General features: G+C 59.6%; 47 protein-coding genes, 1 other RNA gene and 1 pseudogene (1 of these 49 running past the window's edge). 25 read left to right on the top strand and 24 right to left on the bottom strand.

The window, feature by feature from the left end; all coding sequences use genetic code 11:
- On the top strand, positions 1-1,973 hold the 3' portion of the coding sequence (locus tag G7009_RS13875) for a TonB-dependent siderophore receptor (protein ID WP_181130646.1). Its footprint begins 202 nt before the window's first position; 1,973 of the gene's 2,175 nt are visible here — the last part of the coding sequence; its start codon lies beyond the left edge, outside the window; the stop codon is at positions 1,971-1,973.
- 243 nt (positions 1,974-2,216) lie between these two features.
- On the opposite strand, the gene G7009_RS13870 is transcribed toward G7009_RS13875, so the two are convergent.
- Positions 2,217-2,579 (bottom strand): formylglycine-generating enzyme family protein, encoded by a 363-nt coding sequence (locus G7009_RS13870; RefSeq protein WP_258197941.1) that lies wholly within the window; start codon positions 2,577-2,579, stop codon positions 2,217-2,219.
- A gap of 211 nt (positions 2,580-2,790) precedes the next feature.
- Here G7009_RS13870 and G7009_RS13865 point away from each other — a divergent pair, with 211 nt between their 5' ends.
- Entirely contained in the window at positions 2,791-4,221 is a 1,431-nt protein-coding gene (locus G7009_RS13865; RefSeq protein ID WP_181130644.1) for an amino acid permease, read from the top strand.
- Between the two features lie 416 nt (positions 4,222-4,637).
- Here G7009_RS13865 and G7009_RS13860 read toward each other — a convergent pair whose 3' ends face one another.
- The 3 genes from G7009_RS13860 to G7009_RS13850 all read right to left on the bottom strand — a co-directional run bounded on the left by G7009_RS13860 (position 4,638) and on the right by G7009_RS13850 (position 7,804).
- Entirely contained in the window at positions 4,638-4,907 is a 270-nt protein-coding gene (locus G7009_RS13860; RefSeq protein WP_181130643.1) for a hypothetical protein, read from the bottom strand.
- A 169-nt stretch (positions 4,908-5,076) separates the two neighbouring features.
- Positions 5,077-6,804 carry a cobaltochelatase CobT-related protein gene (locus G7009_RS13855; RefSeq protein WP_181130642.1) on the bottom strand — a complete coding sequence of 576 codons (1,728 nt, stop codon included), beginning with the start codon at positions 6,802-6,804 and terminating at the stop codon, positions 5,077-5,079.
- A gap of 19 nt (positions 6,805-6,823) precedes the next feature.
- Complete coding sequence (locus G7009_RS13850; RefSeq protein WP_181130641.1) at positions 6,824-7,804, bottom strand: AAA family ATPase; 981 nt, start codon at positions 7,802-7,804, stop codon at positions 6,824-6,826.
- A 215-nt stretch (positions 7,805-8,019) separates the two neighbouring features.
- Between G7009_RS13850 and G7009_RS13845 the strand changes: the two genes are divergently transcribed.
- A complete protein-coding gene (locus G7009_RS13845; RefSeq protein WP_181130640.1) occupies positions 8,020-8,268 on the top strand; it encodes a hypothetical protein in 249 nt (82 codons plus the stop codon).
- A gap of 357 nt (positions 8,269-8,625) precedes the next feature.
- Here the strand turns inward: G7009_RS13845 and G7009_RS13840 are convergent, their stop codons facing one another.
- The 3 genes from G7009_RS13840 to G7009_RS13830 are packed head-to-tail and all read right to left on the bottom strand — an operon-like array spanning position 8,626 to position 12,693.
- Positions 8,626-9,600 carry a CobW family GTP-binding protein gene (locus tag G7009_RS13840; protein WP_181130639.1) on the bottom strand — a complete coding sequence of 325 codons (975 nt, stop codon included), beginning with the start codon at positions 9,598-9,600 and terminating at the stop codon, positions 8,626-8,628.
- The gene (locus G7009_RS13835) at positions 9,587-11,215 is read right to left on the bottom strand and encodes an amidohydrolase (protein WP_181130638.1); all 1,629 of its coding nucleotides are present in this window, start codon (positions 11,213-11,215) and stop codon (positions 9,587-9,589) included. Before G7009_RS13835 ends, G7009_RS13840 begins: the two co-directional genes overlap by 14 nt.
- Positions 11,212-12,693, bottom strand: coding sequence for a sodium/glutamate symporter (locus G7009_RS13830; RefSeq protein ID WP_308813326.1), 1,482 nt, complete (start codon positions 12,691-12,693; stop codon positions 11,212-11,214). The genes G7009_RS13835 and G7009_RS13830 overlap by 4 nt, the downstream gene beginning before the upstream one ends.
- Positions 12,694-12,791: 98 nt before the next feature.
- Here G7009_RS13830 and G7009_RS28035 point away from each other — a divergent pair.
- Positions 12,792-12,923, top strand: a pseudogene (locus G7009_RS28035) (LysR family transcriptional regulator); the annotation flags it as partial.
- 108 nt (positions 12,924-13,031) lie between these two features.
- Positions 13,032-13,685 carry a LysR family substrate-binding domain-containing protein gene (locus tag G7009_RS13825; RefSeq protein ID WP_308813328.1) on the top strand — a complete coding sequence of 218 codons (654 nt, stop codon included), beginning with the start codon at positions 13,032-13,034 and terminating at the stop codon, positions 13,683-13,685.
- Between the two features lie 171 nt (positions 13,686-13,856).
- Here G7009_RS13825 and G7009_RS13820 read toward each other — a convergent pair whose 3' ends face one another.
- The 3 genes from G7009_RS13820 to G7009_RS13810 form a co-directional block, all read right to left on the bottom strand.
- Complete coding sequence (locus tag G7009_RS13820; RefSeq protein ID WP_181130636.1) at positions 13,857-14,990, bottom strand: aminotransferase class V-fold PLP-dependent enzyme; 1,134 nt, start codon at positions 14,988-14,990, stop codon at positions 13,857-13,859.
- A gap of 102 nt (positions 14,991-15,092) precedes the next feature.
- A complete protein-coding gene (locus G7009_RS13815) occupies positions 15,093-16,421 on the bottom strand; it encodes an MFS transporter (protein WP_181130635.1) in 1,329 nt (442 codons plus the stop codon).
- 68 nt (positions 16,422-16,489) lie between these two features.
- Complete coding sequence (locus tag G7009_RS13810) at positions 16,490-18,154, bottom strand: GMC family oxidoreductase (protein WP_181130634.1); 1,665 nt, start codon at positions 18,152-18,154, stop codon at positions 16,490-16,492.
- A gap of 189 nt (positions 18,155-18,343) precedes the next feature.
- Between G7009_RS13810 and G7009_RS13805 the strand changes: the two genes are divergently transcribed.
- On the top strand, positions 18,344-19,162 hold the full coding sequence (locus G7009_RS13805) for an IclR family transcriptional regulator (protein WP_181130633.1): 819 nt from the start codon (positions 18,344-18,346) through the stop codon (positions 19,160-19,162).
- Between the two features lie 64 nt (positions 19,163-19,226).
- Here the strand turns inward: G7009_RS13805 and G7009_RS13800 are convergent, their stop codons facing one another.
- Positions 19,227-20,024, bottom strand: coding sequence for a thiazole synthase (locus tag G7009_RS13800; protein ID WP_181130632.1), 798 nt, complete (start codon positions 20,022-20,024; stop codon positions 19,227-19,229).
- Between the two features lie 39 nt (positions 20,025-20,063).
- The gene (gene thiS, locus G7009_RS13795; protein WP_219856588.1) at positions 20,064-20,267 is read right to left on the bottom strand and encodes a sulfur carrier protein ThiS; all 204 of its coding nucleotides are present in this window, start codon (positions 20,265-20,267) and stop codon (positions 20,064-20,066) included.
- Positions 20,268-20,563: 296 nt separating this feature from the next.
- On the opposite strand from thiS, the gene G7009_RS13790 reads away from it, so the two are divergent.
- The 6 genes from G7009_RS13790 to G7009_RS13765 all read left to right on the top strand — a co-directional run bounded on the left by G7009_RS13790 (position 20,564) and on the right by G7009_RS13765 (position 27,540).
- Positions 20,564-21,952, top strand: a complete 1,389-nt coding sequence (locus G7009_RS13790) for an aminotransferase family protein (RefSeq protein WP_181130631.1) — start codon at positions 20,564-20,566, stop codon at positions 21,950-21,952.
- A gap of 221 nt (positions 21,953-22,173) precedes the next feature.
- Complete coding sequence (gene pdxR / locus G7009_RS13785; protein WP_181130630.1) at positions 22,174-23,640, top strand: MocR-like pyridoxine biosynthesis transcription factor PdxR; 1,467 nt, start codon at positions 22,174-22,176, stop codon at positions 23,638-23,640.
- Positions 23,641-24,072: 432 nt separating this feature from the next.
- Positions 24,073-24,225, top strand: a complete 153-nt coding sequence (locus tag G7009_RS13780; RefSeq protein WP_181130629.1) for a hypothetical protein — start codon at positions 24,073-24,075, stop codon at positions 24,223-24,225.
- Between the two features lie 126 nt (positions 24,226-24,351).
- Positions 24,352-26,112: a sulfoacetaldehyde acetyltransferase gene (gene xsc / locus G7009_RS13775; RefSeq protein WP_181130628.1), complete on the top strand. Its 1,761-nt coding sequence runs from the start codon at positions 24,352-24,354 to the stop codon at positions 26,110-26,112.
- Positions 26,113-26,257: 145 nt separating this feature from the next.
- Positions 26,258-27,211, top strand: coding sequence for a bifunctional enoyl-CoA hydratase/phosphate acetyltransferase (locus tag G7009_RS13770; RefSeq protein WP_181130627.1), 954 nt, complete (start codon positions 26,258-26,260; stop codon positions 27,209-27,211).
- Between the two features lie 29 nt (positions 27,212-27,240).
- Positions 27,241-27,540, top strand: a complete 300-nt coding sequence (locus tag G7009_RS13765) for a DUF6506 family protein (protein WP_181130626.1) — start codon at positions 27,241-27,243, stop codon at positions 27,538-27,540.
- A 34-nt stretch (positions 27,541-27,574) separates the two neighbouring features.
- Here G7009_RS13765 and G7009_RS13760 read toward each other — a convergent pair whose 3' ends face one another.
- Positions 27,575-28,258: a hypothetical protein gene (locus G7009_RS13760; RefSeq protein ID WP_181130625.1), complete on the bottom strand. Its 684-nt coding sequence runs from the start codon at positions 28,256-28,258 to the stop codon at positions 27,575-27,577.
- Positions 28,259-28,536: 278 nt separating this feature from the next.
- On the opposite strand from G7009_RS13760, the gene G7009_RS13755 reads away from it, so the two are divergent.
- On the top strand, positions 28,537-29,607 hold the full coding sequence (locus G7009_RS13755; RefSeq protein WP_181130624.1) for a YeiH family protein: 1,071 nt from the start codon (positions 28,537-28,539) through the stop codon (positions 29,605-29,607).
- Positions 29,608-29,710: 103 nt separating this feature from the next.
- On the top strand, positions 29,711-30,484 hold the full coding sequence (locus G7009_RS13750) for a sulfite exporter TauE/SafE family protein (RefSeq protein ID WP_181130623.1): 774 nt from the start codon (positions 29,711-29,713) through the stop codon (positions 30,482-30,484).
- A 58-nt stretch (positions 30,485-30,542) separates the two neighbouring features.
- Here G7009_RS13750 and G7009_RS13745 read toward each other — a convergent pair whose 3' ends face one another.
- Positions 30,543-31,931: an aminotransferase-like domain-containing protein gene (locus G7009_RS13745; protein WP_181130622.1), complete on the bottom strand. Its 1,389-nt coding sequence runs from the start codon at positions 31,929-31,931 to the stop codon at positions 30,543-30,545.
- Between the two features lie 605 nt (positions 31,932-32,536).
- On the opposite strand from G7009_RS13745, the gene G7009_RS13740 reads away from it, so the two are divergent.
- The 8 genes from G7009_RS13740 (at position 32,537) to G7009_RS13705 (ending at position 42,882) form a co-directional block, all read left to right on the top strand.
- Positions 32,537-33,475: a TauD/TfdA family dioxygenase gene (locus G7009_RS13740; protein ID WP_258197938.1), complete on the top strand. Its 939-nt coding sequence runs from the start codon at positions 32,537-32,539 to the stop codon at positions 33,473-33,475.
- Positions 33,476-33,505: 30 nt separating this feature from the next.
- On the top strand, positions 33,506-34,291 hold the full coding sequence (locus G7009_RS13735; RefSeq protein WP_181130620.1) for a sulfite exporter TauE/SafE family protein: 786 nt from the start codon (positions 33,506-33,508) through the stop codon (positions 34,289-34,291).
- 22 nt (positions 34,292-34,313) lie between these two features.
- Positions 34,314-35,066: an SDR family NAD(P)-dependent oxidoreductase gene (locus tag G7009_RS13730; RefSeq protein WP_181130619.1), complete on the top strand. Its 753-nt coding sequence runs from the start codon at positions 34,314-34,316 to the stop codon at positions 35,064-35,066.
- 877 nt (positions 35,067-35,943) lie between these two features.
- Positions 35,944-36,828 (top strand): helix-turn-helix transcriptional regulator, encoded by an 885-nt coding sequence (locus G7009_RS13725; protein WP_181130618.1) that lies wholly within the window; start codon positions 35,944-35,946, stop codon positions 36,826-36,828.
- Positions 36,829-36,900: 72 nt separating this feature from the next.
- Positions 36,901-38,481 carry a type I restriction-modification system subunit M gene (locus G7009_RS13720; RefSeq protein ID WP_181130617.1) on the top strand — a complete coding sequence of 527 codons (1,581 nt, stop codon included), beginning with the start codon at positions 36,901-36,903 and terminating at the stop codon, positions 38,479-38,481.
- Entirely contained in the window at positions 38,478-38,615 is a 138-nt protein-coding gene (locus G7009_RS13715) for a hypothetical protein (RefSeq protein ID WP_181130616.1), read from the top strand. Before G7009_RS13720 ends, G7009_RS13715 begins: the two co-directional genes overlap by 4 nt.
- Entirely contained in the window at positions 38,612-39,847 is a 1,236-nt protein-coding gene (locus tag G7009_RS13710) for a restriction endonuclease subunit S (protein WP_181130615.1), read from the top strand. Before G7009_RS13715 ends, G7009_RS13710 begins: the two co-directional genes overlap by 4 nt.
- Positions 39,844-42,882 (top strand): type I restriction endonuclease subunit R, encoded by a 3,039-nt coding sequence (locus tag G7009_RS13705; RefSeq protein ID WP_181130614.1) that lies wholly within the window; start codon positions 39,844-39,846, stop codon positions 42,880-42,882. The genes G7009_RS13710 and G7009_RS13705 overlap by 4 nt, the downstream gene beginning before the upstream one ends.
- 310 nt (positions 42,883-43,192) lie before the next feature.
- On the opposite strand, the gene G7009_RS13700 is transcribed toward G7009_RS13705, so the two are convergent.
- The 8 genes from G7009_RS13700 to G7009_RS13665 form a co-directional block, all read right to left on the bottom strand.
- Positions 43,193-43,468, bottom strand: a complete 276-nt coding sequence (locus G7009_RS13700) for a hypothetical protein (RefSeq protein WP_181130613.1) — start codon at positions 43,466-43,468, stop codon at positions 43,193-43,195.
- Entirely contained in the window at positions 43,465-44,445 is a 981-nt protein-coding gene (locus G7009_RS13695) for an integrase domain-containing protein (protein ID WP_181130612.1), read from the bottom strand. The genes G7009_RS13700 and G7009_RS13695 overlap by 4 nt, the downstream gene beginning before the upstream one ends.
- A 946-nt stretch (positions 44,446-45,391) precedes the next feature.
- Entirely contained in the window at positions 45,392-46,648 is a 1,257-nt protein-coding gene (locus G7009_RS13690) for an integrase domain-containing protein (protein WP_181130611.1), read from the bottom strand.
- A 187-nt stretch (positions 46,649-46,835) separates the two neighbouring features.
- Positions 46,836-47,227: a transfer-messenger RNA gene (gene ssrA / locus G7009_RS13685) on the bottom strand.
- A 100-nt stretch (positions 47,228-47,327) separates the two neighbouring features.
- Positions 47,328-47,612, bottom strand: coding sequence for a hypothetical protein (locus tag G7009_RS13680; protein ID WP_181130610.1), 285 nt, complete (start codon positions 47,610-47,612; stop codon positions 47,328-47,330).
- A gap of 127 nt (positions 47,613-47,739) precedes the next feature.
- Entirely contained in the window at positions 47,740-50,550 is a 2,811-nt protein-coding gene (locus G7009_RS13675) for an FAD-binding and (Fe-S)-binding domain-containing protein (protein ID WP_181130609.1), read from the bottom strand.
- A gap of 80 nt (positions 50,551-50,630) precedes the next feature.
- Positions 50,631-51,776 carry an FMN-dependent L-lactate dehydrogenase LldD gene (gene lldD / locus G7009_RS13670; protein WP_181130608.1) on the bottom strand — a complete coding sequence of 382 codons (1,146 nt, stop codon included), beginning with the start codon at positions 51,774-51,776 and terminating at the stop codon, positions 50,631-50,633.
- 71 nt (positions 51,777-51,847) lie between these two features.
- Positions 51,848-53,515 carry a lactate permease LctP family transporter gene (locus tag G7009_RS13665; RefSeq protein ID WP_181130607.1) on the bottom strand — a complete coding sequence of 556 codons (1,668 nt, stop codon included), beginning with the start codon at positions 53,513-53,515 and terminating at the stop codon, positions 51,848-51,850.
- Between the two features lie 255 nt (positions 53,516-53,770).
- Between G7009_RS13665 and G7009_RS13660 the strand changes: the two genes are divergently transcribed.
- Positions 53,771-54,538: an FCD domain-containing protein gene (locus G7009_RS13660; RefSeq protein ID WP_181130606.1), complete on the top strand. Its 768-nt coding sequence runs from the start codon at positions 53,771-53,773 to the stop codon at positions 54,536-54,538.
- Between the two features lie 235 nt (positions 54,539-54,773).
- On the opposite strand, the gene smpB is transcribed toward G7009_RS13660, so the two are convergent.
- Positions 54,774-55,256, bottom strand: a complete 483-nt coding sequence (smpB, locus tag G7009_RS13655) for an SsrA-binding protein SmpB (protein WP_181130605.1) — start codon at positions 55,254-55,256, stop codon at positions 54,774-54,776.
- A 164-nt stretch (positions 55,257-55,420) separates the two neighbouring features.
- Between smpB and G7009_RS13650 the strand changes: the two genes are divergently transcribed.
- A complete protein-coding gene (locus G7009_RS13650; RefSeq protein ID WP_181130604.1) occupies positions 55,421-55,855 on the top strand; it encodes a type II toxin-antitoxin system RatA family toxin in 435 nt (144 codons plus the stop codon).
- Between the two features lie 628 nt (positions 55,856-56,483).
- Here the strand turns inward: G7009_RS13650 and G7009_RS13645 are convergent.
- Positions 56,484-57,008 carry an outer membrane protein assembly factor BamE gene (locus tag G7009_RS13645; protein ID WP_181130603.1) on the bottom strand — a complete coding sequence of 175 codons (525 nt, stop codon included), beginning with the start codon at positions 57,006-57,008 and terminating at the stop codon, positions 56,484-56,486.
- A gap of 96 nt (positions 57,009-57,104) precedes the next feature.
- Between G7009_RS13645 and fur the strand changes: the two genes are divergently transcribed.
- Entirely contained in the window at positions 57,105-57,509 is a 405-nt protein-coding gene (fur, locus tag G7009_RS13640) for a ferric iron uptake transcriptional regulator (RefSeq protein WP_181130602.1), read from the top strand.
- Positions 57,510-57,671: the final 162 nt, after the last annotated feature.

The following is a 57,671-nucleotide window of genomic DNA, read 5'->3' as shown; positions in this document are numbered from 1 at the left end:
ATACCACCGGCGCCATGTCGACCGCGACCAAGCTGCCGCTGACCCTGCGTGAAACACCCCAGGCCGTCACCGTGATAACGCGCCAGCGCATGGACGACCAGGCCATGACCAGCATCAATGACGTGGTCGCCGCCACCCCTGGGTTGTTCCTCAACTTCGCCAACGGCCCTGGCCGACAGGCTTATTCGGCGCGCGGCTTCGACATCGACAACCTCATGTACGACGGCATCCCCAGCGGTTACTCGGGCGTGACGGTCGGCGCCCAACCGAACCTGGCGATGTTCGACCGGGTCGAGGTCGTGCGTGGCGCCACCGGCCTGGTGACCGGCGCAGGCAACCCCTCGGCGGCAATCAACCTGGTCCGCAAGCGGCCATTGGCCGAGCAGAGCGTCACCCTGACCGGCGCCGTCGGCAGCTGGGACGATTACCGCGGCGAGATCGATGCCTCCAGCCCACTCAACGACAGCGGAACCCTGCGCGGCCGGGTAGTGGCTTCCTACCGCGACGCCAACAGCTTCATCGACGACGTGGAGGAAGACCACAACCTGTTCTACGCCGTCACCGAGGCGGACCTGAGCGAAGACACCACCCTGACCCTCGGCTTCTCCCACCAGAAGGACAAGACCAACTACTTCTGGGGCAGTTCGATGATCGGCCTCGACGGCCATCACCTGGACCTGCCGCGTTCGTACAACCCCGGTACCGACTGGGAGAACAAGGACCAGGAGATCAACACCCTCTTCGCCGAAGTGCGTCATCGCCTGGCCAATGACTGGCAGCTCCAGGTCAACGCCAGCTACGCCGAACAGAACGCGCTGTTCTCCGGGTCCTACCAGTCGCGCTGGGTAAACAACACGCTGGCCCGGACCGTCTACCAGTCCGCCCACGATGAAAACCAGGCCGGTGTGGACGCCTTCGTCAGCGGCCCGTTCCAGGCGTTCGGGCGCACGCATGAACTGGTGATGGGTGCCAGCAAGCGCATCTACGACATGACCACCCACAACTACTCCCCGTACGACACGAACTGGCCGATCAATGCCGGCAAGCCTGACTTCGTCCATACCGGCAACGACCGCGCAGTCACCACCCAGGATGGCGTCTACATGACCACCCGTCTGAGTCTGGCCGACCCGCTGAAGCTGATCCTCGGCGGGCGCCTGGACTGGTATGACTACGACAACCGCGATGGCGAGGGCGACTACAAGGTTACCCGCAACGTCACCCGCTATGCCGGCCTGATCTACGACCTGGACGACCATCACTCGGTCTACCTGAGCTACAGCGACATCTTCACCCCGCAGAGCGAAAAAGACACCTCCGGTACCCCGGTCAGACCGATCGTGGGCAAGAACTACGAGATCGGGATCAAGGGTGAATACTTCGACGGTGCGTTGAACGCGAGCCTGGCGTTGTTCCGTGTCGATCAGGAAAACCGCGCCGTGCAGGTGTTCGTGCCGAATTGCCCGCAGGCGAGCTGCTATGAGGCTTCCGGGGAAATACGCAGCCAGGGGATCGATATCGAACTGCAGGGGGCGTTGACCGAGAACTGGCAAGTGGGAGGTGGGTATACCTATGCCCGAACGCATACCACCAAGGATGATGCGAACCCTGAGAATGTGAATCAGCGGTTCGATACGGACATGCCGGAACATCTGTTCAAGCTGACGACCAGCTACCGCTTCCAGGGGGCGCTGGAGAAACTGCGGGTTGGGGGGAATGTTTCGTGGCAGAGCCGGATGTATAACGATGTCGACTTGGCTGACGGCGGCAGCTATCGGTTGGAGCAGGGTGGGTATGCGATTACCGATCTGATGGCGGGTTATCGGGTGAATCAGAATCTGGATCTGCAGCTGAATGCGAATAATGTGTTTGATCGTAAGTATTACTCGGCTATCGCCAATTCGGCGAGCTATGGGGGGGATAGCTATGGGAATCCGCGGAATCTGATGCTGACGGCCAAGTACAGCTTCTGATTTGAGCTGGGGCAAGGATGCATCTTGCAGCCCGCAATCCAAAAGGGGACAGATTTCAGATCTGTCCCCTTTTGGTTATTCTGGAGCCGAATAGACGATGGAGCTGGTATTCAGCCCTCCGATTCCAGGTATCGTTTCATCAGTATCGGCAATGACTGCTCGCTGAGATCGATGCGCGACTGTCGACCGAGCGCCTCGCTGGCTATGCCTGTCAATCCACTGCGCTATCAGGCTTCCGTCGTATTACGCATCGAAAGCCGATATGCGAAGAAGTGGTATCCATGGCCTGTGGCACCGTCTGACGTCGTCGAGGCTGACAGGCTCGCTTGGCGGTGTGAACACCAACGATGCCGGCTGCAGCAAGTGCGGCGAGACACCAGGGTAAGCGCGAGGAGCCAGTGGTCGCTCTGCCTGAGTTACATAGCCTGTCTTGGAAACAAAAGCAGCAAACATAGCGTTAGTAACAGGGCCAATGTGAATGTGGCATCCCGTCACCACTTCCCAGCGCTCCGGAGCCTCTTCAGGATAATGATGCTTCGTCCCCATCAGGCATCTGCCTGAAGGGATTCGAACAAGCCCTGCCTGTCTTCGTCGTTGAACAGTCAGGTTTTCAACGAACTACTCGCGCTGATCGCCCGCCGCCGAATGTCCCGGCGTGGCTCCAGCAGCGCGCCGCAATTGGTCCTAAAAAGTTCTGCACTCCCGGAAGACACTGCGCAGGCAGCCAGATTCGCTCCCCATACCATGAAGGATCGATGAACGACTGCTTCTGTACTGACTTTCAAACCTAAAATAATAACGAAATGGGGTGAGCAGCATGTCCGTACCTCAACAAACCCGATCGGAGAACTCCAACGGCGGCCTGCAATCGGGACTCAAGCAACGTCACATGGCTATGATCGCTCTGGGTGGTGTCATCGGTGCCGGCCTGTTCGTCGGCAGCGGCGTGGTCATCCAGTCTGCAGGGCCCGCTGCCCTGCTTTCCTTTCTGGTCACCGGCGTACTGGTCATACTGATCATGCGCATGCTCGGCGAAATGGCCTGCGCCTTGCCGACCATCGGATCCTTTTACGAATATGCGCGCATGGCCTGGGCCGATCATCCACAGACAAGCCAACTGGCCGGTTTCCTCTCCGGCTGGATGTATTGGTATTTCTGGGTGATCGTCGTCGCAGTGGAGGCCGTGGCTGGCGCCTCGCTCATTCAGTTCTGGTTGCCGGAGGTACCGGCCTGGGCCATCAGCCTGACGCTGATGATCATTCTGACCTTCACTAACTTGTGCTCGGTCGCCTCCTTCGGCGAGTTCGAGTTCTGGTTCTCCTCGATCAAGGTCGCGGCAATCCTGGTTTTTCTGCTTCTGGGCGGGCTGTATCTGTTAGGCATGTGGCCGACCGAAACCCACCATGGGCTGAGTTCGATGCTCAGTCACGGCGGCTTCATGCCCAACGGCATCGGCCCAGTGCTTACCGGCGCGGTGGCCGCGACCGGATTCTACTTCGGCGCGGAGATCGTCACCGTGGCTGCCGCCGAATCTGCCGATCCGGTACGCTCGGTCGCGCGGGCCACCAACTCGGTGATCACCCGCGTTCTGTTCTTCTATGTCGGCTCGATCCTGCTGGTGGTCACCCTGGTTCCCTGGGACTCGCCCGCCATGCTCACGCCCTATTCCAGCGCTCTGGCAGCCATGGGCTTCGACTGGGCCGCGCACGTGATGAACGCCATCGTGCTAACGGCGGTGCTGTCCTGTCTCAATTCAGGCATCTATGCGTCTTCGCGCATGCTGTTCGCACTGACCAAACGCGGCGACGCACCGCGCAGCCTGGCCAAGCTGTCCGCGCGCGGCGTGCCGCGCCGCGCAATCTTTTTCGGCACGCTGTTCGGCTATCTGTCGGTGATCATGTCGTACATATCGCCGGACACCATCTTCGCCTTTCTGGTCAACTCCTATGGCACCGTGGCGATCTTCGTCTATGTACTGATCGCCCTGTCTCAGCTGCGCCTGCGCGCGAAGCTGGAACGCGAGGCGCCGGAGAAACTCAAGGTTCGGATGTGGTGCTATCCCTACCTGACCTACGTCGCCATCTTTGGCATGCTCGGCATAGTCACCGGCATGGCCTTCATACCAGAGCAACGCATGCCGCTGGCATTGGGCGTAGTCAGCCTAGCGATTCTGCTATTGGCGTTCATCAGTCGCAGCATTTGGCGGCGGATCAAGGGCCTGCCGGAGGTCGTACCGGCGAACAGCTAGCCGTTGCGACTCGCTTGAGTGCGTTCGGCCTCTGCGCAGTAATATCGCCCGGCTCGGCCGAGCCCACGAAAGCCGCGGTGACCTGGGTCATGGGGTGACGCGTATGGAGGAGGACAGTGTGAAGTGATTCGCCGTCGTCCTCGCGAAGGCGGGGATCCAATGACGCCTCGCCCCGTACAACGAAGAACGCCGTGCGCTGTCGGACACAACGCAGGATCAGGCTCGCCTAGATGCCTTTCAAACGCGGAACTTGAGGGTAAGCAGGATCAAAACCTCAAGAAAGGTCGTTTCCGCTACCAGCAAGCTCGCCGGGCGCTAGCCAAGCGCGAGCAACGCCTTGATCGAAATCTTCATGCCCGGCGTGGAAATGGCGATAACAGGCGCCAGAGTGATATGTCTAGCGCCAACGTCTGACCTCAGGCAGCAGCCAAGTCGCTGCTGTTGATGCCGACGAACACCACTAAGAACATGGTGAACAAGGCCGATGGCAGAGCCCGCCGCGGGACTTTGCCGGTGTTGCGTCGACGCAGCAGCAACGACTGCGAAACGACGTTGACCTGATGAGCATCCCATTCCAAACGCTTGGCAACGATCAGATAGATGATCATCGCCAGGTTGCTCAACGCGGCGACGCAGATCACGGTGAAGAGGGTGTTGTGCTCAGCGCTCTTGTTCTGCGGCAACACGTCTGAATCGCCAGTTCCGCGTAAGCGCCGAAGATGTCCACACTGCCGCCCTGAGCATGCCGAATCCGAATCCGAAGTCCAGGCCGAGCAGACGCGACAGGAGGTACACCAAAGCTGAGGATTAGCAGGACCGCACCGATCGCCCCCCGCCGGGGAGGCATCATCGGGCTCAGTGGCGGCCGTTGAGCAGACGCAGGATTTCGTCGAATACGGCATTGTCCAAGCTGCGCGACAAATCAAGCTCCAGGCTCCGGCGATAATAGAGGCTCAGGTCCAGGCCGACGCCGAGGGCGTACAACTCGATGCTGCCCTCCTGCTCGATCTGCCGCGTCACGTGCTTGAGGTGCAGGTCGAGGATGTCCTGCTGGTTGGCCTGGTGGGTGGCGCTGTCCATCGGGCAGCCGTCGCAGATGACGATCAGAATGCGCCGTCGTGCGTCGTGCTGCAGCAGCCGCTGACGCGCCCAGAGGAGCGCCTCGCCGTCGATACCCTCGCGAAAAAGGTCGGACTTGAGCAGCGCGGCAATGTTCGGCCGGGCGCGGCGCCAGGACGTTTCGGCATCCTTGTAGACCAGATGGCTAAGCGCGTTGAGTCTTCCCGGATTGGCTGGCTGGCCCATGCCGCGCCAGCGCTTCAAAAGGCTCCCGCCGTTCCATTGGCCGGTCGTGAAGCCAAGGATTTCACTGCGAGCGCCAGCCAGTTCCAGGGCACGACTGAAGGCGTCAGCCAGCAAGGCGACGCTTTCGATGTGGTTGCGCATGGAGCCGGAGTTGTCGATCAGCAGACTGACCAGGCAATCACTGTGCGGGCGCTCATGCTCGTGGCGAAAAATCTCGCGTTGTTCGGGGCTGATGATCAGGCGACTGAGGCGGCCGGCATCGATCTGTCCGTCGGTCTGGGCAAAGGCCCAGCCATCTCGACGAGGCGCTGCCAACAGGGCACCCAGGCGCTTGGCCAGGCGGGGCAGATTGAGGCCCTGGCCGGCCAGGCGACGGTCCAGGCGCTGGCGCAGTTCGCGCAACAATTGGGGCCGTACCAGGCTGGCGGCGTTACGCTCGCAATCGTAGTCGCGGCTGAATACCTGATAAGTAAAGGCGTTGTTGCTGTCTCGCGGATTACCTTGAGCAGCACCGCTGGTGCTGACGTCACCCTCGCCATCCTGATCCACGTCCAGTAACAGGGCGAAGGCCCGATGAGTCTTTTCGGCGACTTTCGAGGCCTTGCGCTCGTCGTTACCGAACAGTTCGGCATCGAGTTGCTCGATCAATTCCTGGGCCTTGGCGGCAATCAACAACGCATGCCCGGCGAACTCCGCTTGGTTATGGCGACAGCGGCGCAACCTACCGAAGGCCGCGCCGAAATGACCGAGCAGGCTCAGGCGTGGCGCTTCAATGAGCATCTCCGTCTGTTCCCCGACGCGGCCGCCACACAGCAGAATCCAGCTCATCTGCGCCAGGGTGAAGAGCAGCAGGCCGACGTGTCCCTCGGCCTGTCCAGCGTCGAGAAACTGCTGGCTCCACTGCTCGAAACGCTGCAACAGATTGCGCCGCACGCCGGGGTGACAGTCGGCCACCTGCGACTCGACGCGAAGTTGCTCGAGCAGTTCGAAGACCAGGCGCGCGATGGGCTGCGTCGGGAGGACTTGGCTGACCAGTGCCTGATCGCTGTGTTTCAAGCGCAACGCCAGGCTGTCAGCCACCCCGCGCCAGGCCAGACTCTGATCGCGCTCGGGGTCCGGGTGCAGATGCGGCGCACGCACCGGGACGTGCCGCTCCTGGACTTCCAGACGGCCGCCGCGGTAGCGCACGTGTCGCTCACCGGACAGCGCCCGCAGTGTCGCTGCGCAGAGTTCCTCGAGTTGTTGCTGGCGTTTTTCGCGCCGTGGCGGCTGGCTCATGGGAGTTTCCTGTGCGAGTTCAGGCCAGTGCCAGCAAAGGAAACGCCGATTCGGTCAGCTCCTGGTCGAAACAGCGTTGGTAGTATTCGGCGACGATTGGCCGCTCTGCTTCATCGCATTTGTTGAGGAACGACAGGCGGAAGGCCAGCGCCGGATCGCTGAAAATCTCCATGTTTTCTGCCCAGGAGATCACGCAGCGAGGCGACATCAGGGTCGACAGGTCACCCGCGGCGAAGCCTTGGCGGGTCAAGTCAGCCACCGCCACCATCTGCGCCAGGAAACCCTCACCGTGGCGGGCGAGCAGGTGCGGCACCCGCGCGGCGACTATCGCGACTTCTTCAGCCTGGGGCAGGTAGTTCAAGGTGGCGACTATATTCCAGCGATCCAGCTGCGCCTGATTGAGCACCTGGGTGCCGTTGTACAGCCCGTTCAGGTTACCCAGGCCAACGGTGTTGGCAGTGGCGAAGAGTCGGAACGAGGGGTGCGGATGGATCAGTTGGTTCTGGTCGAGCAGGTTGAGCTTGCCGTCGCGTTCGAGGATGCGCTGGATGACGAACATGACGTCCGGGCGGCCGGCGTCGTATTCATCGAAGATCAGTGCCATGGGCCGACGCAGTGCCCAGGGCAGGATGCCTTCCTGGAATTCGGTTACCTGCTTACCGTCACGCAGGACAATACCGTCCTTGCCGATCAGGTCCAGGCGGCTGATATGACCGTCAAGGTTGACGCGGGTGCAAGGCCAGTTGAGCCGCGCAGCGACCTGCTCGATATGGGTCGACTTGCCGCTGCCGTGCAGGCCTTGCAGCATCACCCGGCGATTGCGGGTGAAGCCTGCAAGGATCGCCAGCGTTACTTGCGGGTTGAAGCGGTAAGCCGGATCGATTTCCGGCACTTGCTCGTTGGGGGTGAGGAACACGGGGACGCGCAGGCTGGAGTCGATATCGAACAACTCCCGGGCGGGGACAAGACGGCTGGCGGGTTCGATGTTCAGGTCGGTCATGAGTGTCGCCTTTGGGCCGCGAGTAGAAGTCATGATTCTAGAGGCGGGGTCGGAGCCGGAGTGGGACCAGATACCGGCGCCTGATGCGGCCAGTGGTGGCTGGCGCCACTGTCGGGCGAAAACTGGCTCTATGGTTCATGGCGGTGACGGCCAAGGATGGTGCCAGTGAATAACCGAACGGCGGTCGCCGCCGAATGCTCTTGAGAGGCCATCAGATGTCCAACGATACGCTGACGATCAAGCTGGACCCGCAGTTGCTCGCGCTATTTCGCCGCTACGAGGCGCACACTCAGGTCACGCCGCAGTTTTACCTCGACGAACTGCTGGCCAAGACCCGACCGACGTTGCAGGCCATAGTCGAGGCGTTGGACGAAGCTGCGGGCGATCCCGAGGCGCTGGCTCAGCTGTTCGGTCGCAGGATGGCCAGCCTGATGCAGGAGCAGAACGATCGGGCCAGCGCCTGAAGTCGAATCGGTTCAGTTGTTCCATTATCTTGCGGGGCCACCAACCTGGCCTCGACCGGGTGAGCGTGGTTATTCGCCGATACCGGTCAGCTGCTTTAGTTCGGCCAGGGCGCAGCATCGGGCTGCGATCGATCAGTGGTGGCCATGCCTGACTGTGACGGTGCTGTCCCGAAATGGAACTGCGCGGTCGTGCTCGCGACGCAAGCTGAAGCGGGAGATGATTTCGAAGGAGCTGCTGCCCATTTCCCTCAGCGTCTCAAGGTCGGTCATGGCAGTTATCTTGTCTGTCATTAAGTCTGTTGGGGTAGTCGGCTCCTTTGGCGCAGGCGCAACAGGTCGCGGCCGGCTGGCCTGGGACTACTGCGCCTGACTGTCGGCGGGCATTGCAGTCTTCGAACCTTGGGTCACTGGATCTTGATTGCATTCCAGTTGCATCAGTTCGGCGCTCAGCTCGTCAAAGCGCGCGCCCTTGATACCGATGCAAACCAGATAGTTGCCCGCTGCCGCGCGCGTGGCCGGCAGCCAGCGGATGCTGCGCCCGCTTAGCTGCAGAACCTGGGACCCGTTACGATCGAGCCGAGCCAATATGCCTTTGGCGCGCAGGACGACATCGGCATATTCATGCAGCAATCGTTCGAGCCGAGCCGCATCGATAGCGCTTGCGTAGTTCAAACTCACAGAACGCCAGCCAGGTTCGCCCAAGGAAGGAAGGGGCGGCATTGGTTTGAGACGATCAGTCGCGGGCACCGGGTTTACAGGGGTTGGGCCCCAGCTGTCGTTGAGTGCCTGTAGTGCGTGGGGGTTCAACGCTCGAAGAACGTCCAGCGCGTGCGCGTATTCGATGCTGTCGTCCGCCGGCAGGCGATTGATGATCAGTTGGGTGCAGGCGGTAATCTGGGCGCGCCAGACGTCGCCGGTATAACGGTTCCGGGCATGATGGGAAATCTGGCTGGCATCGACCAGGCAGACCACCGACTCAAGCTTCAACTGACGGGAAACCCGCGCAATATCCGCAATGCGCGCGGGCTCGGCGACACCGCTGGCTTCGATATAGAGGGCACCAGGGCGCGGCTTCAAACGCAGCAGTTGGGCCAGTTGTTCCGCCAGTGTTCCTCCTAGGGTGCAGCAGATACAGCCATTGCCCAGCCGTATGATCCGGTCATCGCGGTACTCAATCAGCTCGGCATCGATATTGATATCGCCGAAGTCATTCACCACGATCTGGCTGTCGCGGGGCAGCCCCTGTCGAATCAGCGTATTGAGGTAGGTGGTCTTGCCCGCTCCGAGGAAACCGGTGATGACCGTGAGAGGGACCGGGTCAGGTGTTGGCATGAACCTCACCTCCCAACACAGTCGCCAGAACGCGGATATTGCGCAAGTGGGCCGGGTCGATGGTCAGCGGATCCTGATCGAGCACAGCCATATCCGCGAATTTGCCGATCTCGAGGCTGCCGACCTTGTGGTCCAGGCGCAACGTGTAGGCCGCGCCAAGGGTGATCATTTCCAGTGCTTGGGCAACACTCACTCGCTCTTCTACACCCAGCACTTCGCCGGATGCGCTTTCTCGCATCACCGCGCACCAGGCGGTGAATAGCGGCCCCAGTGGAGTGACCGGAGCATCGCTGTGGATCGCGGTGACTATGCCCAGGCGCCGTGCCGAGGCGAGAGGCTCCAGTCGGCGACTGCGTTCGTAGCCCAAGGTGTGTCGGCGGTGGATATCGCCCCAGTAATACAAGTGGTTGGCAAACATGTTCAGGCACAGGCCGAGTTTCGCAGTGCGCCGTAGTTGCGCATGGTCAATCACCTGGCAATGCTGCAGCGTATGCCGATGATCGGCACGCGGCCACAGATCCAGGGCGCTCTCCACCGCATCCAGCATCAGTTCGACCGCTTCGTCGCCATTGGTATGGATATGCAGCTGCAGCCCGGCCTGGTGGTAGACCTGTACCATCCGTTGCAGGGCTTCGGGAGGCGCATTCCAAATGCCGTTGGCATGCCCGTCGTGGTAGTAAGGCCACTTCATTCGCGCCGTGTAGCCCTGAATGGAACCGTCCGTCATCATTTTCACCAGGCCGAACTGCAGTTTGTCGTTGCCCAACTCAAGGCAGTGCAGCAGTCGCTCGACTCCCTGTTCCGGCGACCAGGCCAAGGCACTCATGGCAGGCACCAGGCGCACTGGAAAGTGCGCTTCGCCCGTCACTTGTCTTAGCGCGGCGATCCCGTCATCGGTCAGGGGGTTGTAGAGATCGGTGATGGTCGTGACCCCGGCATTGCGGGCAACCTGGGCATAACGTCGCAGGGTGCTGGGGGCCGATACCGCCTCAAACAGATTCACCCCCAGGGTCTCGAAGATGGCATGCATCGCCGCCATTTCCTGCAGCTCGCCGTTAGGCTGGCCCTGGGCGTCGAGCATGATTCCTTCAATACCTGGATGCTGGTGAAGGCCAGACTGCTGGAGCATCCGGCTGTTGACCGTCATCACGTGCAGGCTTGCATGCATCACCACGACAGGGCGGTCTTGCACGGCGGCATCCAGCAGGTGTCGATCGAGCCGCGTACCTTCGAAATAGACTGGGTCGAAACCCCAGGCGATCAGCGGCTCACCGGGCGCAAGCGTCTCGGCGCCTTCCCGCAGGCGTTGTTGCATGGTGGTGATGCTGTCGGCGCCAGCCCAGCGCAAGCCTTCAGGATCGATGCGGTGAAAATATCCCAGATAGAGGTAATTCCACATCGCGCCTTCCAGGGCGTGGCTATGTCCTTCGACGAAGCCCGGCATAATGATGTTGTCGGCAAAGCGCTGATCCAGCGTGTAGTCGCCCAGTTCCTGCATCGCCTCCAGCGGGCCGACGCCAAGCACGCGGCCGTCGCGCACCGCGATGTGAGTGGCCTCAGGCTGAGACGGATTCATGGTATGGATGCGCTTGGCGCTGAAGATGGTAATGCTCATCGGCAGGACTCCTTGGCCCCAGTGGCCAGCGTGGTATTGGCACTCGTTCTAAATTTCATCAGCAGTGGAATGCAGGCGAGGAAGAGCAGCGCCGTGCCACCGAACACCATGAGGTAATGCCACCCACCCAGCGAAGGCACTAGCGGAGCGAAGAAGAACAGGATGTGGGCGGTGGTGAAGATGATCGCCAGATTGAAGAAGGCGAGTTCCTTGGGCACTGATGTACTGAAATTGGCATCCATCATGCGTAACAGCAGCAGGCCAGTGCCGGTCGAGCCGCAGCAGCAACCAAAGGCGGTAATGGCCCGCTCCGGTCCGAGGACACCGCTCAGGCGGCCGAGATACAGGCAGCCGATCAGGGTGACCAGAGTGACGGTAGCCGTCACCAGCAGGATTGGCGTCAGCAGTGCATAGAGCACAGCAAACTTGATGCTCATCAGGGTACCGACCACCATGAAATCGACGGATGAACCGGTTATGCGTTTCAGGGTTTCGTCATCGACCCGGTGCGACAGGCCGAAACGGTCGATCCCCAGGCGCAGCAGCACGCAAACAGCCAGGCCGTGAAGGAAAAACAGGTTATAGCTGAACAGGACCGAGAGGTTGATGCCGCCGGCTGAGAAATCCTTGATCTGAACCTGCATGAAGCTCAGCCAGACGTAGGTAATCAGATAGGCAACGCCGAGCAGTCCCAGGTGATAGGCCAGTGAGTCGAGATTGGCCGGGTGCGAGACCATATGGCCGTTGCCCGGTATTTTTGTCCCGCTGTAAAACCCGGATTTGAAGTCCCCATCGATATTCGAGGCGCGGTTGGCATTGAGACCACGACGGATAAAGTTGTTGGCCACCGGTACGCCGACCACAAAGGCCACCAGAAAGCCGAGGGAAGCGTAAATCATGCCGACCTGAGCGGCATTTTCAATCCCGTATTCCTTCTCCCAGATTCCGCCATAGGTCAGCGCCTGGCCCGGGCCTTGAGTAAAGCCGTGAGTGACAATTGCTCCGAGCCACTCGCTGACGCTGGCGCCAGTCAGGGCGTCATAGCCGCTGATGACCAGATAGCCGACCACGCCCTGTAATCCCAGGCTGATCGTCCAGATCAGCGTGAGCCAAAGGCCGCCGCGCACTACGCTGCCTCCTGAAAGTGAGGCGTCTTTGCTTTTTCCGGTAAGGCACAGAGACATGAAACTCAGGGTGAAAAAGTGAAAAGTCAGGCTCTCGAAATCACCCGCTTCAAAGCCGGGTATCAGCTCGAACGATAACAGCGCGAACCCGAGCATGCCGCCGAGGATACTGGCCGGAGCCAGCGAGTTGCGAAACAGGCCAATACGGTTGCGCAGGATGCTGCCCAACAGCAGCATGCTGGCCAGTAGGGCAAAAGCGATTATTCCGTGGAATGTGCTTTCCATCATCAACCCTCTTTTTATATTTATTATGTCTTTTGAATGGTGAGTCGACGTTCGCACGTCCGGCACCACTGCAACTTTCAGCTGGGTTACTTAGCGTGAGGGTAGAGGATTGAATGTGACCTGTATAATATCGGTTCGATAACGAATGATGCCTATTGGGTATTAATGTGCGAATCGATTTGCGTCATCTGCGAGCCTTCGAGGCGGTTGCCGAAGAACTGCACTTTCGCCGGGCGGCTGAGCGCCTGAACCTGGCGCAACCGGCCCTGAGCCGAACTATTCAGCAGCTGGAGGAAGCGGTTGGCGAGGTGCTGTTGTCGCGCAGTAATCGCCGGGTCGAGTTGACCGAAGCAGGTCGGGTTTTCCTCGAGGGAAGCCGAATGGTATTCGAGCGGCTGGACAGCGCCGTGCATCAGGCACGCAAGGCCGGTGCCGGCAAGATTGGCCAACTGTGTATCGGCTATACCGATTTCGCGGTCTCCGGACAGCTGCCGACCATCCTCGACGGCTTTCACCGGTGCTACCCACAGATCAAAGCCGACCTGGTTTATGGTTCGACCCAGCAGCAGCTCGAACTATTGAAGGACGGTGTCATCGAGTTCGCTTTTATTACCGGGCCCTTCCTGGATCCGGATATCGACAGCATCGAAGTGCAGCGTGATCGCTTTGTCGCGGTGTTGCCGCAGAACCACCCGCTCGCTGAACAGACCGAGGTGATGTTGTCGGATCTTGCGCAAGAGCCTTTCGTATTGGGTGTAATGAGCCAATGGTCGCACTATCGTAGACAGCTCGATGCGCTTTGCATCAGTGCCGGGTTTCTGCCTGATGTCGTGCAAGAGGCATACAACAGCGAAGGTGTGTTTGGATTTGTTGCGGCCAATATCGGTGTTACTGTCCACTTGGAAAGTGCGGGTAATTTCAATCGCAAGGGCGTGGTACTAATCCCGCTGAAGGGGGTGGATGCCCGGATCTGCACGTTGGCCACCTGGTTGAAAACGTCGGTGACGCCGGTTCAGCAAAAATTCATCGACTTCCTCAGGCATTGGGCGCCGTCGTGCTGAATGCACCGCGCCTGCCTTGGCCTGGAATCGATACAGACGGTGGACATCACAGGGTTTGCGCACGCAAGGAGGTTGTGCGACAGCTTTGATTGCGGGCACTCAGGGGGAGCTTGCCTGCGCTCGGCTCCCTCTTGGGACAGGGAGCCTGCTGCCTCAGCGTAGACAAGTGGCTCAGCTGCGCATGACCTCATCCAGCGCATGTTCAAGTGTGCTGACCGTGCGCTCGATATTGTGCAGCTTGTCGAGTCCGAACAGGCCGATGCGGAAGGTCTGGAAGTCGGCCGGCTCGTCGCATTGCAGCGGCACTCCAGCAGCGATCTGCAGACCGTGCGAGGCAAATTTCTTTCCGCTCTTGATCTCGGCATCGTCGGTATAGCTGACCACCACGCCAGGGGCCTGGAAGCCAGCTGCGGCCACGCTCTTGATCCCCTTGGCGGTCAACAGCGCGCGTACCCGGTCGCCGAGTTTCTGCTGTTCGCCGCAGACCTTGTCGAAGCCGTAGGCCTGGGTCTCTTTCATCACATCGCGAAAACGCGCCAGGGCATCGCTGGGCATGGTCGCGTGGTAGGCGTGCCCACCCTGTTCGTAGGCCTGCATGATCTGCAGCCATTTCTTCAGGTCACAGGCAAAGCTGCTGCTTTGCGTCTGCTCGATGCGCTCGAGGGCCAAGGGGCTGAACATCACCAAGGCGCAGCAAGGGGACGCGCTCCAGCCTTTTTGCGGCGCACTGATCAGCAGGTCGATGGCGCACGCCTGCATGTCGACCCACAGTGCGCCCGAGGCGATGCAGTCCAGCACGAACAGGCCTCCCACCGCATGCACGGCGTCGCCGACGGTGCGCAGGTAATCATCGGGCAGGATCATTCCCGATGAGGTTTCGACATGGGGGGCGAAGACCACCTGCGGCTTCTGCGCCGCAATGGTTGCCAGCACTTCGTCCAGTGGTGGTGGGGCGAAGGCGCCTTGGCGGCCGTCCTCGATCGGTCGGGCTTTGAGCACCGTGGTGGCCGCCGGGATGTTGCCCATATCGAGGATCTGGCTCCAGCGATAACTGAACCAGCCGTTGCGTATCACCAGACACTGCTGTCCGCTGGCAAACTGTCGAGCCACGGCTTCCATGCCGAAGGTGCCGCTACCAGGAACCACCGCAACCGCGTGGGCGTTATAGACCTGTTTGAGGGTGCTGGAAATATCGTTCATCACCCCTTGGAACGACTGCGACATGTGGTTGAGCGAGCGGTCGGTGTAGACCACCGAATACTCGATCAGCCCCTCGGGATCGATACTGGGATATAGCTTTGACATGTGTGACTCCTGTGGCAGAAATCTCAATGTATCGACCCTGCCCTAAGCCTTGGTAAATGACAAGGTTGCCCGAGGTTGGATTGCAGTACCAGCCAGGCGCACTTATGGGTTTGGGAGTATGGTGCGCGAGTCAACGTTGAATTCTTTCGTCCTCCGAGGGCCTTTGCGCTTGCCGATCCACCAGGCGCAGTAAGCGCTGATGGCGCCTGCGAACAGCACGTAAAGACAGGTAGTCCATGGCTGCCCATTACTGCTTCGCATCAATGCGGTGGCGATCATCGGGGTCAGGCCGCTGGCGAAGATGCCGGAGAATTGATAGACGAAAGAGATGCCGGTGTAGCGCACTTTAGCGTCGAACAGTTCACAGAACATTGCCGCCTCAGGGCCGTAGATCGCAGCGTAAAAAATACCGAAGGGAACCACGATGGCCATCCAGATAATGAACATGTCGCCATTGCTGGTCATCATCAGCCAGAAGGCCGGAAAGGCGCAGAGGGCGGTGATCAGCGAACCCCAGAAGTACACGCGGGTGCGGCCGATACGATCGGACAAGGCCCCGAACATCGGGATGGTAAAGCACATCACCACCGCCGCCACCATCACCCCGATCAATGCTTCGGAACGTGGCAGGTTGAGTGTCTGGGTCAGGTAGCTGAGCGAGAATACGCCGAACACATTGAAGAACACGCCGTCGATGTAGCGCGCGCCCATACCGGCCAGTACGTTCTTGGGGTAACGCTTCATCATGTCAACGAACGGAATGGCAGCTTCGGCGTTGGCCGCTTTGACCTTGGCAAACTCAGGGCTTTCCATCACGTTCAGACGAATCCAGGTACCGACGAACACCAGGCCTGCGCTGAGCAGAAAAGCGATGCGCCAGCCCCACTCGAGAAACTGTGCGTCAGTCAGGACGTAGGACAGAAGTCCCACCACACCAGAGGCCAGGCACAAGCCGATTGCCAGGCCGATCTGCGGCAGGCTGGCGTAGAAACCGCGCTTATGTTTTGGCGCGTACTCGAAAGCCATCAGCACTGCGCCACCCCATTCGCCACCAAGGCCGATGCCCTGGACGATGCGCAGCAGCAGTAGAAGGATCGGTGCCCAGATACCGATGCTGTCGTAACTGGGTACCAGACCAATGAGAAAGGTGGCCACGCCCATGATCATCATGGTCATGATCAACATGCTTTTTCGTCCAATCCTGTCGCCGAAATGACCGAAAATCACACCGCCGATAGGACGGCTGAGAAAACCGACGGCGAATGTGACGTAGGCCAGCATGGTAGAGACCAGAGGGTCATCGCTCGGAAAGTACAGATGATTGAATACAACACCGGCGACGACGCCATAGAGGAAGAAGTCGTACCACTCAATGGTGGCGCCTATAACACTCGCGATAACCACCTTGCGCACGGGGTTGGGCGTGGACATGTGAGTATTCCTATTGTTGTCTTTATATGGAGGGTAAGCGCGTGCGGCACGCTACTTTCAATGTTCCATCAGGAGGCGACCGCGCTCAGTGCTGGCGCCGGTGCCTCCATGGCGTGATGTGTGCTGGCGCTGAGTTGGAGGCAGTCTTCGAGGATCATCGTCGAGGCCTTTTCGGCAATCATGACCACGGGGACGTTGGTGTTGCCCGAGACCAGTGTCGGCATGATCGAGCAGTCGACTACCCGCAATCCCTGCACGCCGTGTACGCGCAGGCGCGAATCCACCACTGCAAGCGGATCATTACCCATCTTGCAGGTGCCGGATGGGTGAAAGATGGTCGCCCCGTACTGACGGCAGAACTCGAGAATCTGTTCGTCGCTCTGGATCTCGTTGCCAGGCCGATACTCGCTGCGAATCAACGGCTTGAACGAACCGGTCGCGGCTAACTTGCGGGTGTAGCGCACCGCTGCAATCACCGTTTTGCGGTCCAGTTCGGTCGACAGGTAATTCGGCTGCATCGACGGCGGTTGCAGGGGGTCGGTCGAGGTGATGCGCACATAGCCGCGGCTTTCGGGGCGCAATTGGCAAACCGACATAGTGAAGCCCGAGAAGGGATGTACGCTGCCGCCGGCAGAGTCGGCGCTGAGCGTACCGAAGTGGTACTGAATGTCGGGTGTGCCGCTTTGTTCCAGCACCCGGGTGAACAGCCCGCCCTGGTTGATACCGATGGCCAGCGGTCCACCGCGGGTCAGCAGCCACTGCAGGCCCATGCGCAATTTACGTAGCGGCGAACGCAGGTCATCGTTGGTGGTGATCGGTTGGGTGCACTCGTAGATCAGGCGAATCTGCAAATGGTCCTGCAGGTTTTCACCCACACCTGGCAGTGCATGTACCGTTGCAATATTGAATTTTTCCAACAACTGCGAAGGGCCGATACCGGACAGTTGCAATAATTGCGGTGATTGCAGCGCACCGGCGCTGAGAATCACTTCGCGCTTAGCCTTTACGGCCAGCGACTGACCGTTCTGGCGGTACTGGACGCCGACGGCACGGGTTCCTTCGAAGAGGACTTTTTCGGCTTGGGCGAGCGCCTCGATGGTCAGGTTCGGACGACGCCTGGCGGGGTGCAGGTAGGCCACCGCGGTGCTGCAGCGCAAACCCTTGCGTGTGGTCAGTTGGTAGTAGCCGACGCCTTCCTGATCACCGGTGTTGAAGTCCTGGATGAGGGGGACGCCAAGTTCTTTGGCCGCCCCGATAAAGCCTTCGGTGAGGGGATGCCGCGCCTTGATGCTGGACGCCGACAACGGCCCGTCGGTGCCGCGAGTGGGGCCGGGACCAAGGTCGTTGCACTCGGCGCGGCGGAAGTAGGGTAATACATCGTCCCAGCCCCAGCCGGAGTTACCAGCGCTGGCCCAGGCATCGTAATCGGCGCTCTGGCCACGAATGAAAATGAGACCGTTGATTGAGCTGCAGCCACCGAACACCTTGCCGCGCGGCCAGTAGATGCGCCGGTCGTTCATGCCGGGATCTGGATCGGTATAGAAGCCCCAGTTGTATACCGGGTGGAACATGGTCTTGGCGTAGCCTATCGGGATATGGATCCACGGATACCGATCCGCAGGCCCCGCCTCGAGTAAGCAAACGCTGTATCGTCCGTTCTCGCTGAGTCTATTGGCCAGCACACAACCGGCTGAACCGGCACCGACAATGACGAAGTCATAGGCACGTGTCATCCGAAAATCCTCTTTTTCTTATAGTCATGAACCCGAGTTGCACGTGCAAAGTAGAACAATCCATTCCATTTATATGGGGCCAGAGTTAGAGTGCCTATAAGTCCACGCTATATTTCGTGCTAAAACGTTGACTAACTCTTTGATAGTTAACGAGTTGGTTGTATATGGCTTTTTATCAGGTTTTTAATAATGGTACGAATCGAACCGAAATACAGGGAGGGCGTAGTGGAGCCGGTTATCGGAGAAAACCCGGATCGCAGCCTGCGCGCCTTGCTGTTATTGGAAGCCGTCGCCAACGCGGATGCCCCGCTGTCTCTCGCACAGTTGTGCGACCGGCTTGAGGCACCCAAGGCCACTCTGCTGCGCATGCTGGTAGCGCTGGAGCGGCTCGGCTATCTGCTGCGCGAAGTGGACGAGAAGACCTACCTGCTCGGTCCCCGCGCCAGTCGCCTGGGTCTGTCGCTACTGCGCAACGAAGTAGTGCTTCAGCGAAGCCGTCTTATTCTGCAGACGCTGGTGCTACAGCTGGGTGAAACCTGCAACCTGACGGCATTGGATGGCGATTCTGTGATCTACATCGACCGCGTGGAAACCCGCGAGCCTTTGCGCCTGCATGTCGAGCCTGGCACCCATGTGCCGTTACATTGCACCGCCAGTGGCAAGTTGTTTCTCGCCGAGATGCCAGCGGAAACACGCAGGGCCATGCTCAAGCACCTTGAACTGACGCCTCAGACCGATCGCAGCATTACCGACGGCGACCTGTTGGAAACCGAGCTGGAGCGTATCCGCGCACGTGGTGTAGGGATTGACAGTGAGGAGTTCGTCAGAGGTATGGTGGCGGTCGCCGTGCCAATCAGAAGTGCCGAGGGTCATTGCCTGGCGGCGCTGGCCTGCCATGCGCCCACGGCACGGAAAAGCCTTAACGACTTGATCGAATACATTCCCCAATTGCAGGCTGCGGCCGCGCAACTGGCGCTTTCCTTGGCGTGGGAATCCTCCCGCGGTTGAGCATTCCAGAGAACGCTGGAAGGTGCCGTTAGCCTCGCCTTGGCGCTGCTGCACATTCGCTCATTTACAGGAACAGGCCGCTCAACGGCGAGGAAGCGTCCCCGCTGAGCCGGCGCGGCATGCGTCCCGCCAGGTAGGCTTCGCGGCCGGCCTCGACCGCCTTGCGCATCGCCGAGGCCATACGGATCGGCTCGCGGGCGCGGGCAATAGCGGTGTTCATCAGCACCCCGTCGCAGCCCAGTTCCATGGCGATGGCGGCATCAGAAGCGGTGCCGACACCGGCATCGACGATCACTGGGACCTTGGCGTTTTCCACGATCAAGCGGATGTTGTAGGGATTACGGATGCCCAGACCGGAGCCGATCGGCGCGCCCAGGGGCATCACCGCCACGCAGCCAAGTTCCTCCAGGCGTCGGGCCACCAGCGGGTCGTCGCTGGTATAGACCATCACCTTGAAGCCCAGGTCGACCAATTGCTGGGCGGCAATCAGGGTTTGGCCGATGTCGGGGTAGAGGGTCTGACTGTCACCAAGCACTTCCAGTTTGACCAGATTGTGGCCGTCCAGCAGTTCGCGTGCCAGTAAGCAGGTGCGCACCGCATCCTTGGCCGTGTAACAGCCCGCGGTATTGGGCAAAAGGGTGTAGCGCTCCGGCGTGATCACCTCAAGCAGGTTGGGCTGATCGGCATCCTGGCCGAGGTTGCTGCGGCGCACCGCAAACGTAACGATCTGCGCCGAGCTGGCCTCGACTGCCGCGCCAGTCTCGGTCAGGTCGGCATAGTGTCCAGTGCCGACCAGCAGGCGTGAGGCGTAGGCCTGGCTGGCAATGATGAGCGGGTCGGGGGTTGTGTTCGCGATGGTCATAGAGGCTCCGGGTGGGGGTTATGACTATGCCGGCGGGCATCAGCCGCCGCCGATGGCGTGCACGATCTCCAGGCGGTCGCCTTGTTGCAGGCGCAGCTCGGCGTACTCGCTGCGCGGTACCACGTCGTGGTTGTACTCAATGGCCAGGCGTCGCTCTTGCAGCTGTAGCTGGATGAGCAGTTGCGCCAGATTGATGCCCGCCGGCAACAACTGGGCCACCCCGTTGATCTCCACTTCAATCATTCAGGTTCTCCTGTCGGTGACGGCTATCGTGCTCGCAGGGTGGGGGGATCGGCGCAGCGCTTGAAGAGCCAATCGCGGCTGCGGCGCTAGTCCAGTGCGGTGATTGACGGCTGGCATCACGCGTGGGCAATAACTGGTTCTAACTGCGCGCGCTGCTTGTTCTTAGTTTCGTCGTCAGGGGTGGATCGGGCAGTGCTGCGTTGCGATGCCGAGTACTGCTCCTTCGTATGTCGGTGCCTGGAGCTTGTCTCCTGCCCGGTGACCAACAATAAAAATGCACCAGTCGAGAGGTAAGCATGAAAACAACAGCCCATGAGTACGATGCAGTCGAGGCGGTGGCCAGTGACCGCGCTCACGTCTGGCATCACCTGTCCCAGCACAAACCGCTGGAGCAGAACGATCCGCTGATGATCGTCGAAGGCAAGGGCATGCGCGTCTGGGACATCAAGGGCAACGAATACCTGGATGCGGTCTCTGGCGGTGTGTGGACCGTCAACGTCGGTTACGGCCGCGAGAGTATTGCTGACGCGGTGCGCGATCAGCTGGTGAAGATGAATTTTTTCGCCAACTCCGCAGGCAACATTCCTGGTGCCTTGTTCGCCAAGAAACTGATCGAGAAGATGCCTGGCCTGAGCCGGGTGTACTACTCCAATTCCGGTTCCGAGGCCAATGAGAAGGCCTACAAGATCGTGCGGCAGATCGCGCACAAAAAATACGGGGGTAAAAAGCACAAGATTCTGTTCCGCGAGCGTGACTACCACGGCACTACCATTACTGCGCTGAGCTCAACCGGCCAGTTCGAGCGCAAGAACCAGTACGGTCCCTTCACCCCGGGTTTCGTCGAGTTTCCCCACTGCTGCGAATACCGCTCGCAGTTTGGAGATGTGGCCGACTATGGCGTGCGCGCCGCCATGGAGATGGAGCGAGTAATCCTCGCGGAAGGGCCGGATACCGTGGGTGCCGTGGTGCTCGAACCGATCACCGCTGGGGGGGGTGTCATCACGCCGCCGGAGGGTTACTGGGAGACCATTCAGGCGATCTGCAAGAAGTACGACATCCTCCTGCACATTGACGAAGTGGTCTGTGGTCTGGGCCGTACCGGTAAGTGGTTTGGCTATCAGCACTACGGCATCAAGCCGGACATCGTCACCATGGCCAAGGGTGTGGCCAGCGGTTACGCGGCGATCTCCTGCACAGTGACCACCGAGGAAGTGTTCGAGGCGTTCAAGGGTGAGGCCGATGACCGGATGGGCTACTTCCGCGACATCAGCACCTTCGGCGGCTGCACCGCAGGCCCGGCGGCGGCGCTGGAGAATATGCGAATTATCGAGGACGAGGGCTTGTTGGAGAACGTCACCCATATGGGCGAGTACTTCATGGGTCGCCTGCGCGAGCTGCAGGACAAGTATCCAATCATTGGTGATGTGCGCGGCAAGGGCCTGTTCTGTGGTCTGGAGCTGGTCAAGGACCGCGAGACGAAGGAGCCGGTGCCGGAGAGCGTGGCGATTGCCATCGTCGCTGACTGCATGCGCCAAGGGGTGATGATCGGGCGTACTAACCGAAGCTTCGAGCAGTTCAACAATACGCTGTGCTTCAGCCCAGCGTTGATCGCTACACAAAAGGAGTTGGATGTGATCATCGCCGCCCTGGACAGCGCCTTTGGCCGCCTTGCAACTCATCCATAAAGCTTGCGGACCCTGAGCAGACCGGCCCCTTAGCTTCGTTGAGGGCCCGGTTTTGGTGTGTCTGCGGCGTTATATGTCGAGCGCTGGATAGTTTTGCCAAGGTGTTGTTGCTAGTCTGCTTGGCAATCGCCGCGCTAGCGCTGTACTGGCAAGGGTATTTGAAGTGATTGGCCAAGTGGTGTGCGGTGCCAGCGCTTGTCGTTCGTTCAGTCGAGGCCGCTATGTTCCAGTTATTCCATTTGTCCGCCGAAAAATCCACCAACCTGCAACAGCAACTGCGCGAGCAGATCGCCCAAGTGATTCTCAACGGCAATATTCCGCTCGACAGCCCGTTACCCTCCAGTCGCAAGCTGGCCAAACAGCTGAACATTGCGCGCAACACGGTGGTTCTGGCCTACGAACACCTGCTTGACGATGGCTACCTGCTGGCCCGTGAGCGCAGCGGTTACTACGTCAATCCGGATATTTTGGCTCGCAAGGTCGAGTCGCCGCGTGCGGACCAGAACGAGACCGCCACCACCAAGCTGGACTGGTCACAACGGCTCATAATGCAACCCTCGCAGCAACGCAACATGAGTAAGCCAAGGGATTGGCAGAATTATAAATACCCGTTTATCTACGGGCAGTTCGACCCGGCCCTGTTTCCGACCGCCAACTGGCGTGAATGCTGCCGCGACGCGGTAAGCATCCCGGCGATCCGTGATTGGGCCTCGGACCGCTTCGATAACGACGATCCCCTGCTGATGGAGCAGATCAGGACACGGCTATTGCCGCGTCGTGGTGTCTGGGCTTCGCCTGAACAGATCCTTGTCACGGTTGGCGCGCAGCACGCTCTGTATATGCTGGCGCGTCTGTTGTTGCGCCCCGACAGTCTGATGGGCATTGAAGAGCCGGGCTACGTGGACATCCGCAATATCGCCATGCTCAATCCCTCGAGAATTCAGCCGCTGGCGGTGGACAACCAGGGCCTGATGCTGAGCGAGGAGCTCAATGGCTGCGATCTTATCTATACCACTCCCAGCCATCAGTGCCCGAGCACCGTGACCATGCCCTTGGAGCGCCGCTACGAATTGTTGCAGCGGGCCAATGAGCACGATTTTCTAATCATTGAGGACGATTACGAAAGCGAAACCAACTTCAAGGGCAGCCCGATCCCGGCGCTCAAGAGTCTGGACAAGAATGATCGGGTGCTTTACGTCGGCAGCCTGTCAAAGACCCTGGCGCCCGGCCTGCGGGTCGGCTATCTGGTGGGCCCCGAAGCCCTGATCCGCGAGGCGCGGGCGTTGCGTCGACTGATGGTGCGTCATCCGGCGGCGAACAATCAGCGCTCGGTGGCGCTGTTCCTCGAGCGCGGTTACCACGATGCCTTGATCATGAGCCTGATGCGGGCTTACGAGGAGCGTCATCAGCAGATGGGAGCTGCCCTGCGTGAGTACCTGCCGGAATCCTCCAAGGAGCCGAGCTTCGGCGGCTCTTGCTACTGGGTCAAGGGACCCGACAGCCTGGATGCGCGACGTCTGCAGAAGGAAGCCACCAACCACGGCATCCTGATCGAGCCCGGCGATATTCATTTCATCGGTGAGCAGCCGCCGCTCAATTACTTCCGTCTGGGGTACTCGTCGATTACAGCTGATCGCATCCGTCCGGGGATCAAACTGCTTGCTGAGCTCATCCAGCAGCTCAGCTAACCGACCATTGAAAGCCACGACCCTCGGCTATGCAGCGTTGAGGGCACTTCGGCGCAGCAGCCAAAGGGCCGCCAAGCCCATGAATTGCCCCTCTGCAACACCTCTTCCGCGCGCTTTTGCCTGACGCTCGCTAGCGGTTTCAACGGTCTGCGAAGACCTCATTGCCGATTTTTAGCCATTGCCTGCGCGCCAATAGCAGCGTGGGTTTGCGGCTTGTACGACGCCTGTCGTGCACCTGTTTGGGCCGTCTGTGCCGGCTGGCGAATCTGGACCCTGCTGGCTTAACAGGTGGTCTTCAACTGGTTCTATCTGCCACTTCCCCCGACTCCTACTCTAGCCCCAAGGCAGCCAGTTCTCGCTTCAAGGCGAACGAGAGACGGCTCGCTCGACCTGCCCCAAAACTCCATCACAACAACAACCGGAGAGATCGGCATGCGTAAAGGAGCTACACAGAGCAAGCCCCACGAGTTCCGCGCCGCCTGTGGTCGCATCGCCGCCCGCGCCGAGATGAACGTCGAGGTCAAGGAATCCAGGCCAACGAACGTCGTCAACTGCGCCGCACCCCGTACCCGGCCATCGGCCTGAGCATTCATGTTGGACAGCGTGCCTGTCCCTGAAGTGTATCCCTATGCACCCATGCCGCTGAAAGGCTGAGCCCCGAGTATTTGGCGGCGCAGCCGCCATACCTTAAGTAACGAGAGGAATATCGATATGCCACGCATGACCCCCAGCGAAGCAATGGTTGAAACACTGGTTGCCAACGGCGTCACCGACGTCTTTGGCATCATGGGTTCGGCCTTTATGGATGCGATGGATATCTTCGCTCCGGCCGGCATCCGTTTTATCCCTGTAGTCCACGAGCAGGGCGCCGGTCACATGGCCGACGGCTTCTCACGGGTCAGTGGTCGTCACGGCGTGTGCATCGCGCAGAACGGCCCCGGCATCACTAACTTCGTCACCGCCATCGCCGCGGCTTACTGGGCGCACAGCCCGGTGGTGGTGATCACTCCCGAAACCGGCTCGATGAGTCAGGGCCTTGGTGGCTTCCAGGAAGCCCAGCAACTGCCGTTCTTCGAAACCATCACCAAGTACCAGGCCCACGTGCCTAATCCTGCGCGAATGGCTGAACTGACCGGACGCTGCTTCGATCGGGCGATGCAAGAAAATGGTCCGACCCAGCTGAACATTCCGCGTGACTTCTTCTATGGCGATATCAACGTCGAGATCCCTACGCCGATCCGTATCGAGCGCAGCGCCGGTGGAGAGCAGAGCCTGGCCGAGGCAGCCCAGATACTTGCGGCGGCGAAATACCCAGTGATTATCTCCGGTGGTGGCGTGGTCATGGGCGACGCAGTCGAAGCCTGTCAGGCGCTCGCCGAATACCTCGGCGCCCCGGTGGTCAACAGCTACCTGCACAATGACTCCTTCCCGGCCAGTCACCAGCTGTGGTGCGGCCCGCTAGGCTACCAAGGATCCAAGGCCGCAATGAAGCTGCTGTCGCGCGCCGACGTGGTACTGGCTCTGGGGACTCGCCTGGGCCCATTCGGTACCCTGCCGCAGCACGGCCTTGATTACTGGCCGAAGCAGGCGAAGGTGATCCAGATCGACTGCGACTCGAAAATGCTCGGCCTGGTGAAAAAAATCACCGTAGGTATCTGCGGCGACGCCAAGGCCGCGGCGGTCAACCTGCTCGGTCGTCTGGAGAACCTCGACGTGCTGTGCCTGGAAAACAAGGGCGCGCGTGCCGAGGAAATCGCCAAGGAAAAATTCGACTGGGAAACCGAGTTGAGCGGCTGGATCCACGAGAAGGACGAATACTCGCTGGACATGATCAAAGAGCAGAGTGGTGAGGACGGCAATTACCTGCACCCGCGCCAGGTCCTGCGTGAACTGGAGAAAGCCATGCCGGCCGATGCCATGGTCTCCACGGACATTGGCAATATCAACTCGGTATCCAACAGCTACCTGCGCTTCGAGAGGCCACGTTCGTTCTTCGCCGCCATGAGTTTCGGCAACTGTGGCTACGCGCTGCCGACCATCATCGGCGCCAAGGTCGCCGCACCGCACCGCACCGCCATCTCCTATGCCGGTGACGGCGCCTGGGGCATGTCGATGATGGAAATCATGACCTGTGTGCGCGAGAACATCCCGGTCACCTCGATCGTGTTCCACAACCGTCAGTGGGGCGCGGAGAAGAAGAACCAAGTGGACTTCTACAACCGTCGCTTCGTCGCAGGCGAGCTGGAAAACCAGAGCTTCGCCGGCATTGCCCGCTCGATGGGTGCCGAAGGCGTCACCGTCGACCGTCTGGAAGATGTCGGCCCCGCACTCCAGGCTGCTTGCGAGGCACAAAAGCTCGGCAAGACCACGGTGATCGAGATCATGTGTACCCGCGAACTGGGCGATCCGTTCCGCCGCGATGCGCTGTCTAAGCCGGTACGTTTCCTCGAGAAGTACAAAGACTACGTCTAAGTCGCCGAGGTGACCGGTTTGCGCCGGACACTTGCAGCTAGTGGCCTGTGACTGGCTCAACTGGTCGTACAGATCACCAGGAATACTGCAACGGCGCCTTCTGGCGCTGTTGCAGCTTCGACCGCGAACAAACAGGAATCCAAGCATGTTGAGCACTATTCCACGGGAATGCCCGGCGTTCCTGCTTGACCGGGCGAAGGCCCTGCCGCGCGTGGTCACAGCGGTGGTCAATCCGGTTAATCTACTGAGCCTGAGCAGTGCCAAGCGGGCTTGCGATGAAGGGCTTATCGAGCCGGTGCTGGTCGGTGATCAGGCGCAGATCCGTGCCCTGGCCGAAGAACTCGACTGGGACCTGCATGACCTGCGCTTGCTGCACGTCAGTGATGATGCACAGTGCGCCGAAGTCGCCTGCATCCAGGCTGGGGCCGGTAACGCGGAGGCTGTCATGAAGGGGCATCTGCACACGGATATCCTGCTGCGTGCAATACTCAAGCGTGAAGCCGGACTGCGGACTGCCAGCCGTCTCAGTCACGTGTTTCATATGACGCTGCCGGGCAGCGATAAAGCGTTGTCGATCACCGATGCGGTGATCAACGTGCAGCCTACGATCATCGACAAGATCCATATCGCCCGCAACGCCATCGAACTGATGCACGCCTTGGGCTATGAGAAGCCGCGCATGGCAGTGCTGTCCGGTACCGAGGAAGTGACACGGAGTATGCCGTCCAGCCAGGATGCCTCCGAGCTGGCCAAACTGGCGGCGCTCGGTGTCCTGGGCGAAGCCTGCGTCGACGGACCGCTGGCCTTCGACAACGCGGTATCGCTGGAAGCGGCGCGGATCAAAGGCATTGGCGGCGAGGTAGCGGGCAATGCCGATATCCTGTTGGTGCCGAACCTGGAAGCCGGTAATTTTCTGTTCAAACAGATGGTGTATTTCATGAGTGCCACGGCCGCCGGATTGGTGCTGGGCGCGCGGGTGCCGATCATTCTCACCTCGCGTGCCGACCCGTTGGAGGCGCGCCTGGCGTCCTGCGCGCTGGCTTCCATTTTTATCGATTATCACCGGCAGTCCCGTAGCCGCTTGCTGGCTGCTGGCTAAGCAACCCCCAAGGTTCAAGGAGAAGCGCGATGGCCGTGCAACGTTATGGCTTTATCTTCAAGGCACCAGGCATGCAGTTCCTTACCCACAATGGGCGCCTTGAGTCCGACACCTTCGCCGCGACCCTGTGCGGCGTTGCGAGCGTCGAGGAAGCGGTGATGGTGGCGCAGGAGCTGTTGACCCGGCATGTGCAATTGATCGAGCTGTGCGGTGCCTTCACCGAGGCCGAAGTCGAGCAGATTCGCATCGCCATTGATGATCGGATTCCAGTGGCCGCCGTGCAGCACAGCCCTGACACGCAGCAACGCCTGCAGCAATCGACGGATTGAGGTGCCTCGCCTCGGATGATCTGCGGGCTTGTCTTTAGGGCACGGTGGCGCAGCGGGCGTGAGCCACTTCAGCCTGCCAGGCGGCCAACACACGCCGAGGCCACCAGTCACTGCCTTCGATCACTTGGCGGATCAGCGCCTGCTGGTGCGCATCACCGGCGAACTGCCGCGGACGCGGGAGTACCGGTAGTGTGGCGAGCAGGGCCTGGTAGGTTTGTAGCGGGTTGTCGATACTTTTCTGTGGTTCGCTGAGGTAGGGCAGTTGCGGTAACTGCGGGCACAGATAGAACATCAACTGTCGGGTCGGCGTTTGCACGTGTTCGCTGGCGAACAATGCCAGGTTGCACGCCTTGAGCAACTGGTCGGCCAACTGCAGACCCTCGGCACCACAGTTTCCAGCGATTTGCACCCAGCGCGCCGCCAGCTCCTGGCGAATGAAGCCATCTAGGCGCGCGGCCAATTCATCTTCGCTAAAGCCCAGAAAATCCAGCCCGAAGCAGTCCTTCAGAATACGCAGATAGGTCTTGTCGACCAGGGTGCGGCCGGCGTTTTGCCAGCCCAAGCCGGCGGCCTTGGCCACGCTGCCATGGAAATTCAACAGCAGGGCGTTCTCGCTGCTGCGCGCGTCCATGCCTGAGGCAAACGCTCGATGCGGCTGTAGCCAAGTCTGCCGCAGGCGCTCTCCCAGCTGGGCGAGACGCAGGTGATACAGGGTCATGTGATTTCTCCGCTTGGCCAAGCACGTTCAACGAATCATTCGCAGACGCCGCGCGACGCTCGACCGAGCCCGCGACCTGACGCATTGCGAAGGCCTACCCACATGACAATAGGGATTACCGACGCGGCGTATTAGCACCAGCTGCCGGTTGCGTTCTGGGCCACGCAGGCAGATGCCGGCTGGACCCTAAGACCGACTCGACGTGGCCCTAAGAGGAGGGGCGGCGTTTCTCTAGCATTGAATCAGTGATCACATAACCACAAGGTGTAGCTGAGCACATGACAATAAAACAGCACAAAACCGTTCTTCCCGTGCACGGTCAGTCGCCTGAGCCGGCTCAGCCCTCGGCGTCGTGGCTGATACGCCGTCAGCAGAAAATCAGCCTGTTACTGCCCGGTATCATCGCCTCGGTGACCGTTGCCGCCAGTGCTTCTTTTCTGTCCGAGCATTACGGCGCACCGGTGATGTTGATGGCCTTGTTGCTGGGCATGGCACTGGGCTTCCTCTCCCAGGAGGGGCGTGCGGTCGCGGGTATTCGCTTCACTTCCAGCACCATCCTGCGTGGCGGCGTGGCGCTGCTGGGCATGCGCATCACCGTCGAGCAGATTCTCTCGTTGGGGGGAACGCTGATGGCGGTGGTGATCGGTGCTGTTTTCCTGACCATCAGTTTCGGCATCATCCTTGCCCGTCTTCTCGGCCAGTCACGCGATTTCGGCATTCTCAGCGGCAGCAGCGTGGGCATCTGTGGCGCCTCGGCGGCGCTGGCAATTTCCGCGGTACTGCCGCAAGACAAGGACAGCGAGCGCAACATCATCTTCACGGTGATCAGCGTGACCGCGCTGAGCACCATTGCGATGATTGCCTATCCGCCGATCGCCCAATGGATCGGCCTCGACGCCCATCAGGCCGGCATATTCCTCGGCGCAACCATTCACGATGTGGCCCAGGTGGTCGGTGCCGGCTACAGCATGTCGGAGGAAACCGGCGACACTGCGACCGTGGTCAAGCTTTTACGCGTGGCAATGCTGGTGCCGATCGTCTTCAGTCTGTCGCTGCTGCTGCGTAAGCGCGGTGATGGTGGTCCGCGCGCGGCACTCCCATTGCCCTTGTTCATCATCTTCTTTGTGCTGTTTGTCGCCATTAACAGCAGTGGCGTGGCTTCGGCGCAGGTGCAGGAGTTAGCCGGCGATGTGTCGCGCTGGTGCCTGGTGACAGCCATCGCCGCCCTGGGAATGAAAACGTCATTGAAGGCACTGCTGGAAGTAGGCTGGCGTCCAGCGACCCTGCTAGTCAGTGAAACTGTGTTTCTCGCGGCTTTGATCCTGATTGCGGTGAAATGGCTAGGATGATCAGCATCATGGATAACTTGCATTGCCCCCCGCCTGATCACCAGGCTGCTGCCCACACGGTGACTGTGCGGCGGCAGGCTGGCCCATCCGAAGTTGAGGCGGCATGAGCCTGCAAGTGCATGTGATTTTTCTGTGTTGCGTGGCCTTGGCAACTGTCGCCCAGAGCCTCACTGGCTTTGCCTTTGGCCTGATCCTGATGGGCTTGGTTGCGTCCCTGCACATGGTGCCGCTAAGTGAGGTAGCGGTGGTCATCAGTATCCTCACCCTGGGTAACGCCATGGGTACGCTGGGTGGGCCGAAACCGCAGTTGGACCGCGCGGTGCTGATGCCCGTGTTGATCAGCAGTCTGCTTGGCGTCAGCCTGGGCGTGTGGGGGCTCGACGCGTTGAGTGGTAGCCAGCTCACCTGGCTTCGCCTTCTGCTCGGCGTACTGATAGTCGCGGCCAGCCTCATGCTGGTGGTGCAAAACAAACCGAAACCGCAACTGTCCCGGCAGCCTTCGTTCTGGCTGGCCGGTGGCCTGTGCGGCGTGCTCAATGGCTTGTTTTCCAGCGGTGGGCCACCGATTGTTTATCACCTGTATCGCCAGCCTTTGGGCTACGAAATCATCCGCAATACCCTGATCACGGTGTTTTCCGCCAACGCGGCGGCACGCCTTGGCCTGGTCGTCGCGCAAGGGCAGATGCAAGTGTCCACGTTATTGTTGAGTGCCGAAGCATTGCCGTTGGTGCTACTGGTCAGTTGGCTGGTCCGTCGTTATCCGCCGAAGTTATCGCCGCGTACGGTGCGTTGGCTGGTCTTCGTACTGATGGCGCTAGCTGGCGTGAGCTTGATCTGGGATTCATTGCCGGGGCTTTTGGTTGCGGCTTCGGGATGAATGCTGATTGCCCAAAACCGCGGTTCCAGCGCCGCCCCGGCAGCGGCTCACGGCAGCCTCAGTAGAACATCCGCGGCTCGGGCGCCGCCAACAGGCTGGCTAGCTTGGTCAGGGCAAAACCGAGTTCGGCACGGCCTGGCCCCATCAGCGCAATGCGCACGCCGCGGGTAGTGCCACTGCGCTGGGCCAGGAACTGACTGCCGCTAACCACGATCACGCCATTGGCCCGGGCCAGGTTGGCGAACTCGTCACTGGTCCACGGCTTAGGCAACTCCAGCCAGAGGTGGAAGCTGTTGGCTTGGCTACGAATGGTATAGGTTCCCAGTATCTGCCGGGCCATGCGCTGGCGCTCGGCGGCCTCTTCCTGCTGCACCTTGACCAGGCGCGCGCCTTGGCCGCTGACAATCAGATTGGTGGCCAGTTGCGCCATGAGCGGCGACGGCATCCAGACGCTGCTGCGCACCATGGACGACAATCGCGACAGCATCTGCGGCGGCGCATACAAATAACCGATGCGTAATGCCGGCAACAGGCTCTTCGACAGGCTGGTCAGGTACACCGAGCGCTCGGGCGCATAAGCCGAAATCGGCTTATGTACCGAGCGGGTCTCCAGGAAGCCGTAGATGTCGTCATCAATGATGTACAGATCGAACTCGCGGGCGATCTGGACAATCTCCAGGCGCCGCGCCTCGGGCATGATCGAATTGGTGGGATTCTGATGGGTGGTCACCACGACCAACAGGGCCGGTCGATGCTCCACGCACATTGCCCGCAAGGACGCCGGTACCATTCCGAATTCATCGACCTGCACCCCTTGAAGGCGCCGCCCCAGGCTGTGCGCCAAGGAAATGATCCCTGGGTAACAGTATTCCTCGCACAGGATCACATCATCACTGTTGGACAGGCTGCTGATGGCAACCAGCAAACCATGCTGGGCCCCGGCGGTAAGTACGATCTGCTGCCCATTGGCTTCCGGCAGACTGCGCTGTACCCACAAGGCACCGGCCTCCCGATGCACTGCATGCCCGCCGTCGGTCGCGTAATCCAGTATCGACCCCAGCTCCGGGGACTGCCCCAACTCGGCGATGGATGCCCGCAACCAATCGCTCATGCCGGCATCGTTGGGCGTGATGATGGAAAGGTCAATAGGCCCGGTTTCGGTCTTGGTCGCAGGATTACCTGCTGCTGCCAGGGGAGGCGCGACGACTCGCGATGGCAACACGAAGGTGCCACGACCCACCTCGCCGATCACCAGGCCCCGCTTGGCCGCCTCATCATAGGAGCGGCCAATGGTACCCGGCGTCACCTTCAACGCTTCAGCCAGTTCCTTGAGTGTAGGTAAACGCTCACCCGCCATCAGACGACCGGCATTTATATCCCGTTCGAGCGCGTCGGCGATCATCAGGTAAACCGGTTGGCTATGGCCGCTGTATTGAGGAACCCACATAGGTACTACACCAGAAACAACAAGAGCGCGGGATCCTAGCATGAAATCTTTAATCAGAGTAATCGCAGTAATGCGTAGGAAATATAAACAGTTTAAGCAGATTGATTCGATTCAATTTGTGCATATTCACTGCCGACCTAGATGCTCAGCTTTATGCGGCTAACACGCTAATCCGAGGTGTTTTCCAGCAGCCCATCCTACATCTTCCATGATGAGCTGAGGGCAAGGAATCACAGCAGAAAAAATTTTATTCAAAAAAAATACTATTAATCAATAGCTTATAAGAATAATACGAAATCTGAGTCAGCTCGTTTGAAAAAATTCATTGAGTCGATTCTTTTTTGACTATTACAATCATTTAATCGAATCAATGATGAAGATGCTCCGCCTCTCCGATACGATTCGACAGGCAGCCTCGCCACACATAGGTCTCTCGCCGAAACAACAATTGCGTTCCGGCTCGGCCGAGCGACACGAACCTACACCAGCATGCTTCGAACAAGGAATGTCATTCCGAAATGGAAAGCGCACACCTCAAGTCAGCTGTTTACACCGCCACCTCTTTGGAAATTCGGCTCCCCTGGGTCATCTCTAGCGCCTGGCAAATGGCGCTGGACCAAACGCCACTCGAGTTCGAAACCGACAAGGACATCTATTTTCAACTCAAGGAACAAGCACAGGACCTGCTGGGCGCCGCCCTGACCCAACAAATTCGTTCTTTCGTCGAAACCCCGCACCTGACCAGCCTGATTATTAGAAATTGCCCCAGGGACCGCAATATCCCACCAACCCCCTATTCTGGCGTGCTGAGCCCCAAGAGCACCCCCATCGCCTGTCTTGTGAGCCTGTCATTCCACAGTGTGCTGGGCATCAACCCCGTCGTGTACGAAGGGGAAAACGATGGGCGCCTGTTCCGCCACGTGGTTCCGGCGCGCACCGGTGCCAGTCAGAAAAGCTCCCATGGATCGCGTCTGCGATTTTCCTATCATGTCGACAACCCAGACTTGCCGCTTTCATCGGAAAACCTTGGGGCCTTTTCCTGCTGCTCGGAATACCTATCGTTCTTCGGCATGCGTTGCGATCCACGAATCAATACAACCCTGGTCAATATCGATGAGCTGATCAATGCGTTGCCGGCCGCCACGGTGCGCGAACTGGCCCTGCCGCACTTCGAGGTTCGCCGGCCCGACTCTTTTGCTAGCAACCGTCGCAGTACCCCGGAATTACCAGTGCTGGTGCGGGGGCTGGGCGGGGAGTGGTTGTGCCGTATGGACTGCGAAAACACCCAGGCCATGAACCTCAAGGCCCAAAGCGCCCTCGATGCGCTAAAAGCGCTGCTGGATTCGCGCCAGTTCGATCAGCCGCACTTGCTGCTTCCTGGCGACTTCATGATTTTCAAGAACCAGCGAGTGCTGCACGCCCGTGATGGTTTTGAGCCGCAGAACGACGGCGCCGATCGCTGGCTTATCCGTCTGTTCGCCGTCAACGACCTGAGCCGCGTACGCCTGACTCGTACCGACCACTTCTACGAAGTCCTTTCCTGACTGCCTCATTCACCTTAGACGGATAACACCATGGAACTACTGGGAACATTCTGGGCACAGCACTGGATGCTGGCCATCATGCTGCTGGGCGCGATCGCCTTTGTCGCTGGCTTCGTCGACAGCATCGCCGGCGGTGGCGGGCTGTTTCTGGTGCCCGGATTCCTGCTGGTCGGCTTGCCGCCCCAAGTCGCCCTGGGCCAGGAAAAACTGGTCAGCACCCTAGGGACCATCGCAGCCATCCGCAACTTTTTCGCCAATAGCAAGATGGTCTGGAAGGTCGCACTAGTGGGTGTGCCGTTCTCACTGCTGGGCGCTTACCTTGGCGCTCATCTGATCGTCTCCATCCCGCAGGAAATCGTCGGCAAGATCATTCTCGCCTTGATCCCACTGGGCATTCTGATTTTCCTCGTGCCCAAGGACCGTCCCGTCCAGGAACATACCCTGAGTGATCGCATGCTGTTCACCGTTGTCCCTCTCACCTGTTTGGTCATCGGATTCTATGACGGTTTTTTCGGCCCAGGCACCGGCAGCATGTTCATCATCGCCTTCCACTACCTGCTAAAAATGGACCTGGTGTCCAGCTCGGCCAACTCCAAGAACTTCAACTTCGCCTCCAACATCGGTGCTCTGGTGGCTTTTATCATGGCCGGCAAAGTGGTCTATCTGCTGGCTCTACCACTGGTGGCTTGCAACATCCTGGGCAACCACATGGGCAGCACCCTGGCAATCCGCAAAGGTAACGACGTGGTGCGCAAGGTGCTGGTGCTGTCGATGGTGTGCCTGTTCGTCAGCCTCGGCGTGAAATACCTGGCTTGATTTCCCTACCTCGGAGAACGTAATGAAAACTGCATTTGTGACCGGCGCCTCCGCCGGCTTTGGCAAGGCCATCTGCCGCGCGTTGGTTGCCAACGGCTACCGGGTCATCGGTGGCGCACGCCGCTCCGAAAAATTGGCCGAACTGGAACAGGAGCTGGGCGAGCATTTTATTCCCCTGACCGTGGACGTGACGGACGAGCAATCACTGAACGCCGCCTGCGAGTCGATCCGTGACTTATCGCTGCCGATTGATGTGTTGGTCAACAACGCTGGCCTGGCGCTGGGGGTCGACCGTGCGCAAGACGCCGATGCGCGGAACTGGGAACGCATGATCGCCACCAACGTCACCGGCCTGAGCATGGTCACCCATAAGCTGCTGCCCGCGATGGTCGAAGCCAACAGCGGCCTGATCATCAATATGGGCTCCTGCGCCGGCACTTATCCCTACGCGGGCGGCAACATCTATGGCGCCACCAAGGCATTCGTCCGACAGTTCAGCCTGAACCTCCGCGCGGACTTGGCCGGCACCCGGGTGCGGGTTAGCAACATCGAACCAGGATTATGCTCCGGCACTGAGTTTTCGCTGGTGCGCTTGGCTGGCGATCAGGATGCCGTGAACGCGCTTTACCAGGATGTCGAGGCCATTCGCCCTGAGGACCTGGCCAACATCGTGGTGTGGATTGCCGAGCAACCGGAGCATATGAACATCAACACGATCGAGGTCATGCCGGTGGCGCAGACATTTGCAGCGCTGAGCGTTACGCGAAATCTTTGACATAGCGGCGCGCGGGAAGCTTTCGCGGTGCTTGAGCGTACTGCACCCATGCGCCGGGGTAATTTGAAATAAATTCTTATCTCAATGAAAAGCAATACAAATTTTCGGTTGAGTTTTACCGTGGGATACCATTTGGAATACCACGGCGTTGGATTTGAATACGGCCCTTGAGCTTGATTCCCAAGGTCGATCCTTTACAGGGTCCGGAAATACAGCCCGAGCTCGGACTCCTGCTGTACCAGGTACTCTAGAGCTCTGACCGTTTCATTCCGTACTCAGTCGCCATCTTGTCGAGAAGTTCGATTGTTTTTTGGACAAAATGAAATTGTACTGTTTTCTGTCCTCTCGCCGTTCCAGGTACTTTTGACGATTCCAGCTTTGATTGACGCTTTGAACGATATCCTTACGTTCGCGTGCTCAGATCAGTGGAGTCGAGGAAGGCCAGTAGCTCTTGATAATCTTCAAATGGGAGTGATCGGCGGAAAAGCAGTCGTCGTTCATTTTTCTGCATCCATCCCCATGCGTATTTGCAGCGTGTAGCACCTTCGTCTTACCCCAAGCACCGCTTCTGTTCTACAGGTCACTCCCGCAGAAGGCGCCGTTCATTTTCGCAGCTTGGCTATCGGATAGCTGAATCAAGCGTCCTTGAGCTTTGCCCAAAATCACCCGTTCTGCATGCTCTATCTCGTGGGCAAATTGGTAAACAGCCACATGTGCATGCCCGTTCCGAGTTTGCGGGTCGGGCGGCGCGGCGCCCGTAGATTTTTACGTAATTGCGAATCAAAATGATCTGTAATTTATACTTTTATGATTTTTAATTGCGGGTGTTGTGATCGCAATTTATGCTGTCTCGGCTTTAACCACGACCAGACGAACCATGACCACTGATGCCCTCTCGCAGCTAACGCAAGCCCAGCGCGATCGCCTGGCCTACCTGGAGTTGCGCCTGCGATTCGTGGGGGAGATAGGCCGGCAGGACCTGATTCAGCGTTTCGGCATTCAAACGGCGGCTGCTACTCGTGACCTAGCCACCTACCGTGAGCTCGCCGGCAACAACCTGGCCTATGACCGCAGCAGCAAAATCTACACGCCGACCAAGGAGTTCCGACCGATCTTCACCTTCTCTGCTGACCGGGTACTGGCCTGGCTGGCAGAGGGGTTTGGTGATGGCGAGCCGGCCAGCAGTGCGCCGGGAATCTCCTGCGCAACGTCCGTGCGTCTTACCCAGCCGGATCTGGACACGCTGGGTATCGTGACCCGTGCCATTTACCATCGCTGCCCTCTGCGTGTGGAGTACTACTCCCTAGGTAGTGGCAAGACCCAGCGAGAGATCGTGCCGTTTGCCCTCATCGATACGGGCTTGCGCTGGCAAGTGCGCGGCTATGACCGCAAGCGCGGTGCATTTCGGGACTTCGTGGTCACGCGCTTCAGGCGGCCGAAGCTGCTGATGGAGTCTCCCGTCGCCGAGCACGAGCGACCGGAGCAGGATGTTCAGTGGAGCCGGATATTGGAGGTCGAACTGGTACCGCACCCCGACCAGCCGCATCCGGACATCACCACCATGGATTACGCCATGCAAGACGGTGTGCTGCGCCTGAGGTTGCGCGGGGCCACGGCGGGTTATGTGCTGCGCAAATGGAGCGTCGACTGTTCGCCAGATCATCGGCTGCGTGATCCAGAGTACCGCCTCTGGCTGAAAGATCCCCTGCTGCTCTACGGCGTGGAAACAGCGGTACTGGCCCCCGGTTACCGAGCGACCTGAGCGAACGATTAGATACATGCCGTGATGCGTTAGTCATCCGGCGACACGAAAACTGAGAGTGATTACCGTCCCATGAGCAACACTAGAGATCTTGAACGCGCCGAACTGCACAAAACTATCTGGCGCATCGCAAACGACCTGCGTGGCAGCGTCGATGGCTGGGACTTCAAGACTTATGTGCTCGGCATGCTGTTCTACCGCTTCATCTCGGAGAACCTGACCAACTACCTCAACGAACAGGAGCGCCGCGCGGGTAATGCGGATTTTGACTACAGCGATTTGGCAGACGCCTACGCTATCGTGGGCCGTTACGAAACGGTTCAGGAAAAGGGCTTCTACATCCTGCCGTCGCAACTGTTCGCCAATGTGCGCAAGCGCGCCCGCCATGACCCGAACCTCAACGAAACTCTGTCGCAAGTGTTCAAGGACATCGAGGCCTCGGCGTTGGGCGCTGGTAGCGAGGACGACTTTAAGGGGCTGTTCGATGACCTGGACGTCAATAGCAGCAAGCTCGGCCCAACCGTGGCCAAGCGCAACGAAAAGCTGGTGAAGCTGCTCGACGCCATTGGCGATCTGCCGCTGGGCAACAGCTCGGGCAATTTTGCCGACAACAGCATCGACCTGTTCGGCGACGCCTACGAATACCTGATGCAGATGTATGCCTCTACCGCCGGCAAGTCCGGTGGCGAGTTCTATACCCCTCAGGAAGTCTCCGAACTGCTGGCCCGTATAACGGTGGCCGGTAAGAAGGAGGTTAACAAGGTTTATGACCCGGCCTGCGGCTCCGGATCGCTGTTGCTGAGCTTTTCCAAGGTGCTAGGGCACAACAAGGTGCGTCAGGGCTTCTACGGCCAGGAAATCAACCTCACCACCTACAACCTGTGCCGGATCAACATGTTCCTGCACAACGTGAACTACGAGAAATTCAACATCGCCCATGGCGATACGCTGACCGATCCAGCGCACTGGGATGACGAGCCCTTCGAGGCCATCGTCTCCAATCCGCCGTACTCGATCAAATGGGATGGTGATGCCAATCCGCTGCTGATCAACGACCCGCGTTTTGCCCCGGCAGGCGTACTCGCACCCAAGAGCAAGGCAGACCTCGCCTTCACCCTGCACATTCTAAGCTGGCTTGCGGTAAATGGCACCGCGGCAATTGTTGAGTATCCAGGCGTGCTCTATCGAGGTGGTGCAGAAGCCAAAATTCGCAAGTACCTGATTGACAACAACTACGTCGATGCCGTCATCCAGTTGCCACCGGATTTGTTCTTCGGCACCACCATCGCAACCTGCATCATTGTGCTGAAGAAGTCAAAACGCGACAACGCCACGCTGTTCATCGACGCCTCCAGCCTGTTCGTGCGCAGCGGCAACAAGAACAAGATGTTGCTCGATCACCAGCGGAAAATCCTTGACGCATTCACCGATCGCCAGTGCATCGACCATTTTGCTCGCATGGTTGAGAACGGCGAAATCGCCGCCAACGGCTACAACATCGCCGTCTCCAGCTATGTCGAGCCGGCCGACACCAGTGAAGCGTTGGATATTCGTGAGCTCAATGAAAAAATCAGCGGCATCGTTGCCCGGCAAATGGAGTTGAGAAAGCAGATCGATGCCATCGTTGCGGATCTGGAAGGAGTGCATGCATGAGCGAGCAGCTAACAGGGGACGATGCAACCGCCATCGATGCGCGGCTAGCCGAGCAGCTGAACGAGGTGGAAGGGGCCTATCTGGCAACCGCGAAGACAGCGCAGAAGAAAATTATCGGGAAGAAAAAGCCATGAGCCGGATTGAGGCGTTAATTGCCGAACTTTGCCCGGAAGGGGTGGAATTTAGGCCAATCGGCGACTTAGGCGAACTGGTTCGAGGTAACGGAATGCCGAAATCTGATTTCGTGGAATCAGGGATTGGTTGTATTCATTACGGCCAGATTTACACCTATTACGGCACTTGGACTACGGAAACAATGTCGTTTGTTTCTGTAGAGAAGGCGAGGAGCCTTGCCAAGGTTGACCCGGGCGATCTGGTCATTACAAATACCAGTGAGAATATTGAGGACGTCTGCAAGGCTGTGGCGTGGCTAGGCGACGAGCAAGTTGTCACTGGGGGGCACGCAACGGTGCTTAAGCATCGTCAAGACTCGAAGTACCTCTCCTACTACCTCCAAACACCTCGTTTCTTCGCAGAGAAGAAAAGGCATGCGACGGGCACGAAAGTTATCGACGTTTCGGCAAAGAGTCTTGCGAAGATTCGGATTCCGGTACCGCCCCTCGAAATCCAACGCAAAATCGTGAAAGTGCTGGACACTTTCACGGAGCTTGAGGCGGAGTTTGAGAGGGAACTTGAGGCGGAGCTTGAGGCGCGTCGCTGGCAGTACAAGTACTACCGCGACGCTTTGCTCACTTTCAGGGATCAAGATATTCGCTGGGCCGCGATGGCAGAGGTCGGAGAGTTCTTCCGGGGGCGACGTTTTACCAAGGCTGACTACGTCGAAGACGGTGTTCCCTGTGTACACTATGGCGACATCTACACGCAGTACGGCACTGCTACGGAAGAGACGGTCTCGCATGTGCGCGCTGATATGGTTTCGTCGCTTCGTTTTGCGCAGCCAGGTGATTTGATAATCGCTGGCGTGGGCGAGACGGTTGAGGATGTGGGCAAGGCGGTGACCTGGCTCGGTCGTGACGAAGTGGCGATTCATGACGACTGCTTCGCCTTCCGGCATTCGCTGAACCCTCGGTTCGTTTCCTATTACTTCCAGACCACGGCGTTTCACGCGGAGAAGAACAAGTTTGTCGCCCGAGCCAAGGTGAAGCGCTTGTCTGCAGGAAGCTTGGCCAAGCTGACCATCCCTGTTCCCTCACCTGAGGAGCAAGCACGCATCGTCGCGATCCTCGACAAATTCGATGCGCTGGTAAATGAAATTTCCGTCGGTCTGCCTGCCGAGATCGCTGCCCGTCGCCAGCAGTACGCGCATTACCGTGACCGTTTGCTCACTTTCAAGGAAGCCGCATGAGCATTGAGAACCAGCCCTATCGCTACGAGGCCATTGCACTCTCCAACGAGAGCACCGTGGTTGCCGAATTTCTGCCGGATGCGCTGAGTGTACGCGAGACTGGCTACCAGAGCGAGGCGGCGCTGGAGAGTGCTTTTATCGAACAACTGCAGCGGCAGGCCTACGAGTACCTGACGATCAGTTCGGAGGCCGAGCTGGTCGCCAACCTGCGGGCTCGGCTGGAGCAGCTCAACAAGTTCGTGTTTTCCGACGCCGAGTGGCAGGGCTTCTTCGCGACCTGCATTGCGGGCAGCAATGACGGCATTCTGGAAAAAACTGCGCGCCTGCAGGAAGACCACGTCCAGGTCCTGAAGCGCGATGACGGCAGCAGCAAGAACGTCTACCTGATCGACAAGGCCAATATTCACAACAACGTCTTGCAGGTGATCAATCAGTACGAAACGCCAACCGGCGAGCAGGGCGGCAAGCACGCCACGCGATTCGATGTCACAGTGCTGGTCAACGGCCTGCCGATGGTGCATATCGAGCTCAAACGCCGTGGCGTGGACATCCGCGAAGCCTTCAACCAGATCAACCGCTACCAGCGCGAGAGCTTCTGGGCGGGCAGCGGCCTGTTCGAGTACGTGCAGCTGTTTGTGATCAGCAATGGCACGTTGACCAAGTACTACAGCAACACCGTACGCGATGGGCACTTGCAGGAACAGTCCGGCAAGCGCAGCAAAAGTAAAACCTCCAACAGCTTTTCCTTCACCAGTTGGTGGGCCGACGCGCGTAACCAATCCATCACCGAGTTGGTGGGCTTTACCAAGACTTTCTTTGCCAAGCATTCGTTGCTGAACGTGCTCACCAAGTACTGCGTGTTCGATGTGGATCGCAAACTGCTGGTGATGCGGCCCTACCAGATCGTTGCTGCCGAGTGCATCCTGCAACGCATCGCCACCTCGACCAACCACCGACAATTGGGCACCGTGGCGGCCGGCGGTTACATCTGGCACACCACGGGCTCGGGCAAGACGCTGACCAGCTTCAAGGCCGCACAGCTCGCCCGTGATCTGCCGGACATCGAGAAGGTTCTGTTCGTGGTGGATCGCAAGGATCTGGACTATCAGACCATGCGCGAATACGAGCGCTTCGAGAAAGGCGCAGCCAACTCCAATGCCTCCACCTCGGTGTTGCAGAAGCAGCTGGAAGACCCGAACGCGCGTATCATCATCACGACTATTCAGAAGCTTTCGCGCTTCGTGTCCAAGAACAAGAAGCATCCGGTGTACGACGCGCATGTTGTGGTGATCTTCGACGAGTGCCACCGCAGTCAGTTCGGCGACATGCACAGCGAAATTACCCGCGTCTTCAAGCGCTACAACCTGTTCGGTTTCACCGGCACGCCGATCTTTGCGAAGAACTCGGGAACCGGCGGCAACCCGTTGCGTCGCACTACTGAGCAGGCCTTTGGCAACAAGCTGCACACCTACACCATCGTCGACGCGATCAACGACAGGAACGTCTTGCCGTTTCGCATCGACTACATCAATACCCTCAAGATGCAGGCGCGGATCAAAGACAAACAGGTCTCGGCCATCGACACGGAGCGCGCGCTGTTGGCGCCGGAGCGTATCAGTCAGATAGTAGGCTATATCCGCGAGCATTTTGATCAGAAGACCAAGCGTGCCAGCACCTATCGTCATAATGGCAAACGAGTGGCAGGGTTTAACTCGCTGTTTGCCTGTGCCTCGATTGATGCGGCCAAGCGATACTACGCTGAATTTAACGCGCAGCAGCAGGGGCTGCCTGAGGCCCATCGGCTCAAAGTAGGGCTGATCTACAGCTTTTCTGCCAACGAGGACGACGAAGACGGCCTACTTGGCGAAGAAGAGTTCGAGGCAGAGGGGCTGGATCAAAGCTCGCGGGATTTTCTGGACGCCGCTATCAAGGAATACAACGCGCTGTTCGCCACCAGCTTCGATACCTCTGCGGACAAGTTCCAGAACTACTACAAGGATCTGTCGCAGCGCCTGAAAAAGCGCGAGCTGGACCTGGTCATCGTGGTCAACATGTTCCTCACCGGCTTCGACGCCACCACGCTGAACACGCTGTGGGTGGACAAAAACCTCAAGGCGCATGGTCTGATCCAGGCGTATTCGCGCACCAACCGCATCCTCAACTCGGTAAAGACCTACGGCAACATCGTTTCCTTCCGCAATCTGGAGCAGGAAACCAATGATGCGCTCGCCCTGTTTGGCAACAAAGACGCCAAAGGGATCGTGCTGCTGAAGCCTTACGCCGAGTATTACGCTGAGTACCAGGCGCGAGTCGGCGAGCTGCTCGACAAATTCCCGCTGGGACAGGCCATCGTCGGCGAAGCGGCGCAGAAGGTATTCATCAAGCTGTTTGGCTCGATCCTGCGGCTGAAAAATATCCTGACGGCCTTCGACGATTTTGCCGGGAACGAGATTCTCAGCGAGCGGCAATTTCAGGATTACCAGAGCGTTTATCTGAACCTATATGCCGAGTTTCGCACGACATCCGAAGCGGAGAAGGAGTCGATCAACGACGACGTGGTCTTTGAGATCGAGCTCATCAAGCAGGTGGAAATCAACGTCGATTACATCCTGTTGCTGGTCGAGCAGTACCTGAAGAAAAAGGGCACGAGGGAAGACAAGGAAATCCGCGCCACCATCGAACGCGCCATCAACTCCAGCCCCAGCCTGCGAAACAAGAAGGATCTCATCGTTCAGTTCGTGGAGTCGGTCAATACCACGGCCAAGGTGGACGTTCAGTGGCAGAACTTCATGGCGGCCAAGAAGACCGAGGAGCTGGAACGCATCATCACGGAGGAAAACCTCAACGCCGAGGCCGCACGTGAGTTCGTTGAACATGCATTCCGTAATGGCGCTGTCCCCACGGCTGGTACGGCTATCACCAAGATTCTGCCGCCGGTATCGCGGTTCTCGCAGGGCAACGGGCATGCAGCTAAGAAGCAGACAGTGCTGGGCAAGCTGGCAGTGTTTTTCGAGCGCTATTTCGGACTAGCTTGATGTTGGTGATGTCCAGAAAAAGAAAAAGCAGGCCACCAGCATGAGACCGCCGAAGGCTGCCTCATGCTGGTTTTCTACCGCTTGCGGAAAACTGTTTGATAGCGTGGAGATCCGTTACTGCAGCAAATGGCCGACCGGTTGGCTGTCGCCAATTGCTCGGTAGATCGGAGACTGGTGCACCCGAAATAGTTTTGGGATCTCGGAAATAGGTTTGTCCGAGCCACGCCGCTGGCGAGCGTGAGCAATTTGAGCAGCAGTCACGGATCGCTTGGATCGATTGCAGTCGGTTCCGGTGGAGGACCGTCTGTGCTCAGAGAGCGAAAATCCACGACGCCCCCAAGCGTCGAGTGATCAATTTGACGGTGAGCAGATAATAATATTTCGTACCGTCACTGCGCTGTTCCAAGCCACTTCTCAAAAACCAATCCAGATGCTTTCTCTGCCAACCCCAAGGCGTCTCCCGCTGCCACCGCTCAGCTATAGCAGCCTGAATAATCGTCGCTTGCCGCAAGTGCCGCCCCCGCGTCGCTTGGGAGCCGGTCAGCACGCCAGCCAAGAACAACTCCATATCGAATTGCTTGCTCATGTCCGTCCGCCAATATATGCCGCGACCACATCGATCCGACCATGTCCCAGCTCATGGCTGATTTGCCTCCGAGCCTCACGATCAAGGTTCCGATCTACCCGGCAACATTCACCTCCGTTGATAGGCGCGCGGTGTTGAGTGATTTGCTCGTAGCGCTCACATGCGTACGCCGCTCGTAGCTCATGGAAGCCATTGAGGTTGTGGGCATGGAGGATGTCCCGCGCAGGTCGGACGACTTCCTGCAGAATCTTTAGGTAACGTTCGTCTGGCGCAATCAGGTTGTGACTACCCGCAGGCGACACCTGGCGTGCAAACCCAAGTGCAACTCGAACATTCTCGTCCACGGCAATCCAACGGGGGGCCGAGGCGCCGGCGCGGCCGCCTTTGGTGCCATCCTGGATGTTAATCCTGCCTAGATCGCGAGCCTCACGGCTTAGCCGTGGCAGGTCAGCCAAGATGGCTTCACGCAAGCGCATGCCGGTGGCTCGCGCCAACAGAACAATCGCAGCGGCTCTTAGCTGATGATGGCGGCAAAGAACATCGACGATTTGCTTTATCTTTTCGCGGTCTTGTCCCTGCGGCACTGAATGTCGAACCCCGCTGCGCTGCATACCTAACGCCTTGCTCGGACTGGGCAATTTCACATGCTGATCACCGCGAAGTGCCGCCATGGTCCTGTTAACGCTGGACAGCCGATTTTGTGCGGTGCTGATGGCGAGGTCACCGCGCCCAACCACATCGCGCAGATACGCCGCATAGCCGGTCAGCACCTTCCGATCAATCTGCCGCGCATCATTGATACCGGGCCCCTGGTCGGAGCGGCACCACTTCACGAATGCCAGCCACCGATCACAGTGCGCTTTGACCGTGCCGTAATGGCCGCCGCCGAACATGTCTTTCAGCGCCTGCGGCCCTGCGTAGCTCAATTGCCTGCCGTAGCCGAAATTGCGGCCATCGCGTCTGCCCACCAATGCCATATCCGTCACCTCAACTTTTGTTCTCCAATCCTCGCCCCACGTCATCCCGCCAAGAATGCTGAGTGTTATCAGGGATCAAGGCCCCTGCGACCTGTGGGGAATGTCCACTACGCGGGACTGGCGGCTCCTTACGACCAGGAGCAAGGGCATCTCATGATCTGGCCTCCTAAACACCGTTACCGGTGGGCGGGTGGAGGCAGCACTGGCTGACGAGACCAGCGCCTGAAGATCCTGAGCCGGGTGAACGCAGCAATGCGATGACCGGGGCATGCCTGACTGTCAGTCAGGTACAGTCCATTCCTTGGTCTGCGGCACCATCATCTACACCGCTGTTGCTGGTGACATCGGCGTTTGTCACGCCGATTGTCACGAGGGGAATCGCCGCAAAGCCAAGTGCGACGTGGGCTGCAGCAGTGGTAGGAGCGCCCGTCTCTTTCCAGGAGAAAGAGACGGGTGCAGGTTGGCGCATACGAAATGGCCAATCGGATGAGTTGCTGCTGGGCAGGAAGGTAGGGTGGCTGCCGCAGGGGCAACGTTGTTTAGTTGGCATCCATCACATGGGTAGTGACCGTACGAGCTACCGGACGCGAATCGTACTTGGGGGATGAACCACCGCGGTTGCGGCGTGACCTTTAAGGTTCGGGTCACATGGGGTGCTGTCATCGACAGCGCTTGCACGACCAGTTCTACGCCTGTGGATAAACCCGGTCAAGGGCCGAAATTGAACGTTCTTGGGACGTGAAAAGCGGTTATCCATCGGTGGAAGTCCATGGTAAATCCCGGACAACGTCGTGGCTTTTAGCTCTTCAAAGTGAGGTCCATCCAAACAGGGCGGCTTTGCAGCCCTGTTTGGATGGACCCGCGCTGACAAGCGAATAACGAGGCTGCTTTCCCTGAATCTTGAACTTTCAGTTGCTGTCGCCGCCGTTATTGCGCCTGTGCAACGCTAGCGTATCGGCACCACGTTCTTGTCTCTGACTTGGCCGTATGCAGACGCGAGCAGGCTGCCGGTGGCGGCTTTTTGGATGTACTCACTCCACCAGGCCATCATCGGGCGTCGGCGCTCGATGTAGTCGGCTCGGTTGTAGGCGCTGCGCACCTCATCCTTGTCGACATGCGCCAGTGCGACCTCAACGAGTTCCGGGTCCCACCCATGTTCATTCAAAATGGTGCTGGCCATCGAGCGCATGCCGTGGCTGACCAAGCGGTCCTGGAAGCCCATGCGTTTCAATGCCATGTTGGCGGTCTGGCTATTGGCATGAGTACGAGGGTTTCGGTCTGCCGGGAAGACATATTCCCTATGACCACTGTGGGACTTCAGTATTTCCAGCAATGCCATGGCTTGATCGCTCAACGGGATGCTGTGCGGGCGCCGCTTTTTCATCCGCTCCGGTGGGATGGTCCAGACACGCCTTTCAAAGTCGATGTCTGCCCAGCGAGTAGTCGCCGCCTCGGCGGGGCGAGTCATCGTGTGCAATTGCCACTCGATCAGGCAGCGGGTTGTGCGTTTGATACTGGCGTTCGCGATCTCCAGCATGAGCTCGGGGAGCTCCTCTGGTGGAAGCGCAGCCATGTTTTCTTTTTTCGGTTTCTTGAACACCGCACGAATTCCATTCAGCGGATTCGCATGTATCAGGCCGGAGTTCACTCCATAGGTCATGATCTCGTTGAGCCGTTGGCTCAATCGTTTCACTGTTTCGAGGCTGCCTTTAGCCTCGATTGGGCGGAGGATTTTGATGACCATTGGGGCGGTGATTTCCGAGAGCGGCGTTGTTTTCATGCTCGGGAAAACGTGCAGGGTGAGCGAACGCCAAATATCCTCGGCGTAGGCCGGGGTGACCGAGTCTTTCTTCAGCTCGAACCAGGCGGTGGCCACCTTTTCGAAGGTGTGCTCAGTCTCAGCAAGCTTGGCTTGCCTGACCTCATCACGTTGGACTTTGGGATCAATGCCTAGGGCGAGCTGCTCGCGTGCTTCGACGGCTTTTTTTCGAGCGTTGGCTAGCGAGAGGTCGGGGTATGGGCCGAGGGCCATGTTGATACGGCTTCGGGTCAATGGTTCGCGGTAGTTGAAATTCCACATCATTGAGCCGCTGGCTCTGACGCGAAGCTGAAGGCCGTCACCGTCGCTGAGGACGAAATCCTTCCCGGTTGGCTTGACCGCTTTGAGTTGGCGGTCGGATAGGCGGGCTGCTTGAGTAGGCATGGGAGTTACCTCCGGCACCGTTTTGGTATCCTAAAAATAGCACCGCGTAGCCTGGGATACCACCTGGGATACCAAAGCGACTGGAACTCAAAAAACCTCTATAGCCCTCTAAAGCGCTGTAACTCATTGATTTTACTGGTTAGCAGGCACAAAAAAAGACGTCCGTGGACGTCTTTGTTTGATCATTTGGTGGAGCCGGGGGGATTTGAACCCCCGTCCGCCAGTACTCCGCTGTCGGTACTACATGCTTAGCCGTGTCTACTGAGTTAATCCGCAGCCGCCCGACGGGCAGGGTGCTTTGGACGAGTTGTGTAAGTTTTAGTCGCTTTGCCCACAACGTGCTACACGACGATCCTGTTCTGTATGACAATCACTTCGGGTTTACAGGCATCCCCTAGTGATTGCTGGAGCCGAAGCTACCAGGAGAGCGGGCTCAGCTGCTTACGCAGCGAGAGCGTAACCCTCGTAGTTTTCGTCATTGGCAACTATAGAAAGTTGCAACAGTGGATTTACGAGTTCTGTTACCAACTCGGCATGCACCTAGAGTTTCATCACCGGCGTCGAATCCTAATCGGCCCCAAGGTCTTGCTCTAGCTGTCGTGCCTTTCAGCACGTGAGGTGGAGTATACGCCATCGGGCGGGCGACGTCGACAGGCGGACCCGTCGCCCGTTCGATGCCTTACGAACCGCTGCTGTCGCCCTTTTCCTGCTTGTTCAGACGCTCCAGCACTTTGCTGCTGATGGTGATGCATTTCTCTTTGTCGCCCGATGCCTGGGCGGCCTTGGCTTCGTCGATATGTTTGGTCAGGAAATCGTCCAGCCCTTCGGAATTGGCTCCGGTGGTGGCCATCTGGTCGTTGATTTTCTGCATGTTCAGGGCACAGAGATCGTTGTCGGCCGCGAACACCGGCGATGCCAGCAGGGTGGTGGCAGCGAGAACAGCGGAAAGCGCAGTACCTTTCATGGGTGTCTCCTTGGGCGTGAAGGCCTCTAGAAGGTGGGCCTGTTAGGTGGACTGCGCGCCGTGAGCAGGGGTTCAATCGGGTTGATGGCGGTATCGCATCACGGCGTTCCGGGAGCGATCCGGGTGATCAGATCGCTCGTGGTCGTGTCACCCGGTCCACGAGGTAGACCAACCCGTGATAGTCGATGCCGCTGTGGGTGGACAGGCCGATCTCGCAGGTGCGGCTGGTCGAGATCCCTTCGCCGCAATACTGCACGGCGCCTTTCAGGCTGCGCAGCGCGTGGGCGTTGAGTTCGGGGGTGGTGAAGCCCTTGTCGCCCGCAAAGCCGCAGCAATGGATGCCTTCGGGGACGACCACCTGTTTGCTGCAACGACGGGCGAGGTCGATGAGCGCCTGGCTTTCGCCCAGGTGCTGGGTGCTGCAGGTCACGTGCACGGCGACGGGTTCGTCCTGTGGGGTGAACTCGAGGCGGTCGAGCAGGTGGCTGCGAATGAAGCGCACGGGGTCGTAGACATCCAGGCGTGTTTCGCTGAGCTCCTGGACCAGGCGTAGGGTGCAGGGGCTGGTGTCGCAGTAGATCGGGTCGAGGCCGCCGCGGCTGGCGACGAGCAGGGCGTTGATCAACTCCTGGCGCTTGTGTTCGGCCTGCTCGGGATAGCCCTTGGAGGCGAACGGCTGGCCGCAGCAGAGGCTGTCGGCGTTGTCGGGGAAGACGACCTGGTAGCCGGCCTTTTCCAGCAGGGCGCGGGTCTTGTCGAGCAGTGAGCCTTGTTCGCGATCGCTGGCTGCGGGGCCCATGACGCGGGATACGCAGGCGGCCAGGTAGACGACACGCGGGCGGGCGTCATTGCTGGCGACGCCAGTCTCGGGGGCGCGCAGGGGTTGTGGCATGGCGGGCGTCCACTGGGGCAGGCGGCCGCCGCTGGCCTTGCTGAGTGATGCACTGAGGCGGCTCAGGCGTGGGGCGCCGAGCAGCTTGCGAGCGCCGTTGGCGGCGGCGAGGGTGAAGCGCGCGCCGCGCAGCGCGGCCTGGAAGTGCTCGACCAGCCAGTCGGCGGTCTTTACGTGCTCCGCGGCCTGGCTGCGCAGCTTTTTCACCAGCTCGCCGGTGTTGATGCCGACCGGGCAGCGCTGGGCACACAGGCCAGTCGCCGCGCAGGTGTCGATGCCCTGGTACTGGTAGGTACGCTGCAGCTCGCGCGTATCGATGCCGGCGCGTTTCTTGGCCTGGATGTCGCGCCACATGACAATGCGCTGGCGTGGGCTCAAGGTCAGGCCCTTGGACGGGCAGACCGGTTCGCAGAAACCGCACTCGATGCACTTGTCGACGATCTCGTCGGCCGCCGGCAAGGGCTTGAGGTGCTTGAGGTGGATCTGCGGATCTTCGCTGAGCACCACGTCCGGATTGAGGATGCCGTTGGGGTCGAGCAGGCGCTTGAGTTGCCACATCAGCTGGTAGGCATCGCTGCCCCATTCCAGCTCGACGAAGGGGGCCATGTTGCGGCCGGTACCGTGTTCGGCCTTGAGCGAGCCGCCGAATTCCACGGCCACCAGTTGCGCCACGTCGTCCATGAACGCCTGGTAACGCGCGACTTCTTCGGGGCTGTTGAAGCCTTGGGTGAAGACGAAGTGCAGGTTGCCTTCCAAGGCGTGGCCGAACAGGATCGCTTCATCGTAACGGTGCTTTTCGAACAGCTCGATCAGGCGGTTGACGCCGATGGCCAGTTGCTCGACCGGGAAGGTCACGTCTTCGATGATGACCGTGGTGCCGGTCTGGCGCACGGCGCCGACGGCGGGGAAGGTGTCCTTGCGGATGGCCCAGAGCCGTGCGTTTTCCTTGGCGTCTTCGGTGAAGTCGATACGCTGCTCGACGGGGAAATCGGTCAGTGACGCCATGATTTGTGCGAGCTGCTCGTGCAGCAGGGTCTGGCTGGCGGCGCGTGATTCGATCAGCAGGGCGCAGGCATTGGCCGACAGCTGGCGGACGAACGCCGGCATGCCGGGTTTGTCCTGCACCGAGCGCAGGCTGCGGCGGTCGAGCAGTTCCACCGCCGAGACCGGCTGGTTCTTGAGCGCGGTAACGGCTGTGCAGCAGGTCTCGACGTCCGGGAAGACGATGAGTGCCGTGGCTTTGTCGGGATGGTCGATCACGGTGTCGTAGGTAACCGCGCTGATGAAGCCCAGAGTGCCTTCGGAGCCGACCAGCAGGTGGTAGAGGATGTCCAGCGGCTGGTCGTAGTCGGTCAGGGCGTTGAGCGAAAGCCCGGTGGTGTTCTTCAGGCGGTACTTGTGACGGATCCTGGCGGCCAGTTCGGTGTTGGCGCGGGTTTCGCGGCCCAAGCGAGCGAGGGCGTCGAGCAGGGGCGCGTGGCTTCGCTCGAAGGCGGCGACGCTGTCAGGATTCTCGCTGTCCAGACAAGTGCCGTCGGCCAGTACCAGGCGCATGCCGGCCAGGGTGTGGTAGGTGTTCTGGGCGGTGCCGCAGCACATGCCGCTGGCGTTGTTGGCGACGATGCCGCCGATCTTGCAGGCATTGATCGAGGCCGGGTCGGGGCCGATCTTGCGGCCGAAGGGCGCCAGCCAGGCGTTGGCCTGGGCGCCGATGACGCCAGGTTGCAGGCGGATCTGCTGACCTTGACCGCGAATCTCGCGGCCGTTCCAGTTGTCGCCCAGGACGATCAGCACCGAATCGCTGATGGCTTGCCCGGAGAGGCTGGTGCCGGCGGCGCGGAAGGTCACCGGGACGCGGTCGCGTTGGGCGAGTCGCAGCAGGGCGACCACTTCATCCTCGGATTCCACGCGCACCACCAGCTTGGGGATCAGCCGGTAGAAGCTGGCGTCGGTGCCGAAAGCCAGGGTCGAGGTCGGATCGTCGAAACGTCGCTCGCCGGGAATCAGCTGGTTTACCGAGTGAAGGAACGCGGCGGGCAGGGTCATGCAATCTCCTCGCGGGGCCATGGCGTCTGGCGCGCCAGGTGCCCCGGTCAATCAGGCGGTGGTTCGTGTAGGTGCAGGCATCAGGCGCCCAGTTCGCGGACCAGCGAGTCGCGAGTGATCTCGCTGATGGACTTGGCGCCGGTCAGCACCATGGCCACGCGCATTTCTTTCTCGAACAGGGACAGCAGGTTCTTCACGCCGGCTTCACCGGCGGTGGCCAGGGCGTAGAGGAAGGCGCGGCCGATCAGTACGGCGTCAGCGCCCAGGGCGATCATGCGCACCACGTCCAGGCCGCTGCGGATACCCGAGTCGGCGAGGATCTTGATGTCGCCCTTGACCGCGTCGGCGATGGCCGGCAGGGCGCGAGCGCTGGACAGCACGCCGTCGAGCTGGCGACCGCCGTGGTTGGACACGACGATACCGTCGGCGCCGAATTTCACCGCGTCCCTGGCGTCTTCCGGGTCGAGAATGCCCTTGATCAGCATCGGGCCGTCCCAGAAATCACGGATCCACTCCAGGTCCTTCCAGGAGATGGATGGGTCGAAGTTGGTGCCCAGCCAGCCGATGTAGTCCGCAAGACCCGTGGGGTTGCCGCGGTAGGTGGAGATGTTGCCGAGGTCGTGGGGTCTGCCCAGCAGGCCGACATCCAATGCCCATTTCGGGTGGGTCATGGCTTGCCACATCCGACGCATGGGCCCGTTCGCACCGCTCATGCCCGAATGCGCATCCCGGTAGCGCGCGCCTGGCACCGGCATGTCCACGGTGAACACCAGGGTCTTGACGCCGGCGGCCTTGGCGCGCTCTAGGGCGTTGCGCATGAAGCCGCGGTCTTTCAGTACATAGAGCTGGAACCAGATGGGCCGGTCGATGGCCGGGGCGACTTCCTCGATGGCACAGACGGACACCGTCGACATGGTGAACGGGATGCCCTGGGCCGCTGCCGCGCGAGCTGCCTGGAGCTCGCCACGACGGGCATACATGCCGGCGAGGCCGATCGGTGCCAGCGCTACCGGCATGCTCAGTTTTTCGTTGAACAGGGTGGTCTCGAGGCTCAGCTCGGACATGTTCTTCAGCACTCGCTGACGCAAGGCGATGCTCGCCAGGTCTTCGACGTTGTGGCGCAGCGTGTACTCGGCGTAGGCGCCGCCGTCGGCGTAGTGGAAGAGGAAGGGCGGCAGCTTGCGCTGGGCTGCGGCGCGGTAATCGGTAGAGGCGGATATGATCATGTGATCTCGCTGCGTTGGTTGAAAGGGGCGGTTGCCGGGCGTGTCGAAAAAAACGCCCGGCCCCAGTCAATCTAGTGAACCAGCATGCCGGTCAGCCAGTAAGCCTGGATCAGGGTAATCAGGCCGACGATGGTGGCGAAGAACAGGCTGTGCTTGAGCGTGAAGCGGAACAGGTCCGATTCCTTGCCGACCAGGCCGGTGGCCGCGCAGGCGACCGCGATGGACTGCGGCGAAATCATCTTGCCGGTCACGCCACCGCTGGTGTTGGCGGCTACCAGCAGAGTGTCGTTGACACCGATCTGGTGCGCGGTGGTGGCCTGCAGCGAACTGAACAGTGCGTTGGACGAGGTATCGGAACCTGTCAGGAACACGCCCAGCCAGCCGAGGAATGGCGAGAAGAACGGGAAGGCGGCGCCCGTGCCGGCCAGTACCAGGGCCATGGTCGAGGACATGCCCGAGTAGTTGGTGACGAAGGCGAAGGCCAGTACCATGCCGATCGACAGGATTGGCCAGCGCAGGTCGTACAGGGTCTCCTTGAAAGTGGTCAGACCAGTTTTGAAATTGATCTTGAGCACGATCATGGAAATCACCGCCGACAGGAAAATCGCGGTACCGGTCGCCGAGATCGGGTCGAGCTTGAACACCGCCGGGATGGCCGTCGGTGCGGCCACGATTGGCGCGGTCTTGATCACCAGCTGGTCCAGGTGCGGGATGGCGAAGTTGAATACCCAGTTGTACATCGAGCCGCCGGTGGCGAAGGCTCCCTTGAAGGGCTTGAGCGTCCAGATGGTGACCAGCACGGTAAGGATGAGGAACGGCGACCAGGCCTTGAAGATTTCACCGAGGCTGTAGGGTGAAGGCTGGCTGCCGCCACCGTTGACCATGGCCGCGCCGACACTGCCCGCGGTACCGGCGAACGCGCGCTTGGGCTGCCATACCTTGAGGAACAGCGTCAGGCTGATCAGGCTGGCCAGGGCCGAGGTGATATCCGGCAGTTCGGGACCGATGAAGTTCGAGGTGAAGTACTGGGTGACGGCAAAGCTCAGTCCGGCCACCAGAGCGGCGGGCCAGGTTTCCTTGACGCCGCGCAGGCCGTCCATCATGAACACCAGCCAGAACGGCACGAACAGCGACAGCAGCGGCAGCTGGCGGCCGGTCATGGCGCCGATCTTGAAAGCATCGATGCCCGTCACCTGGCCGGCGACGATGATCGGAATGCCCAGGGCACCGAAGGCCACCGGCGCGGTATTGGCGATCAGGCACAGGCCCGCAGCGTAGAGGGGATTGAAGCCCAGGCCGACCAGCAGCGCCGCGGTGATGGCGACAGGCGCGCCGAAACCGGCCGCGCCTTCGAGGAAGGCGCCGAAGCAGAAACCGATCAGCAGGACCTGCAGGCGCTGGTCATCAGTGATCGACAGCACCGAGCTGCGGATCACTTCGAACTGGCCGCTCTTGACCGTCAGTTTGTACAGGAACACCGCTGCCACGATGATCCAGGCAATCGGCCAGAGGCCATAGGCAAAGCCGTAACCCGCGGCGGCCAGCGCCATGTCCGCCGGCATCTGGAAGGCGAAGATCGCCACCAGGATGGACAGGCCCAGGGTGATGCTGCCGGCAACATGTCCCTTCATGCGGAACACGGCCAAGGCCAGGAAGAAGAATACGATCGGGATGACCGCGGCGAGTGCGGACAGGCCCAGGCTCCCGAGCGGGGAATAGAGTTGTTGCCAGGTTTGCATATGGGGTGGCCCCTAATTGTTGTGGTCAGACGCTGGCATTGGATAATTGGTAATACCAATTTACAATGTCTAGGCGCTAGGTTAGAAGCCCTCTGCAGGGTGTGTCAATTTGTCTCGTAGGAAACTTTGGTCGCATGCCGATGAATGGGTGCCTGGACGACAAGGAAAATTCTTGGCTGATGGATGTCGAGGCGAGATGGATAGGCCAGAATAGGCAACCTCGGGAAAGCATCCGGGGTTCGTGGAGAGCATGTGATGGTTTTTGATCAAGTCCGCCAGCGGCGTCTGTCCGACGATATCGTCGAGCGACTCGAGGGGATGATCCTGGAGGGCACGTTGAGCTCTGGTCAGCGATTGCCGGCCGAGCGTGCGTTGGCAGAGCAGTTCGGTGTATCGCGGCCATCATTGCGCGAGGCCATCCAGAAGCTGGTGGCCAAGGGGCTGCTGGTAAGCCGTCAGGGCGGCGGCAACTATGTGGCCGAAGCCCTGGGGTCGACCTTCAGCGATCCTTTGTTGCAACTGCTGGAGCACAACCCGGAGGCGCAACGCGACCTGCTGGAGTTTCGCCATACCTTGGAAGCTTCATGTGCGTACTACGCGGCCCGTCGAGCCACGGGGGCGGATCGGGAACGCCTGAAGGAGGCCTTCGATGTCCTGCAGGATTGTTATGCCCGCGCCGATGAGGTGAGTCGCGCGGAAGAGGGCGCCGCCGATGCGCGCTTTCACCTGGCTATTGCCGAGGCCAGTCACAACGCCGTGTTGCTGCACACCATCCGGGGGCTGTTCGACATGCTCAAGCGTAATGTGGTGACCAACATTGGTGGCATGTACCAGCAGCGTAGCGAAACCCGCGACATGCTGATCGAGCAGCATCGGGCGCTGTATCAGGCAATCGTCGATGGGCATGCGCAAGAAGCGAGAGAGATTTCCAGCCGCCATATTCTCTATGTGCAGGAAGTGCTGGAAGAGGCGCAGCAGGAAGCTCAACGGGTAGCTCGTTCGGAGCGGCGCAGCGGACGCTGATGGTGCGCTGGAATGGTGTTGCATGGCGCCGCGCAGTTCTTGCGTGACTGCCTGGCGCCAGCGCGACGAGCTTGCCGGCGAGCGGGTGGCCCGTTCGGAGCGGCGCAGCGGGCACTGATTAAGCGCTGGAGTAACGCCGCAAGATACCGTGCACGTTCTTGCATGATGGCCTGACGCAAGCGCGACGAGCCTGCCAGCGGGGTCGCGGGCAGGCTCGATCAAGCGTGGGCGGGGATCAGTCGTCCCGGCCCTTGCTCCGCACGGCACGCTGCATCTCGCGGTTGGAATCGCGCTCGCGCTCGGTATCGCGCTTGTCGTATTCCTTCTTGCCCTTGCCCAGGGCAATCTCGCACTTGATGAGGTGCTTGCTCCAGTAGATCGCCAGGGCCACGGCGGTGTAGCCCTTTTGTTGTACCGAAGCGTGCAAGCGTTCCAGTTCACGCCGATTGAGCAGCAGCTTGCGCGTGCGCGTCGGGTCGGCGATGACATGGGTGCTGGCCGCGGTCAGCGGGGTGATGTGGCTGCCCATCAGCCAGGCTTCGCCATCCTTGAGCAGCACGTAGCTGTCAGTGAGGTGCGCCTTGCCGGCACGCAGGCTCTTTACTTCCCAGCCGGACAGGACCAGTCCGGCCTCGAACTTGTGTTCGATGAAGTAATCGTGTCGCGCTTTCTTGTTCTGCGCGATGGTCCCGGTCGGATGTTTCTTTTGTTTAGCCATAGGGGCGGCATTATAGGGCAGTCATCGCGCTGACCGCTACGGGGTAGCGGTGTGCTTGAGCCTGTGGGATGAATCCCGGACAATGCGAGCACAGTCGGAAATGTCTGACTTCGATTTCGATGCGCTGAGAAGCGCTGCCGCCCAGCTTTGGAAGTGACGCCTGGATGACTACCCATATTCAACGTTCCGCCCTGCTGCCATATCCCGCCCAGGCGCTGTATGACCTGGTCAACGATGTGGCCAGCTACCCGGAGTTCTTGCCCTGGTGCTCGGCGTCCACGGTGATCGACTCTGGCGAGACGCACATGCGGGCAAAGCTCGAGGTCGCCAAGGGCGGGCTCAGCCAACATTTCGTTACCCGCAATGTGCTTGTGCCCGGCCAATCGATCGAGATGAATCTTGAGGAGGGGCCTTTCTCTCAGTTGCATGGGGTTTGGGTGTTCAAGCCGCTGGGGGAGAAGGCCTGCAAGATCAGTTTGGACCTGTCGTTCGATTATGCGGGGCCTTTGGTGCGGGCTACGCTTGGGCCGCTGTTCAATCAGGCGGCGAATACGCTGGTGGATGCGTTTTGTCAGCGGGCCAAGCAGCTTAATGGGTAAGGCGTGTCGGGAGTGATCTGCGGGTAATAAAGGCCCGGGTTTGGAGGCAGGTGTCTCTAGGTAGCGAAAGGATTCGATTCGGATGTTGACGCTCAGCCTTCGGCTGCTGGGATTTTCAGTGATGCTGGCGGCCTATCGCGGGGCAAGCCCGCTCGCCACTGGTATGCGACGGGCCACTGGTATGCGATAGGTTACTGGTGTGTGGTGGATCGCTGGTGTGCGGTAGGTTGCTGGTGTGTGGTGGACCACTGATGTGCGGTAGGTCACTGGTGTGTGGTGGGCCACTGATGTGCGGTAGGTTGCTGGTGTGTGGTGGACCGCTGGTATGCGGTAGGTTGCTGGTGTGTGGTGGACCACTGGTATGCGGTAGGTTGCTGGTGTGTGGTGGGCCACTGGTATGCGGTAGGTTGCTGGTGTGTGGTGGAACGACGGTGCGCTCTAGGTGGTGAGCGGGCTTGTCCCGCGATAGGCCAGCAGCATCACTGAAGCGTGTGGAAGCCGAAGGCTGAGCGCTGGCCATCGAAGTTTGGTGATTTCCTTGCCTGGCCGAAGGGCCGCAAAGCGGCCCCAAAATCTTGAGTGAACGGCATCGCGGCCATAGCCGGGCTTTTCGATCCTGCCGTATTTACTACGGCGAGGTTTCCAGCGGGGCTGGGGTCGGGACCGGGGTGGCTTCAATGGTGTCGATCTCGCGCTGGATCGACTCTTCCACCGAACCTGGCTTGGCAGGTGTCTCTTCAGGCTGTTGCTGCGAAGGCTGCTCGGTCGGGCTGACGGAGGTGTCACCGCTGTTACCGAGGATCTCCTGGTCGCGACTGACGCCCGGCATGAAGTCGCCGGAGAGATTGACCAACTGGTCGCCCTCGTTGAAGAACACGCTCATGCGTTCCTGCTGGCGCTGACCGCCGCCCGGTTGCAGGCTATAGAGGTAATCCCAACGATTGGTATTGAAAGTGTCCTGGATCAGCGGGTTGCCCATGATAAACCTTACTTGCCGGCGGGTCATTCCCGGGCGCAATTGGTCTATCATGTCTTGCGTAACGACATTGCCCTGCTGGATGTCGATTTTGTAAACCCCGGGAAACGAGCAACCGGCGAGTGCGAGCAGTCCCACGAACGTGAGGCTGGTTAGCAAGAGCTTGGTGTTTTGCATCGGTGGGCGACTTCCACTATCTTGGCTGGACACGTAAACACCGATCATACCCGTATTCAGAGAAGCTGCGAAGCAGCATCGGCGAGAAAGCTCACCATGGTTGAAAATAGCGAATTACGCAAAGCCGGTCTCAAGGTGACCCTGCCTCGAGTCAAGATTCTACAGATGCTGGACTCCAACCAGCAGCGTCACATGAGCGCGGAGGATGTCTACAAAGCGCTGATGGAAGCTGGAGAGGACGTCGGTCTGGCAACCGTCTATCGCGTACTGACCCAGTTCGAAGCGGCGGGTCTGGTTGTTCGCCACAACTTCGATGGCGGTCATGCAGTCTTCGAGCTGGCTGATAGCGGTCACCACGACCATATGGTCAATGTGGAGAGCGGAGAAGTCATCGAGTTCTTCGACGCCGAAATCGAGAAGCGTCAGAAGGAAATCGTCATCGAGCACGGTTTCGAGCTGGTGGACCACAACTTGGTCCTCTATGTGCGCAAGAAGAAATGACGAATTGATTCGTTAACGCAAGAAGGCGGCCTAGGGCTAATGCCAGTCAGTTAAGCCCCACAATCTGCAATTGGGGCTGCTTCGCACCCCTTCGCGGGCAAGCCCGCTCCCACAAGAAGTGTGCACTTCCTGAGTTCAGCGCTCAACTTGTGGGAGCGGGCT

It is taken from the genome of Pseudomonas capeferrum (assembly GCF_013523055.1).
In the GTDB taxonomy this organism is placed as follows: domain Bacteria; phylum Pseudomonadota; class Gammaproteobacteria; order Pseudomonadales; family Pseudomonadaceae; genus Aquipseudomonas; species Aquipseudomonas capeferrum_A.
The sequence above is the reverse complement of the archived record's forward strand: the minus strand, read 5'-3'. Positions and strand labels throughout refer to the sequence as shown.

What these genes read in the sequence shown, in the direction of transcription:
- G7009_RS13835 (WP_181130638.1), bottom strand. Translation starts at nt 11,215, where the DNA reads ATGAGCATTACCATCTTCAGCGCCAAGCGCATCCATACCATGAATCCG.
- G7009_RS13800 (WP_181130632.1), bottom strand. Translation starts at nt 20,024, where the DNA reads ATGACCATCGCGAACACAACCCCCGACCCGCTCATCATTGCCAGCCAG.
- G7009_RS13645 (WP_181130603.1), bottom strand. Translation starts at nt 57,008, where the DNA reads ATGCAAAACACCAAGCTCTTGCTAACCAGCCTCACGTTCGTGGGACTG.
- G7009_RS13805 (WP_181130633.1), top strand. Translation starts at nt 18,344, where the DNA reads ATGGTACGAATCGAACCGAAATACAGGGAGGGCGTAGTGGAGCCGGTT.
- G7009_RS13755 (WP_181130624.1), top strand. Translation starts at nt 28,537, where the DNA reads ATGACAATAAAACAGCACAAAACCGTTCTTCCCGTGCACGGTCAGTCG.
- G7009_RS13850 (WP_181130641.1), bottom strand. Translation starts at nt 7,804, where the DNA reads ATGACCGACCTGAACATCGAACCCGCCAGCCGTCTTGTCCCCGCCCGG.
- G7009_RS13790 (WP_181130631.1), top strand. Translation starts at nt 20,564, where the DNA reads ATGAAAACAACAGCCCATGAGTACGATGCAGTCGAGGCGGTGGCCAGT.
- G7009_RS13840 (WP_181130639.1), bottom strand. Translation starts at nt 9,600, where the DNA reads ATGCCAACACCTGACCCGGTCCCTCTCACGGTCATCACCGGTTTCCTC.
- G7009_RS13675 (WP_181130609.1), bottom strand. Translation starts at nt 50,550, where the DNA reads ATGACCCTGCCCGCCGCGTTCCTTCACTCGGTAAACCAGCTGATTCCC.
- G7009_RS13770 (WP_181130627.1), top strand. Translation starts at nt 26,258, where the DNA reads ATGTTGAGCACTATTCCACGGGAATGCCCGGCGTTCCTGCTTGACCGG.
- G7009_RS13715 (WP_181130616.1), top strand. Translation starts at nt 38,478, where the DNA reads ATGAGCGAGCAGCTAACAGGGGACGATGCAACCGCCATCGATGCGCGG.
- G7009_RS13720 (WP_181130617.1), top strand. Translation starts at nt 36,901, where the DNA reads ATGAGCAACACTAGAGATCTTGAACGCGCCGAACTGCACAAAACTATC.
- G7009_RS13700 (WP_181130613.1), bottom strand. Translation starts at nt 43,468, where the DNA reads ATGAGCAAGCAATTCGATATGGAGTTGTTCTTGGCTGGCGTGCTGACC.
- thiS (WP_219856588.1), bottom strand. Translation starts at nt 20,267, where the DNA reads ATGATTGAAGTGGAGATCAACGGGGTGGCCCAGTTGTTGCCGGCGGGC.
- xsc (WP_181130628.1), top strand. Translation starts at nt 24,352, where the DNA reads ATGCCACGCATGACCCCCAGCGAAGCAATGGTTGAAACACTGGTTGCC.
- G7009_RS13815 (WP_181130635.1), bottom strand. Translation starts at nt 16,421, where the DNA reads ATGTCCACGCCCAACCCCGTGCGCAAGGTGGTTATCGCGAGTGTTATA.
- G7009_RS13735 (WP_181130620.1), top strand. Translation starts at nt 33,506, where the DNA reads ATGGAACTACTGGGAACATTCTGGGCACAGCACTGGATGCTGGCCATC.
- pdxR (WP_181130630.1), top strand. Translation starts at nt 22,174, where the DNA reads ATGTTCCAGTTATTCCATTTGTCCGCCGAAAAATCCACCAACCTGCAA.
- G7009_RS13865 (WP_181130644.1), top strand. Translation starts at nt 2,791, where the DNA reads ATGTCCGTACCTCAACAAACCCGATCGGAGAACTCCAACGGCGGCCTG.
- G7009_RS13810 (WP_181130634.1), bottom strand. Translation starts at nt 18,154, where the DNA reads ATGACACGTGCCTATGACTTCGTCATTGTCGGTGCCGGTTCAGCCGGT.
- G7009_RS13710 (WP_181130615.1), top strand. Translation starts at nt 38,612, where the DNA reads ATGAGCCGGATTGAGGCGTTAATTGCCGAACTTTGCCCGGAAGGGGTG.
- smpB (WP_181130605.1), bottom strand. Translation starts at nt 55,256, where the DNA reads ATGGCTAAACAAAAGAAACATCCGACCGGGACCATCGCGCAGAACAAG.
- G7009_RS13665 (WP_181130607.1), bottom strand. Translation starts at nt 53,515, where the DNA reads ATGCAAACCTGGCAACAACTCTATTCCCCGCTCGGGAGCCTGGGCCTG.
- G7009_RS13695 (WP_181130612.1), bottom strand. Translation starts at nt 44,445, where the DNA reads ATGGCATTGGTGGGCAGACGCGATGGCCGCAATTTCGGCTACGGCAGG.
- lldD (WP_181130608.1), bottom strand. Translation starts at nt 51,776, where the DNA reads ATGATCATATCCGCCTCTACCGATTACCGCGCCGCAGCCCAGCGCAAG.
- G7009_RS13680 (WP_181130610.1), bottom strand. Translation starts at nt 47,612, where the DNA reads ATGAAAGGTACTGCGCTTTCCGCTGTTCTCGCTGCCACCACCCTGCTG.
- G7009_RS13820 (WP_181130636.1), bottom strand. Translation starts at nt 14,990, where the DNA reads ATGTCAAAGCTATATCCCAGTATCGATCCCGAGGGGCTGATCGAGTAT.
- G7009_RS13730 (WP_181130619.1), top strand. Translation starts at nt 34,314, where the DNA reads ATGAAAACTGCATTTGTGACCGGCGCCTCCGCCGGCTTTGGCAAGGCC.
- G7009_RS13855 (WP_181130642.1), bottom strand. Translation starts at nt 6,804, where the DNA reads ATGAGCCAGCCGCCACGGCGCGAAAAACGCCAGCAACAACTCGAGGAA.
- G7009_RS13725 (WP_181130618.1), top strand. Translation starts at nt 35,944, where the DNA reads ATGACCACTGATGCCCTCTCGCAGCTAACGCAAGCCCAGCGCGATCGC.
- G7009_RS13660 (WP_181130606.1), top strand. Translation starts at nt 53,771, where the DNA reads ATGGTTTTTGATCAAGTCCGCCAGCGGCGTCTGTCCGACGATATCGTC.
- G7009_RS13745 (WP_181130622.1), bottom strand. Translation starts at nt 31,931, where the DNA reads ATGTGGGTTCCTCAATACAGCGGCCATAGCCAACCGGTTTACCTGATG.
- G7009_RS13760 (WP_181130625.1), bottom strand. Translation starts at nt 28,258, where the DNA reads ATGACCCTGTATCACCTGCGTCTCGCCCAGCTGGGAGAGCGCCTGCGG.
- G7009_RS13650 (WP_181130604.1), top strand. Translation starts at nt 55,421, where the DNA reads ATGACTACCCATATTCAACGTTCCGCCCTGCTGCCATATCCCGCCCAG.
- G7009_RS13765 (WP_181130626.1), top strand. Translation starts at nt 27,241, where the DNA reads ATGGCCGTGCAACGTTATGGCTTTATCTTCAAGGCACCAGGCATGCAG.
- G7009_RS13705 (WP_181130614.1), top strand. Translation starts at nt 39,844, where the DNA reads ATGAGCATTGAGAACCAGCCCTATCGCTACGAGGCCATTGCACTCTCC.
- G7009_RS13690 (WP_181130611.1), bottom strand. Translation starts at nt 46,648, where the DNA reads ATGCCTACTCAAGCAGCCCGCCTATCCGACCGCCAACTCAAAGCGGTC.
- G7009_RS13750 (WP_181130623.1), top strand. Translation starts at nt 29,711, where the DNA reads ATGAGCCTGCAAGTGCATGTGATTTTTCTGTGTTGCGTGGCCTTGGCA.
- G7009_RS13780 (WP_181130629.1), top strand. Translation starts at nt 24,073, where the DNA reads ATGCGTAAAGGAGCTACACAGAGCAAGCCCCACGAGTTCCGCGCCGCC.
- G7009_RS13845 (WP_181130640.1), top strand. Translation starts at nt 8,020, where the DNA reads ATGTCCAACGATACGCTGACGATCAAGCTGGACCCGCAGTTGCTCGCG.
- fur (WP_181130602.1), top strand. Translation starts at nt 57,105, where the DNA reads ATGGTTGAAAATAGCGAATTACGCAAAGCCGGTCTCAAGGTGACCCTG.
- G7009_RS13740 (WP_258197938.1), top strand. Translation starts at nt 32,537, where the DNA reads ATGGCGCTGGACCAAACGCCACTCGAGTTCGAAACCGACAAGGACATC.